Annotated in this window: 44 protein-coding genes and 1 pseudogene (1 of these 45 only partly in view); 30 read left to right on the top strand and 15 right to left on the bottom strand. The window is 74.7% G+C overall.

The window, feature by feature from the left end:
* Positions 1-74 precede the first annotated feature (74 nt).
* The 3 genes from ACSNN7_RS05660 to ACSNN7_RS05650 form a co-directional block, all read right to left on the bottom strand.
* Complete coding sequence (locus ACSNN7_RS05660) at positions 75-452, bottom strand: FKBP-type peptidyl-prolyl cis-trans isomerase (protein ID WP_436679567.1); 378 nt, start codon at positions 450-452, stop codon at positions 75-77.
* 173 nt (positions 453-625) lie between these two features.
* On the bottom strand, positions 626-1,186 hold the full coding sequence (locus tag ACSNN7_RS05655; RefSeq protein ID WP_436679564.1) for a hypothetical protein: 561 nt from the start codon (positions 1,184-1,186) through the stop codon (positions 626-628).
* A gap of 206 nt (positions 1,187-1,392) precedes the next feature.
* Positions 1,393-2,121, bottom strand: a complete 729-nt coding sequence (locus ACSNN7_RS05650; protein ID WP_436679563.1) for a helical backbone metal receptor — start codon at positions 2,119-2,121, stop codon at positions 1,393-1,395.
* A gap of 165 nt (positions 2,122-2,286) precedes the next feature.
* Here ACSNN7_RS05650 and ACSNN7_RS05645 point away from each other — a divergent pair, with 165 nt between their 5' ends.
* Positions 2,287-3,126: a phytanoyl-CoA dioxygenase family protein gene (locus tag ACSNN7_RS05645; protein WP_436679562.1), complete on the top strand. Its 840-nt coding sequence runs from the start codon at positions 2,287-2,289 to the stop codon at positions 3,124-3,126.
* A gap of 28 nt (positions 3,127-3,154) precedes the next feature.
* Here ACSNN7_RS05645 and ACSNN7_RS05640 read toward each other — a convergent pair whose 3' ends face one another.
* Positions 3,155-4,276 (bottom strand): DICT sensory domain-containing protein, encoded by a 1,122-nt coding sequence (locus ACSNN7_RS05640; RefSeq protein WP_436679561.1) that lies wholly within the window; start codon positions 4,274-4,276, stop codon positions 3,155-3,157.
* Between the two features lie 140 nt (positions 4,277-4,416).
* On the opposite strand from ACSNN7_RS05640, the gene ACSNN7_RS05635 reads away from it, so the two are divergent.
* From ACSNN7_RS05635 to ACSNN7_RS05625, 3 genes are all read left to right on the top strand, one after another.
* Complete coding sequence (locus ACSNN7_RS05635) at positions 4,417-5,301, top strand: hypothetical protein (RefSeq protein ID WP_436679560.1); 885 nt, start codon at positions 4,417-4,419, stop codon at positions 5,299-5,301.
* Positions 5,302-5,612: 311 nt separating this feature from the next.
* On the top strand, positions 5,613-6,944 hold the full coding sequence (locus ACSNN7_RS05630; RefSeq protein WP_436679559.1) for a hypothetical protein: 1,332 nt from the start codon (positions 5,613-5,615) through the stop codon (positions 6,942-6,944).
* 119 nt (positions 6,945-7,063) lie between these two features.
* Positions 7,064-7,588 carry a DinB family protein gene (locus tag ACSNN7_RS05625; protein ID WP_436679558.1) on the top strand — a complete coding sequence of 175 codons (525 nt, stop codon included), beginning with the start codon at positions 7,064-7,066 and terminating at the stop codon, positions 7,586-7,588.
* 134 nt (positions 7,589-7,722) lie between these two features.
* Here the strand turns inward: ACSNN7_RS05625 and ACSNN7_RS05620 are convergent, their stop codons facing one another.
* Entirely contained in the window at positions 7,723-8,073 is a 351-nt protein-coding gene (locus ACSNN7_RS05620) for a histone-like nucleoid-structuring protein Lsr2 (protein ID WP_436679557.1), read from the bottom strand.
* Positions 8,074-8,213: 140 nt separating this feature from the next.
* On the bottom strand, positions 8,214-8,852 hold the full coding sequence (locus tag ACSNN7_RS05615) for a response regulator (protein WP_436679556.1): 639 nt from the start codon (positions 8,850-8,852) through the stop codon (positions 8,214-8,216).
* A gap of 93 nt (positions 8,853-8,945) precedes the next feature.
* Between ACSNN7_RS05615 and ACSNN7_RS05610 the strand changes: the two genes are divergently transcribed.
* The 5 genes from ACSNN7_RS05610 (at position 8,946) to lon (ending at position 14,556) form a co-directional block, all read left to right on the top strand.
* Positions 8,946-9,653: a sensor histidine kinase gene (locus ACSNN7_RS05610; RefSeq protein WP_436679555.1), complete on the top strand. Its 708-nt coding sequence runs from the start codon at positions 8,946-8,948 to the stop codon at positions 9,651-9,653.
* A gap of 83 nt (positions 9,654-9,736) precedes the next feature.
* The gene (locus ACSNN7_RS05605) at positions 9,737-10,606 is read left to right on the top strand and encodes a manganese catalase family protein (protein ID WP_436679554.1); all 870 of its coding nucleotides are present in this window, start codon (positions 9,737-9,739) and stop codon (positions 10,604-10,606) included.
* Between the two features lie 66 nt (positions 10,607-10,672).
* Positions 10,673-11,890, top strand: coding sequence for a putative manganese transporter (locus ACSNN7_RS05600; RefSeq protein WP_436679553.1), 1,218 nt, complete (start codon positions 10,673-10,675; stop codon positions 11,888-11,890).
* A 54-nt stretch (positions 11,891-11,944) separates the two neighbouring features.
* Positions 11,945-12,187, top strand: a complete 243-nt coding sequence (locus ACSNN7_RS05595; protein ID WP_436679552.1) for a hypothetical protein — start codon at positions 11,945-11,947, stop codon at positions 12,185-12,187.
* Between the two features lie 38 nt (positions 12,188-12,225).
* Positions 12,226-14,556, top strand: a complete 2,331-nt coding sequence (gene lon / locus ACSNN7_RS05590; protein ID WP_436679551.1) for an endopeptidase La — start codon at positions 12,226-12,228, stop codon at positions 14,554-14,556.
* Between the two features lie 56 nt (positions 14,557-14,612).
* On the opposite strand, the gene ACSNN7_RS05585 is transcribed toward lon, so the two are convergent.
* The gene (locus ACSNN7_RS05585) at positions 14,613-16,406 is read right to left on the bottom strand and encodes a DEAD/DEAH box helicase (protein WP_436679550.1); all 1,794 of its coding nucleotides are present in this window, start codon (positions 16,404-16,406) and stop codon (positions 14,613-14,615) included.
* A gap of 68 nt (positions 16,407-16,474) precedes the next feature.
* Entirely contained in the window at positions 16,475-17,314 is an 840-nt protein-coding gene (locus ACSNN7_RS05580; protein ID WP_436679549.1) for a hypothetical protein, read from the bottom strand.
* 133 nt (positions 17,315-17,447) lie between these two features.
* Between ACSNN7_RS05580 and ACSNN7_RS05575 the strand changes: the two genes are divergently transcribed.
* Both ACSNN7_RS05575 and ACSNN7_RS05570 read left to right on the top strand, forming a co-directional pair.
* Positions 17,448-18,599 carry a sensor histidine kinase gene (locus ACSNN7_RS05575; RefSeq protein WP_436679548.1) on the top strand — a complete coding sequence of 384 codons (1,152 nt, stop codon included), beginning with the start codon at positions 17,448-17,450 and terminating at the stop codon, positions 18,597-18,599.
* On the top strand, positions 18,596-19,201 hold the full coding sequence (locus ACSNN7_RS05570; protein ID WP_436679547.1) for a response regulator transcription factor: 606 nt from the start codon (positions 18,596-18,598) through the stop codon (positions 19,199-19,201). The genes ACSNN7_RS05575 and ACSNN7_RS05570 overlap by 4 nt, the downstream gene beginning before the upstream one ends.
* On the opposite strand, the gene ACSNN7_RS05565 is transcribed toward ACSNN7_RS05570, so the two are convergent.
* Complete coding sequence (locus tag ACSNN7_RS05565; RefSeq protein ID WP_436679546.1) at positions 19,198-19,626, bottom strand: nucleoside deaminase; 429 nt, start codon at positions 19,624-19,626, stop codon at positions 19,198-19,200. The genes ACSNN7_RS05570 and ACSNN7_RS05565 overlap by 4 nt on opposite strands.
* A 54-nt stretch (positions 19,627-19,680) precedes the next feature.
* On the opposite strand from ACSNN7_RS05565, the gene ACSNN7_RS05560 reads away from it, so the two are divergent.
* Positions 19,681-20,202, top strand: coding sequence for a 2'-5' RNA ligase family protein (locus tag ACSNN7_RS05560; protein WP_436679545.1), 522 nt, complete (start codon positions 19,681-19,683; stop codon positions 20,200-20,202).
* A 46-nt stretch (positions 20,203-20,248) separates the two neighbouring features.
* On the opposite strand, the gene ACSNN7_RS05555 is transcribed toward ACSNN7_RS05560, so the two are convergent.
* Positions 20,249-22,471, bottom strand: coding sequence for a family 43 glycosylhydrolase (locus tag ACSNN7_RS05555; RefSeq protein WP_436679544.1), 2,223 nt, complete (start codon positions 22,469-22,471; stop codon positions 20,249-20,251).
* Positions 22,472-22,604: 133 nt separating this feature from the next.
* Here ACSNN7_RS05555 and ACSNN7_RS05550 point away from each other — a divergent pair, with 133 nt between their 5' ends.
* From ACSNN7_RS05550 to ACSNN7_RS05525, 6 genes and pseudogenes are all read left to right on the top strand, one after another.
* The gene (locus ACSNN7_RS05550; protein ID WP_436679543.1) at positions 22,605-23,342 is read left to right on the top strand and encodes an ArsR/SmtB family transcription factor; all 738 of its coding nucleotides are present in this window, start codon (positions 22,605-22,607) and stop codon (positions 23,340-23,342) included.
* A gap of 126 nt (positions 23,343-23,468) precedes the next feature.
* The gene (locus ACSNN7_RS05545; protein WP_436679542.1) at positions 23,469-24,428 is read left to right on the top strand and encodes a cytochrome P450; all 960 of its coding nucleotides are present in this window, start codon (positions 23,469-23,471) and stop codon (positions 24,426-24,428) included.
* Positions 24,425-25,222: an isocitrate lyase/PEP mutase family protein gene (locus tag ACSNN7_RS05540; RefSeq protein ID WP_436679541.1), complete on the top strand. Its 798-nt coding sequence runs from the start codon at positions 24,425-24,427 to the stop codon at positions 25,220-25,222. Before ACSNN7_RS05545 ends, ACSNN7_RS05540 begins: the two co-directional genes overlap by 4 nt.
* A 97-nt stretch (positions 25,223-25,319) precedes the next feature.
* Positions 25,320-26,288 carry a hypothetical protein gene (locus ACSNN7_RS05535; RefSeq protein WP_436679540.1) on the top strand — a complete coding sequence of 323 codons (969 nt, stop codon included), beginning with the start codon at positions 25,320-25,322 and terminating at the stop codon, positions 26,286-26,288.
* A 5-nt stretch (positions 26,289-26,293) separates the two neighbouring features.
* Positions 26,294-27,892 carry an asparagine synthetase B family protein gene (locus ACSNN7_RS05530; RefSeq protein WP_436679539.1) on the top strand — a complete coding sequence of 533 codons (1,599 nt, stop codon included), beginning with the start codon at positions 26,294-26,296 and terminating at the stop codon, positions 27,890-27,892.
* A gap of 193 nt (positions 27,893-28,085) precedes the next feature.
* Positions 28,086-28,409: pseudogene (locus ACSNN7_RS05525) on the top strand (PfkB family carbohydrate kinase); the annotation flags it as partial.
* Positions 28,410-28,513: 104 nt separating this feature from the next.
* Here ACSNN7_RS05525 and ACSNN7_RS05520 read toward each other — a convergent pair.
* Positions 28,514-28,735, bottom strand: a complete 222-nt coding sequence (locus ACSNN7_RS05520) for a DUF2188 domain-containing protein (RefSeq protein ID WP_334553873.1) — start codon at positions 28,733-28,735, stop codon at positions 28,514-28,516.
* A 114-nt stretch (positions 28,736-28,849) separates the two neighbouring features.
* On the opposite strand from ACSNN7_RS05520, the gene ACSNN7_RS05515 reads away from it, so the two are divergent.
* Complete coding sequence (locus tag ACSNN7_RS05515; protein ID WP_436679538.1) at positions 28,850-29,842, top strand: linear amide C-N hydrolase; 993 nt, start codon at positions 28,850-28,852, stop codon at positions 29,840-29,842.
* A 60-nt stretch (positions 29,843-29,902) separates the two neighbouring features.
* On the opposite strand, the gene ACSNN7_RS05510 is transcribed toward ACSNN7_RS05515, so the two are convergent.
* Positions 29,903-31,384: an LVIVD repeat-containing protein gene (locus tag ACSNN7_RS05510; protein WP_436679537.1), complete on the bottom strand. Its 1,482-nt coding sequence runs from the start codon at positions 31,382-31,384 to the stop codon at positions 29,903-29,905.
* 138 nt (positions 31,385-31,522) lie between these two features.
* On the opposite strand from ACSNN7_RS05510, the gene ACSNN7_RS05505 reads away from it, so the two are divergent.
* Both ACSNN7_RS05505 and ACSNN7_RS05500 read left to right on the top strand, forming a co-directional pair.
* Complete coding sequence (locus ACSNN7_RS05505) at positions 31,523-32,206, top strand: DUF305 domain-containing protein (RefSeq protein ID WP_436679536.1); 684 nt, start codon at positions 31,523-31,525, stop codon at positions 32,204-32,206.
* Positions 32,207-32,290: 84 nt separating this feature from the next.
* Positions 32,291-32,947 (top strand): pentapeptide repeat-containing protein, encoded by a 657-nt coding sequence (locus tag ACSNN7_RS05500; protein ID WP_436679535.1) that lies wholly within the window; start codon positions 32,291-32,293, stop codon positions 32,945-32,947.
* Positions 32,948-33,049: 102 nt separating this feature from the next.
* On the opposite strand, the gene ACSNN7_RS05495 is transcribed toward ACSNN7_RS05500, so the two are convergent.
* Positions 33,050-34,312 carry a nucleotide sugar dehydrogenase gene (locus tag ACSNN7_RS05495; protein ID WP_436679534.1) on the bottom strand — a complete coding sequence of 421 codons (1,263 nt, stop codon included), beginning with the start codon at positions 34,310-34,312 and terminating at the stop codon, positions 33,050-33,052.
* 104 nt (positions 34,313-34,416) lie between these two features.
* Complete coding sequence (locus tag ACSNN7_RS05490) at positions 34,417-35,802, bottom strand: serine/threonine-protein kinase (RefSeq protein ID WP_436679533.1); 1,386 nt, start codon at positions 35,800-35,802, stop codon at positions 34,417-34,419.
* Positions 35,803-36,340: 538 nt separating this feature from the next.
* Between ACSNN7_RS05490 and ACSNN7_RS05485 the strand changes: the two genes are divergently transcribed.
* The 9 genes from ACSNN7_RS05485 (at position 36,341) to ACSNN7_RS05445 (ending at position 43,820) form a co-directional block, all read left to right on the top strand.
* On the top strand, positions 36,341-36,976 hold the full coding sequence (locus ACSNN7_RS05485) for an RNA polymerase sigma factor (protein WP_436679532.1): 636 nt from the start codon (positions 36,341-36,343) through the stop codon (positions 36,974-36,976).
* 16 nt (positions 36,977-36,992) lie between these two features.
* The gene (locus ACSNN7_RS05480; RefSeq protein ID WP_436679531.1) at positions 36,993-37,754 is read left to right on the top strand and encodes a hypothetical protein; all 762 of its coding nucleotides are present in this window, start codon (positions 36,993-36,995) and stop codon (positions 37,752-37,754) included.
* A 150-nt stretch (positions 37,755-37,904) separates the two neighbouring features.
* Complete coding sequence (egtA, locus tag ACSNN7_RS05475) at positions 37,905-39,140, top strand: ergothioneine biosynthesis glutamate--cysteine ligase EgtA (protein ID WP_436679530.1); 1,236 nt, start codon at positions 37,905-37,907, stop codon at positions 39,138-39,140.
* Entirely contained in the window at positions 39,137-40,474 is a 1,338-nt protein-coding gene (egtB, locus tag ACSNN7_RS05470) for an ergothioneine biosynthesis protein EgtB (RefSeq protein ID WP_436679529.1), read from the top strand. Before egtA ends, egtB begins: the two co-directional genes overlap by 4 nt.
* Before the next feature lie 16 nt (positions 40,475-40,490).
* The gene (gene egtC / locus ACSNN7_RS05465; protein ID WP_436679528.1) at positions 40,491-41,237 is read left to right on the top strand and encodes an ergothioneine biosynthesis protein EgtC; all 747 of its coding nucleotides are present in this window, start codon (positions 40,491-40,493) and stop codon (positions 41,235-41,237) included.
* Between the two features lie 59 nt (positions 41,238-41,296).
* A complete protein-coding gene (gene egtD / locus ACSNN7_RS05460) occupies positions 41,297-42,262 on the top strand; it encodes an L-histidine N(alpha)-methyltransferase (RefSeq protein WP_436679527.1) in 966 nt (321 codons plus the stop codon).
* 227 nt (positions 42,263-42,489) lie between these two features.
* On the top strand, positions 42,490-43,074 hold the full coding sequence (locus tag ACSNN7_RS05455; protein WP_436679526.1) for a TMEM165/GDT1 family protein: 585 nt from the start codon (positions 42,490-42,492) through the stop codon (positions 43,072-43,074).
* 42 nt (positions 43,075-43,116) lie between these two features.
* Entirely contained in the window at positions 43,117-43,491 is a 375-nt protein-coding gene (locus ACSNN7_RS05450) for a DUF1622 domain-containing protein (RefSeq protein WP_436679525.1), read from the top strand.
* Complete coding sequence (locus tag ACSNN7_RS05445; protein ID WP_436679524.1) at positions 43,488-43,820, top strand: hypothetical protein; 333 nt, start codon at positions 43,488-43,490, stop codon at positions 43,818-43,820. The genes ACSNN7_RS05450 and ACSNN7_RS05445 overlap by 4 nt, the downstream gene beginning before the upstream one ends.
* Positions 43,821-43,896: 76 nt before the next feature.
* On the opposite strand, the gene ACSNN7_RS05440 is transcribed toward ACSNN7_RS05445, so the two are convergent.
* Positions 43,897-44,837, bottom strand: partial view of a polysaccharide biosynthesis protein gene (locus tag ACSNN7_RS05440; RefSeq protein WP_436679523.1) — the 3' portion only. It continues 916 nt past the right edge of the window; the window shows 941 of its 1,857 coding nt (coding positions 917-1,857); its start codon lies beyond the right edge, outside the window; it ends in the stop codon at positions 43,897-43,899.

Raw genomic sequence — 44,837 nt, 5'->3', positions numbered from 1 at the left:
CCCTCCACCGCGGGCCGCCGGCCGGTGGGTGAGGGGCGGGGCCGCCGGCGTGTCGCCGACGACCCCGCGTCCGGTCAGCTGACGCCGAGCAGGTCGACGACGAAGACCAGCGTCTCGTTCGGCTTGATGACGCCGCCGGCGCCACGGCTGCCGTAGCCCAGGTGCGGCGGGATGGTCAGCCGGCGACGGCCGCCGACCTTCATCCCCGCGACGCCCTGGTCCCACCCGGCGATGACCTGGCCGCCGCCGAGCGGGAACTCGAACGCCTCGCCCCGGTTCCAGGACGCGTCGAACTCGCGCCCGGTGGAGTGGGACACCCCGACGTAGTGGACGCTGACCAGCTGGCCGGGTCGGGCCTCCGGGCCCTCACCCACGGTGATGTCCTCGATGACGAGGTCGGCCGGGGGCGCGCCCTCGATCGGGCCGATCTCGGGCTTGGCTGGCTGGGGCATGCTCATGTGCTGATCTCCTGCCGTTCTGGCTCGATCGTCCGGTCGGTACCGATCCTGCCGGATCGCGACCCACCGATCCCCGGCAGTCCCTCCGGTGGCGTGCCGGAGGCGCGGCCCGGCCCGGACACGCCGCAGGGGCGCCACCGGTCGGTGGCGCCCCTGGGTCGGTGCGGTCACTTCAGCCAGCCGTACTTCCGGACGATGGGCAGGCCCGCCCAGACCCGGCCGAGGCCGAGGGTGTGGCCCGCGCCCACCAGGGCCAGACCGGCGAGCACCGCGGCGTAGATCAGGTGGTCGTCCATGAAGAGGTTGTTCTCGGGAGGCAGGACGGCGGTCCACATGAGCACCATCAGCAGCGCGCCGGTCGTGGCGGCGAGGCGCATCCCGATGCCGAGCAGCAGCGCCACGCCGATCCCCGCGAGGCCGGTCATGAACAGCCAGTCGGCCCAGGTCGCACCGGCGATGTCCTGGTAGATGCCCTTGAACGGGCCGGTCGCGCCGAAGGTGAGGAAGCCCTTGGTCGGGCTGCCGCCGTTGATCCAGGCGTTCTTCGCCTCGGTCTCGTGGCCCAGGCCGAAGGCCTTGTCCAGGAACGCCCAGAGGAAGATCCAGCCGAGGGCGATCCGGGTGCCGGCCCAGACGTACCGGGCGGCGCGCTCGCGGGGGGTCTCGGCCGCCGGAGCGTCGGTGGTGGCGGTGGTGTTCCGCTCGATCGTCGCGGTCATGGTGTCCACGTCCCTTCTCTGCCTGGCACCGCGCTTTCCGGTGGCACATCCATTGCACCGCCGCGCGCCGGTGGCGGGCAGGGCCGGTCGGGCCGTACCGGACCGGGACCTTGGACCCCGAAGCAGGCCCCGCCGACGGGACCTTCGGCCCCGTCCGAGCCCGGTCCACCGACTCTGCTTGCGAGAACCAGCGCGACGGCCGGGTCGCTGCCTCGTCAGGCCGGGTGGGTCACCGGGGCGGCGAGCTGCCCGGCCAGCAGCGTGGGCGCCTGCGCCAGCGACGGGCCGTACCAGGTGAGGTGCCGGCCGGAGACCAGCGCGCACGGCGTGCCGGGGAACGCCTCCGGGCCGTCGGCGGCGGTGAACGCGTACGGCTCGTCGGGGAGCACCACCAGGTCGGGCTCCCGGGCCCGCAGCGCGTCGAGGTCCGGGCGCGGGTACCGCTCGGCGTCGTCGGCGTACAGGTTGGTGACGCCGAGCCGGCGCAGCACGTCTCCGGCGAAGGTGTCGCTGCCGAGCACCACCCAGGGGCGGCGCCACACCGGCACGACGGCCCGGCGCGGCACCGGCGGCGGGTCGACGGCGGCCCAGGCGCGGCGGGCGGCGGCGAGCCAGTCCGGTTCGGCGGTGACGCCGAGCGCGGCGAGCAGGTCGGCCAGTTCGGTCAGCGCCTGCGGCACGGTACGGGGATAGGTGACCCGCACCTGCACCCCGGCCGCGGCCAGCGCGTCGGCGTCGGCGCGCCGGTTCTCCTCCACGTTGAGCAGCACCAGGTCGGGGCGCAGGGCGAGCACCCGGTCCAGGTCCGGGTACTTGCTGCCGCCGACCCGGGCCACGTCCAGCCCCGCCGGGTGGGTGCACCAGTCGGTCGCCCCGACCAGCACCTCCGGCACGGTGACCGCCACCGCCTCGGTCAGCGACGGCACCAGCGAGACCACCCGCACGGCGTACCCCTTCCCGTGGCGCGGACCGCGCCGGTGGGCCGGCGGTCCGCCACCGCCGGTCCGACCCATCGTCCCTCCGGTCGCCGATTCCGTTCCCGGGCCCCCCTTGCCCCGCTTCTACAACGTTGTAATACTCGGCTGGTCCGGCGTACGCGAGGAGGACCGATGACCACCCACCCCAGCCCGACCGCCGCCGACGAGACGCCGGTCGAGGCGCTCGGCGACCTCTACCGCGACGGCATCACCGCCTGTCGGGGGGCCTTCGACGTCGAGTGGGTCGACCAGGTCGGCGAGGACATCGACGCGGCCTTCCGGGAGGCCCGCTCCCGCCCCGACGGCGCGGTCGGGCGCGGCCCGAACCGCTGGTACGTCGAGATCCACCCCGAGCAGCTACGCGGCTTCGCGGACCTGGTCACCCACCCGTGGGTGGTGGCGGTCTGCCGGGCGGTGCTCGGCCCCGACTACGAGATCGTCGAGCTCGGCTTCGACATTCCGTTCCCGGGCGCCGCCATGCAGCCCTGGCACCGGGACTTCCCGATGCCCGAGGAGACCCGCCGCCAGCGGCGCCTCACCTCGCTCGCGTTCAACCTGACCACGGTGGACACCGTCGAGGAGATGGGCCCGTTCGAAATCGCCCCGGGCACCCAGTGGGACGACGGCGCCGACTTCGACCACGGCATGTTCCCGCCGAAGGAGCGCTACCCCCGCTACCTGCAGCGGGCGGTGCGCAAGTACCCGCGGCGCGGCGACATCTCCGCCCGCTCGGCGCTGACCGTCCACCGGGGCACCCCGAACGTCTCGGCGCTGGCCCGGCCCGTGCTGGTGCTCGGCGTGGACGCCCCCGGCGCCGGCAACGCCGAGCGGCACGACATGGCGGTCACCCGGGAGTACTGGGACCAGCTGCCCGACCTGGCGCGCGCCCACCTGCCCTGCCCGGTGGTGGAACGGCTGACCCCGATCCGGCAGAAGCACACCATCGAGGGACTGGTGATGGGGGAGGCCTGAGCCACCACCCGGGGCGCAGCGCCCGCCGTCAGGCCCGGCCGGCCCGCGCGGGCGTCGCCTCCCGGGCCACCGTGGCCACCGGCACGCCCTCCCGGGCGGCCCACTGCACGGCGTGGCGTACCTCGGCCACCGGCAGCGGCCGCCGGTCGGTCACGGTCACCGCGGCGTGCACCGCGTAGGCGACGAACGGGTACGACCGGGCCAGCCCGGCCAGCGCGGCGTGCACCCGACCGGCGACGGCCAGCGCCTCCTGCTCGGTCACCGACGGCAGGATCAGCAGGTACTCGTCGGGGGCGAGGCGTACCGCCCGGTCGACCGGGCGCAGCGGCGCGGTCAGCGCGCCGATCACCGCCTGCGCCTCACGGGCAGCACTGCGCCGCCCGAAGCGCTCCGGGGTGCCCACCGGCTCGGCCACCCGTACCCCGATCAGCGCCACCGGCAGGGTGCCGGACGCGGTGACGCCCGCCAGGCCGGTCCACCGGCGCAGCGCCGGCTCGTCGACCAGCGCGACCGGGGTGTCCGCCGGGTCGCCGTCGGGCGGCACCGGCGGCCCCGGGCGGTGCGCCCGCTGGGCCCGGTCGGCCATCAGCCGCAGCGCCGCCTCGGCCCGGCCCTCTCCGGGGGTCGCCGGCAGGTCACGCACCCGGGCGAGCACCTGGTCGATGGCTGCCAGCGCCTCCACCGGCAGCCGGTCGGCGAGCTGCGCGCGCAGCCGCAGCACCTCGTGCAGCGCCTCGTCCCGGCGGAAACTCCACCGGCCGTCGAAGAGCCGCCCCGCCTCCAGCGTCTCGGCCACCTCGACCTCGCGGCGGTCGCGGGCGACCAGGGTCGCCCCGAAGCGCGGGGTCAGCGCCACCACGCTCCACTCCCGGGCCAGTTCGTCGGTCTCGTCGAGCGCCACCCCGTACGCCCCGGCGGGCAGCCTCGGCGGCGTCTCGCCGACCAGACCGACGACGGTCACCGCGGCGCCGACGGCGATCTGCTCGTAGCGGGCCCGCTCCCGGCTGAAGTACGGCATCCGCTGGAACAGCGCGATCACCACCAGCGGCCCGTCCTCGGCGGTGGCCAGCGCCGCTCGCTCGATGGCGTGGGAGACCGTGACGAGGCTGCGCTTGGTCAACACTTCCGGTGCCTGTCCGCTGTGCCGCACCCGCTGAGCCTAGAGAAAACGGTCCGCCCGCGCACCCGGCGGCGTGGGCAGGCGGATCGGAGCGCACCGGCGCGGCGACGACCAGGCTCGACGCCCTAGACTCGGCCGGTCGACCGACCACCGGAGGATCCGGCACCACCATGACGCGTACCGCCACCGACGACGGTTCCCGGCTGCGGCCGCTGCCGGTCGACGGTGCCGCGCTGTCCATCCGCGACGGTCACGTGGTGCACACCGGCCGCCGGCTCGGCGACCTGGTGACCCGGCGCCCGGAGGGCATCACCGGGCACCAGTGGAGTTCGGCCACCCGCGAGGAACTCGACCACGTGGTCTGCGCCGCCGACACCGGCCGGCCGCTCTTCGCCGTCGTGTTCGGCGCGCCCGCGCCGGCCGGCTCGGCGGCGCAGCGGGCCGAGCGGATGCGCGACGCCGTGTGCGCGGCGGTCGACCTGCCCGTGCTGCGGATCGAGTCGACCACGGTGCGCGCCGCCGTGCACGGCCTGCGGATCGTCGGGTACGTCCTCGACGCCCGGGCCTACACCGGCCCCGGCCCGTCCACCGGTCCCGACGACGACGGGTACGGCACGGCGGTGGGCTTCCGCGACATCCTCGGCCGGCTGCCCGACGGTCGCACCGGCCCCGTCAACGACCTGGGCGCGCTGGCCCGGACCGCCGCCGTGGAGGCGTACGTGTCGCGGCGGCTGGCCGACCCGATCGTGCGCGGGCTGCACGTCCGGTGGCACGACGGGGCCGCCGAGGGGTGGAGCTGGGTCGAGGTGCGTCCCGGCCGCTGCCTGGTCGAGCGGGTGACGGTCCGCGAGCACCGCTTCTGGTGCGGCGTGGACGCGGCCCGGCTGGCCGAGGACCTGGCCGCCGTGGCGGTCGGCGACCGGTTGCGCGTACTGGAGGACGACGAGCCGGCGCTGGTCGACCGGGCCGCGCTGCGCCGGGAGATCCGCGGGCTGCGTGCCCGCCGGGACGAACTGGTGGGCGGCTTCGCGTTCGACCACCTCTGCGCGGACTGACACCCGACCGCAGCGTCGCCGCGCGGTGACTCCGCGTCTCCCGCGGGGCCCGCCCGGGCCCCGGCCGCCATGCTGCGCCGAATTCCTCGATCCGCGTTGAACCATCGTCCGCGGCGCTCCGTACCTAAGCGGGAATGGACACAGTTCTTCCCAGCCGCGCCACCCGACGCGGCGGACGGTGCGGAAGGGGCATCGTCGGCCATCGACGCGCGACCGGAACGTCGCAGTGATCCCGACGGGCTTCCACCCCGAATTCCGTCCGCCCGACGGGGTCACGAGTCAGGTACCGGATCGAGAAGGAGAGCAATTCGATGCGCAGGTCCACAGGGGCGCGCCGGTCATCCGGTAACGCGCGGAGCAAGCGGCTGCTGGCGGCGGTCGGCGCGCTCGCGGTCTTCGGCGGAATCGCCGCGGTGACCCAGATCTCGTCGGCTCACGAGAACCGGCGGACGACGACGACCCGCAACGTCTCGTCCGCCTGCGTCGCGCCGAGTCCCGGCGCCACGTCGCCGAGCGGGCGCGGCAGCACCACGCAGACGTGGCAGAACGGGCGCTGGGTACGCAACCACTGGGGCGACGGCCAGATGTCGGTGGCCGAGTGCCAGGCGGTCAAGTCCGGCAACGCGCCGGTCAACACCGTCGCCTCCGCCGTGGTCTGCCCGGACGTGGTGGCCCGGCTTCCGCAGGTCCCGGACCGCGCCCGGGCCGAGGTCGACCGGAACCTCGCCCTGCTGCGGACCCAGATCGCCGAGGCCGATCGGCGGCTGGCCGCCGAGGGGCGCAACGGGCAGAACTTCATCAACAACGCCATCCTGCGTCCCCTGGAGGACAAGCGGCGCGCGACCCTGAACCGGATCACGACCGCCATCGACCGGGTGGGCCCGCGCCCGCAGGGCCTTGACCAGCTCGCGAAGTGCACCGTCGCGGCGAACACCAACAACGGCGGCGCCAATGGCGGCCAGAACGGCGGCCAGAACGGCGGTCAGACCGGTGCGCCGACCGCCAGCCCGACCAATGGCGGTCAGAACGGCGGTCAGAACGGTGGCCAGAACGGTGGCCAGAACAACAACGGCGGGAACAACAACGGCGGCAATGCGCTCGGCGTACTGGCCAAGGACTGCACCAACAGCGACCTGCAGCCGCACGACGGTTTCCAGAACGGCAACCGGTGCGTCAGCACGGCCTTCGGTGAGGTCGGCGCCGCCGCCAACAACCCGTCGCTGCTGATCACGCAGTTCCCCGAGCAGGTGCAGCCCAACCAGGCCTTCACGCTGCGGGTCTCCACCCGCAACCTGATCCGCGACCGGTTCCTCGCGGCCGGGCAGGGCGGCTACTACCTGGAGAGCTCGGTCCTCAACGACCAGGGGCTGACCCGCGGTCACTTCCACACCGCCTGCCGGATGCTGCAGAGCACCACCGAGGCCCCGTCGAACCCGCAGGACGTGCCGGCGTTCTTCGTCGCCACCGAGGACGGTCGCGGCGGTAACGAGGCCGACGAGGTCGCCATCCAGGTTCCGGGCCTGCCGCAGTCGGGCACGGCGCAGTGCGCGGTCTGGGCCGGCGACGGCTCGCACCGGGTGCCGATGATGGAGCGGGCCAACCAGACCCCCGCCTTCGACGTGGTGCGCATCGAGGTCGGCTGACCCGTCGTACGCGACAGTCGCGGGCCGTCCGGAGAGATCCGGGCGCCCCGCGGTCGTGTGCGTGCGGCGCGGCGGGTGGGACCGTGGCGAGGGTCACTCTTCGGCCATAGGGTCGGTGGATGTCGGACGCCCGTTTCCCGGTCCTGCTCGACGGTCCCGGCAACCACGTCGACGATCCTCGTGAGCTTCTGCTGGGCTACCTCGACTGGTACCGCGAGGCGCTGGCCCGCAAGACCGCCGGGCTGTCGGATGGGCAGCTGCGCACCCCCGTCGACCGGCTCGGCTGGTCCCCGCTCGGGCTGGTCCGCCACCTGGGGTGGGTGGAGCGGCGCTGGATCCGGTGGGGCTTCGCCGCCGAGCCGGTCGAGCCGGCTCCGCCCGGCGGCGACGATGCCGAGTGGCGGGTGGAGACCCTGTCGACGGCGCAGGTGTGGCGGGCGTACCGGGCGGAGGTGGCGCACACCCGCCGGATCGTCGCCGGGGTGCCCCTGGCGCGGCGGGCGGCGCTCGGCGGCCGGTTCCACACGGCCGCGCACGCGCCGTCGCTGGGCAGGATCCTGTTCCACCTGCTGCAGGAGTACGCCCGGCACGTGGGCCAGCTCGACGTGGCCCGGGAGCTGCTCGACGGGGTCACCGGGGAGTGAGCCGAGGTGGCGCTTCCCGTCCGGAGACGCACCGCCGGGTGGAAATTGTGAACGGGGCGGAAAAACGCCGGGGCCTTCACTGATTTCTCAGCGTGACCCCGGCGCGGCGTATCGTGATGCTCCGGCGGTGCCGGTCAGCGGTTCTTCCACGCCTCCACGACGTTGACCGGGATCCGCCCCCGCTCGGAAATCTCGTAGCCGTTCTTGACGGCCCATTCGCGGATGGCCCGGTTCTGCTCGCGGTCCATTCCCGAGACCCCGGCGCGGGCCGGGCGGCGGACCGCCGGTCGGCCGGCGTCCACGTTGCCACGCCCCATCCGCCTGCCAGCGCCGATGTACGGGTCGAGCGCCTTGCGCAGGACACCCGCGTTCTCGTCGGAGAGGTCGATGGTGTACGCCACCCCGTCCAGGCTGAACTCGACGGTCCGATCGGCCTTTCCGCCGTCGAGGTCGTCGGTCAGAACGGTGATTACTTTCCTTGCCATCGCCATTGCTCCCTGTGTCGGGCGGGGTGTGCTCAAGAGTTTGACCTATCGCCCGGCAAATCCGCAACAATATGTGCGCCTTTCATTTGACGCGTCGCGTCAATCGTGGAAAATCCGCGCGGGCCAATGGGCGGCCGGCGTCAGTCGCCGAGCAGTCCGGCGTGCCCGGCCAGGGCGGCGGCCTCGGCGCGGCTGGAGACGCGCAGCTTGCGCAGCAGCGCCGCGGTCATCCGCTTCACCGTCCGTTCCGAGACGTGCAACTGCTCGGCGATCTCCACGGTGCTGTGGCCGCTCGCGATCGCCTTCAACAGCCGCCGTTCCTCGTCGTCGAGGTCGACCGAGCCGGTGCGCACCGGCCGGAGCAGTCCGCGCAGCAGTGCGCCGGGCAGCACGGCCCAGCCGTCGAGGATGGCCATGATCGGTGGCAGCAGCTCCTCCGGCTCGCTGCTTTTGGGCAGGAATCCCTCGGCCCCGGCGCGCAGGGCCTCGAGCGCGGGCGCCGGGTCCTCCCCGCCGGACATCGCCACCACCCGTACCCGGGGGGTGGTGCGGCGGATGGCGGCGATGGCGCGGATCCCGCCGGGCGGCGGCATGTGCAGGTCGACCAGGGCGAGATCGGGCTGCGTGCGGCCCACCAGCGAGGCGGCGGCGGACGCGTCGCCGGTGGAGTCGACAACCCGGGCGCGCCCGTCGGTGGTGGCGGGCAGCAGCAGTTCGAGCCCCCGGACGAAGAGGGGATGGTCGTCCACGACGACGAGCCGGATGGGGGCGTCGAGCATGCCTGTTTCCTTCCCGAACGGGTACGGATCATGCGGATTTGTACGGATAGAGGGGAGTTGGGCGGGATGCGCGCGCGACACGGATCGACGGCGATGGTGCGACGGTGGCGGCCCGACGGCCCGGACCCCGGGGAACCCGCCGGCGGGCTGGACGACCCGGGGCTGGTGCTGCGGGTGCTGTGCCACGAGTTGCGGACCCCGGTCAGCTCGCTGGCCTCGCTGACCCGGGCGCTCGCCGAGGACCGGGGCGGGCTGACCGCCGAGGAGCGCCGGGCGATCAGCGAGCTGGCCCGCCAGCAGGCCGCCCACCTGGACGGGCTGCTGCGCGAGGTGACCGCCGGCGGCGGGGCGCTGAGCCGGGCCGTCCGCCCGGAACCGGCCGCGCCGCTGGCCGACCTCCTCCCCGTGGTGGCCGCCCTGGTCCCTCCGCACCGGCTGCGTGCCCGGGTCACCCCGCAGGCCGGCCGGTGCCCGGTGCCGGCCCGGCGGACCCGGCAGGTGCTGGTGAACCTGGTGCAGAACGCGCTGCGGCACGGACCGGCCGACGGCGAGGTCGGGCTCTACGCCGCGGTACGTCCGGCCGGGCTGAGCATCCTCGTCACCGACCAGGGCCGCTCCGCCGACGGCCTCACCGAGGCGCTGCGCCGGCCCACCCCCGGCGGCGGGATGCACGGACTCGGCCTGTGGATCACGCGCCAGCTGGTCGCCACCGACGGCGGCACGGTGCGGGCGCACCGGCTGCGCCCGCGCGGGGTGGCCGTGGAGGTGCTGCTGCCCTGCGACCGGCGCCGGACGGGTTGACCCGCCGGGGCCGCCGGATGGCCCCGACGGGTCGGCGCGGTGGGAACCCTGCTCGGTGTCACCCCCGACACCGAGGAGGAGAAATGTTCAGCCACATCAAGGACCTGCAGTTCGAGGCCAAGCCGGACGGCCCCGACGCCGCGTTCGCCCGCCGGCTCCAGGAGATCCTGGGCGGCAAGTGGGGCGAGATGACGGTCGCCAACCAGTACCTCTACCAGGGCTGGAACTGCCGGCTGCCCGGCAAGTACAAGGACCTGCTGCTCGACGTGGGCACCGAGGAGATGGGCCACGTCGAGATGATCTCCACCATGATCACCCGGCTGCTGGAGAACGCGCCCCTGTCGTTGCAGGAGGCCGCCGACGACAACCCGATGGTCGGGGCGATCTACGGCGGGTCGAACCCGGCGCACTTCATCCACGGCGGCGGCGGAGCGCTGCCGACGGACAGCAACGGCGTGCCGTGGAACGGGTCCTTCATCACCGCCAGCGGCAACCTGATGGCCGACTTCCAGCTCAACGTCACCGCCGAGGCGCAGGGCCGCCTCCAGGTCGCCCGGCTGTTCCACATGACCGACGACCCGGGCGTCAAGCAGATGCTGCGTTTCCTGCTGGCCCGGGACACCATGCACCAGAACATGTGGATGGCGGCGATCGAGCAGCTCAAGGAGGACGGGCTGGAGGAGATGCCGGTCCCGGACGCCTTCCCCGACTCCAAGGAGCTGACCGAGCAGTTCAGCTACACCTACCTGGACTTCTCTCCGGGCAACGACGCCGCGCAGGGGCGGTGGGCCTCCGGCCCGACCCCCGACGGCAAGGGCGAGTTCCGTTACGACCACAGCCCGCGGGCGCACGCTCCCGAGCCGGTGCTGGCCCCGGGCGACCCGCGGCTGTACGGCACCAACCCGGGTGTCGCCGGCGGCATGGTCAACACGGTCAAGAGCAAGCTCACCTGAGGTCGCCGCGCCGGGCCGTCCCCGCGTGGACGGCCCGGCGGCACCCGTACGCGCAGGAGGTGCGCTGTGACCGAACTCGTCCTGCGTCCGCTGGCGGACGCCTTCATGCAGGTGGGTGTCTACGTCGCCGTGATGGTGGCGTTCTTCGGCTGGCTGCGGTGGCGGCACGGGGACCGGGTCACCGACGGCCTGACCCGGCGTCCCCGCCTCGGCCCGCTGGTCGGCGCGCTGCTCGGGGTGAGCCCCGGGTGCGGCGGCGCGATCGTGCTGATGCCGCTCTACGCCCGCGGCAAGGTCTCCTTCGGCACCGTGGTGGCCGCGCTGGCCGCCACCATGGGCGACTCGTCCTGGGTGGTGCTGGCCTGGAACCCGCTCTTCGCGCTCCAGATCCACGTGCTGCTCTTCGCGGTGGGACTGGTCACCGGGTACGTCGTCGACGCGCTCGGCATCGACCCGGCCCGCCGCCGCGCCCGGGCCACCGCCGCCCCGGCCCGGACCGCCGGTCCCGTACCCGCCCTGGTCACCGCCGCCGGCGGCCCGGTGACCGCCCGGTCCACCGGCACCGACCCGGCGACCGGCCTGCCTCCGGCGGCGCCGGGCCGTCCGGGGGGCCACGCCGGTGCGGGGCCGGGCACGCCGGTCGCAGGCCGGGGGGCGGGGCTGCTCGACGGGCTGCGGCGACGCGACCCGGCCCCCGCCTTCTGGGGGCTGACCACGCCGGCGTTCGCGGTGTCGGTGCCGGTGGTCTTCCAGATGGTCGACCCGACCGTGCTGACCCGCGCGCTCGGCGGGGTCGACCCGTACCTGGCGCTGGGGGTGCTCGGCACGCTGGTCGCGGTGCTGATCTTCGCCGCCGGGCGGGGGCGGCTGGCCGACGACAGCCTGGAGACGGCGTACCCGCGGTCGCTGCGCGAGACGTTGCGGCACAGCGCGCACGAGGCGTCCTTCGTCACCGTCTGGGTGGCCGTGGCGTACCTCGGCTGGCAGGTGGTCACCACCGCGACCGGTTTCGACGGCTCGCAACTGGCGCTGACCGGCCTGCTCGGCGTGCTGGTCGGCGCGGCCATCGGGCTCATCCCGGGGTGTGCCGTGCAGATCGTCTTCACCGGCCTGTACGTCAGCGGCGGCCTGCCGCTGCCGACCCTGGTGGCGAACGCGATCAGCCAGGACGGGGACGCCCTGATCCCGCTGGCCGCGCTGCGCCGGCACTCGGCCGCCCTGGCGACCGTGATCACCACGATTCCCGCGGCGGCGGTCGGCGCCGCCCTGCTCGTCCTGCTCTGACCCGGCCGGGGCGGGCGCCGGCCCGCCCCGGCCGGCCGTACGAAGGAGGCAACCGTGTCATCCCGCTCCCTCCGCGAGGCCCGGCGCAAGCTCGCCGTCCTCGTCGGCCTGACCGCCGTGGCGCTGCTGTCCGGCCTGCCCGCTGCGACGGTGGCCGCACTGGCGCTGACCGGCCTCGCCGTGCCGGTGGCCGTCGTCCTCGCCGGTGGGCGGCCTCGCGACCTGCTCCCGTTCCGCTCCATCCGCAGCAGTGGCCTGGGCCACACCCAGGAACAAGGGGAACGCTTTGTGACTTGAGCCTGACACGCTCAACTCAACGCGATAGCAGGTGTTCGATGGCAACTCTTCCGGTACTTCCACTGACCGACGCCGTCCTGCTGCCCGGCATGGTCATCCCGGTGACCCTCGACCCGACCACCCAGGCGGCGGTCGACGCGGCCCGCGCCACCGGCGACAAGCAGCTCCTCGCGGTGCCCCGCATCGACGGCGAGTACGGCTCCGTCGGCACGATCGCCACCATAGAGAAGGTGGGCCGGCTGCCCGACGGCGAACCCGCCGCCGTGATCCGCGGCCTCGCCCGGGCCCGGATCGGCTCCGGCGTGCCCGGACCCGGCGCCGCCCTCTGGGTCGAGGCGACCGAACTCGACGAACCCGCCCCGGCCGGCCGGGCCCGGGAACTCGCCCGCGAGTACCGCGCGCTGATGACCTCGGTCCTCCAGCAGCGCGGCGCCTGGCAGGTCATCGACGCCATGGAGCGGATGACCGACGTCTCCGAGCTGGCCGACGCGGCCGGCTACGCGCCCTGGCTCACCCTGGCGCAGAAGACCGAACTGCTCGCCGCGCCGGACGTCGTCGCCCGGCTGGAACTGCTCGTGGGCTGGGTGAAGGACCACCTCGCCGAGCAGGAGGTCGCCGAGCGGATCAACAGCGACGTCCGCGAGGGGCTGGAGAAGTCCCAGCGGGAGTTCCTGCTCCGCCAGCAGCTCGCCGCCATCCGCAAGGAACTCGGCGAGGACGAGCCCGACGGCTCCGCCGACTACCGGGCCCGGGTCGAGGCCGCCGCGCTGCCCGACAAGGTCCGCGAGGCGGCGCTGCGCGAGGTCGGCAAGCTGGAGCGGGCCAGCGACGCCTCCCCGGAGGCGGGCTGGATCCGGACCTGGCTGGACACCGTGCTGGAGATGCCGTGGAGCACGCGTACCCAGGACAACACCGACCTCGCCGCGGCCCGCGCGGTGCTCGACGCCGACCACGCCGGCCTGACCGACGTGAAGGACCGCATCCTGGAATACCTGGCGGTGCGCAACCGGCGGGCCGAGCGCAACCTCGGCGTGGTCGGCGGCCGCGGCTCCGGCGCGGTCCTCGCCCTCGCCGGCCCGCCCGGAGTCGGCAAGACCAGCCTCGGCGAGTCGATCGCCCGGGCGCTCGGGCGCAACTTCGTCCGGGTGTCGCTCGGCGGCGTCCGCGACGAGGCGGAGATCCGCGGTCACCGGCGCACCTACGTCGGCGCGCTGCCCGGCCGGATCGTCCGCGCGCTGCGGGAGGCCGGCTCGATGAACCCGGTCGTGCTCCTCGACGAGGTCGACAAGCTGGCCGCCGGATACGCCGGCGACCCGGCCGCCGCCCTGCTGGAGGTGCTCGACCCGGCGCAGAACCACACCTTCCGGGACCACTACCTGGAGGTCGACCTCGACCTGTCCGACGTGCTCTTCCTGGCCACCGCCAACGTGGTGGAGACCATCCCCGGCCCGCTGCTGGACCGGATGGAGCTGGTCACCCTGGACGGCTACACCGAGGACGAGAAGGTGGCCATCGCCCGGGACCACCTGCTGCCCCGGCAGCGGGAGCGGGCCGGCCTGACGGCCGACGAGGTCACCGTGGCCGACGAGGCCCTCGCGCGGATCGCGGGGGAGCACACCCGGGAGGCCGGCGTGCGGCAGCTCGAACGCGCCCTGGCGAAGATCCTGCGCAAGGTCGCCGTCGAGCTGGCAGACGACCCGGCCCCGGTCCGGGTGGACACCGGCAACCTGGCCCGCTACCTGGGCCGGCCGAAGTTCACCCCGGAGTCGGCCGAGCGCACCGCGGTGCCCGGCGTGGCCACCGGCCTGGCGGTCACCGGCGCGGGTGGAGACGTGCTCTTCATCGAGGCGACCAGCATGGAGGGCGAGCCGGGGCTGACCCTGACCGGCCAGCTCGGCGACGTGATGAAGGAGTCCGCCCACATCGCGCTGTCGTACCTGCGCTCCAACGGGCGCCGGCTCGGCATCGACCCGAACGCCCTCGCCGGGCGACGGATCCACGTCCACTTCCCGGCGGGCGCGGTGCCCAAGGACGGCCCCAGCGCTGGCATCACCATGGTCACCGCGCTGGCGTCCCTGGTGACCGGCCGCCCGGTGCGGCCCGAGTTCGGGATGACCGGCGAGGTGACCCTCTCCGGCCGGGTGCTGCCCATCGGCGGGGTGAAGCAGAAGCTGCTCGCCGCCCACCGGGCCGGCCTGACCGAGGTGATCATCCCGGCCCGCAACGAGCCGGACCTGGACGACCTGCCCGCCGAGGTCCGCGAGGCGCTGACCGTGCACACCCTCGCCGACGTCGCCGACGTGCTCGCCCTGGCGCTGCGCCCGGCCGACGCCGACACCCTCACCGGCCCGGCCCTCGCCGCCGCCTGAGGCTGGACGCGCCGAGGCCCCCGGTCCGACGACCGGGGGCCTCGGCGTGTCTGAGCTCAGGGACGGTCGCGGCGGCGGTCACCGCCGAAGTCGCGGCGCTCGCGGCGGTCACCGCCGTCGAAGCGGCGCTCGCCGCCACCCTCACCGCCGTCACGATCCCGCCGTACGGTGGCCTTGCGGCCCTTGATGGTGCTGCCGCGCAGTCCCGCGATCACCTCGTCGGCGACCCCGACCGGGATCTCCACCAGCGAGAACCGGTCCGCGATCTCGATCGAGCCGATGTCCCGCCCGTTGAGCCCGGTCTCTCCGGTGATCGCCCCCACCAGGTCCTGCGGGCGGACGCCGGCGCGCCGGCCCAGCCCGATGAAGACCTGGGTGGTGCCGGCCGAACGCGGCCGGGCCCCGCCCCGGCGGTCGCCCCGGCCCCCGGTCTCCGGCCGGCCCTCCCGGGGAGCCCGGACCGCGACCTGCGGGATCTCCTCCTCGTCCTCGCTGGTCGGCCCGGCCGCCTCGTGGGCCAGCTTCACCGCCGCCAGCGCGACCTCCATCAGGTCGAACTCGTCGCTGAGCGTCTCCACGATCACCCGGAACGGGTCCAGGTCGTCCTCGAGCAGCGACTCGCGCAGCGCGGCCTGGGTCAGCTCCAGCCGACGGGTCCGCAGGTCGGCCACCGTCGGGATCTTGTCGATGGTGATCCGCTGCCCGGTGACCCGCTCGATGGTCTTGAGCATCCGGTGCTCGCGCGGCTCGGCGAGGGTGATCGCCACGCCCTCCCGCCCGGCCCGGCCCACCCGGCCGATCCGGTGCACGTAGGACTCCGGCGCCGACGGCACGTCGTAGTTGACCACGTGGGTGAGCTGCTCCACGTCCAGACCGCGGGCGGCCACGTCGGTGGCGACCAGCAGGTCGGCGGTGCTCGACCGCAGCCGGCCCATCACCCGGTCACGCTGCTCCTGGCTCATCCCGCCGTGCAGCGCCTCGGCCCGGTAGCCCCGGCCGTTCATCGTCTCGGTGAGCCGGTCCACCTCCTCCCGGCTGCGGCAGAAGACGATCGCGGCGGTGGGGGACTCCACGTCCAGCACCCGGCCCAGCGCGGCCGGCTTGTGCCCCCGGGCGACGATGTACGCGCTCTGCCGTACCCGGGGTGCCTCGCCGGCGACCGGCTGCTCCCGGCCGATCTGGATGCGTACCGGGTCGGTCAGGTGCTGGCGGGCCATCCCGTCGATCCGCGACGGCATGGTCGCCGAGAAGAGCACCGTCTGCCGCTGCTCCGGCGCGTGCTCCAGGATCGCCTCGATGTCCTCGGCGAAGCCCATGTCGAGCATCTCGTCCGCCTCGTCCAGCACCACCGTGGCCAGCTCACCCAGGCGCAGCGTGCCCCGGGCGATGTGGTCCAGCGCCCGGCCGGGGGTGGCCACCACCACGTCCACGCCGGCGTCCAGCGCCCGCAGCTGCCGGCCGATCGGCTGGCCGCCGTAGATCGGCAGCACCCGGGTGCCCAGGTCCTTGCCGTACCGGTGGAACGCCTCCGACACCTGCACCGCCAGCTCGCGGGTGGGCACCAGCACCAGCGACACCGGGTCCCCGCCGCGGCGCCCGTCCGGCATCCGCTGCAGCAGCGGGAGCGCGAACGCGGCCGTCTTGCCCGTACCGGTGGCCGCCTGGCCGAGCAGGTCCTGGCCGGCCAGCAGCGGAGGGATCGCCTCGCGCTGGATCGGGGTCGGCTCCTCGTAGCCGAGGGCGGAGAGCGCGCCGAGCAGTTCGGCGCGCAGCCCGAGATCCGCGAAGGCGGTCGCCTCGTCGGTGCTGCCGGTGGTGGTGGGGTCGGTCGGTGCGGGTGCGGAACTCATGGGCAAAGCTTTTCATCACCGGCCCCGGCCCGCTCCGGCGACCGGCACAACCGTCATTCGGGACACGCTCAGGTGACGATGGCGAGCACGATGGTCACCCCGACGGCGACGTCCAGGACCGCGCAGAACTCGGCGTACCCGCGCGGCACCACCCGGCCGGCGCGGTGGTGCGCGACGTCCCAGACCGCGTGCCCGAGCCAGCCGGCGGCGACCAGCCACCACGCCGGGCCGCCGTCCGCGAGCGCCGCCACCCCGGCCAGCGCGGACCAGCCGGCCAGGCCGGCCAACTGCACCGCCAGCGCGCCCCGGTCCCGCCACTGCCGGCGCACCGTGCCGATCAGCAGGTAGCCGCCCGGGAGCACCAGCACGCTCCACGGCGGCAGGAGCATCGGGGAGAACCAGCTCTCGACCGTGATCAGCAGCGCCAGCCAGGTCGGCCACCGGCGGGCCAGCGCGGCCACCGCCGGCTGGTGGGGCGCCGGCGCCGGATGCGCGTGCCGGTGCCGCAGCGCCACCACGACCATGGCCGGCACCATCAGCAGGTGGCCGCCGAGCATCAGGGCGTGCCCGCCGACCAGCCCGGCCGCGTAGGGGACGAGCAGCAGCAGGAACGGCACGTACATGGCGGCGACCATCTCGGCGGTGGCCCGGGCGCCGTGACCCCGGTGCCACATCCACACCGCCATCCCGATCGACATGTCGGTGGCCATCACCAGCGCGGCGACGTCCGGCCGGGCCAGCAGGTCGGCCCGGCCGGCGGCGTCGCCGGCCAGCCGCCAGAGCGGGCCGAGCAGCAGCATCCCGACCACCATGGCGGCGGCCATCTCGGCCAGGTGCCGCAGGAGGCGACGGCCGGCGCGGTCCGTGGGGGTCGGCGGTGGCGAGGGTACGGCGAGCGTCTCAGTCATGCCTCGACCCTGCCGCCGACGGCGCCCGGGCGACAGTGGTGATCCGCACGGGAGAACCGTGCGGGGCGCACGGCCGACCCGTGACGTTCCGCAGGGGTGGCCGGAACCAGCCGGGCCCCTAGGATCGGCGGACATGACGGTCGGCGCGGCGGGGACGGACCGGCGACTGCGCCGGGCCCGCGTGGTGACCCTCGGCTCGCTGGCCACCAGCCTCTGGACCAGCCTGCTACTGCCCGGGATCGGCCTGGCCCGGGAGCCCGACCCGGTCCGGTTGGCGTGCGGCGCGGCGGGCGTGCTCGCGTTCGCCGTCACGCAGACCGCGGTGCTGCACGTGGCGGTCACGCCGTGGCTGTCCCCGCGGCGACGACGCCGGTCCGTGGCGGCGTTCGTCGTCGTCGCGGTGCTCAGCGTCCCCCTGGTCGGCCCGGTGGCAGCCGGCACCTGGCCCACCTGGGCCTGGCTCGGCGCCTCGCTGATCGGCATGACCCCGCTGCTGCTGCGGCCGGTCGCCGCGCTGGCCGCCGCCGCGTCGACGGTGGCGCTCGCCCTGGCGGTGGCCGCCTGGACCGGCGGCGCCGTCGGCCCCACGCTGGTCGTCACCGTCCTCGTCGGCGGCGGGACCGCCCTGGTCAACCGGGTGCAGGTCTGGTTCTGGGACCTGCTCGTCGAGGCCCGGCAGGGGCAGGCCGCCCAGGCCCGGCTGGCCGCCGCCGAGGAGCGGCTGCGCTTCGCCCGGGACGTGCACGACCTGCTCGGGCACGACCTGACGGTGATCGCCCTCAAGGCCGAACTGGCGGCCCGGCTCGCCCCCGTCGACGCCGACCGGGCCGGTCGGGAGGCGGCCGAGGTGCAGCGGCTCGCCGGCTCGGCGCTGCACCGGGTCCGCGCGGCGGTGCACGGCTACCGGACGGTCGACCTCGCCGACCAGCTCGCCGCGATGGCGGAGGTGCTGCGCTCCTGCGGGGTGCGGTGCGAGGTCGTACCGCCCCCCGGCGAGCTGCCGGCCGGCGTCGCCGCCGAACTGGCGGCGGTGCTGCGCGAGGCGGGCACCAACGTGCTGCGGCACAGCCGGGCCGGCTGGTGCCGGATCGAGATCACCCGGGAGGGCGACGTGGCCACGATGACGGTGCGCAACGACGGGGTCGGCGACGACGCCGGGCCGGACCGGCACAGCCACGGGCTGCGCGGCCTGACCGAGCGGCTCTCGGCGGCCGGTGGCGCCCTGCGTACCCGCCGGGCGGGCGGCGTCTTCACCGTCGAGGCGACCGTGCCGGTGGCCCCGTGATCCGCGTGCTGCTCGCCGACGACGAGGAACTGATCCGGCAGGCGCTCGCCGCCCTGCTCGGCCTGGAGGACGACCTCGACGTGGTGGCGCAGGCCGGCGACGGGCGCAGCGCGCTCGACGCGGCGCGGGCGCACCGGCCCGACGTCGCCGTGGTGGACCTGGAGATGCCGCCGCCGGGCGGGATCGAGCTGGCGGCGGAGCTGGGGCGCGCGCTGCCCTCGTGCGCGGTGGTGATCCTCACCGGCCACGGCCGCCCCGGTCACCTGCGGCAGGCGCTCACCGCCGGGGCGCGCGGCTTCCTGGCCAAGGGTGCCCCCGGAGGGGCGCTCGCCGACGTGATCCGCCGGGTCCACGCCGGCTCCCGGTACGTCGACCCGGCGCTGGCCGCCGACGCGCTCACCCTCCCGCCCTGTCCGTTGACCCCTCGGGAGCTGGAGACGCTGCGCCTGGCCGAGTCCGGCGCCCCGGTCGCGGTGATCGCCCGGCGCACCGGGCTGGCCGCCGGGACGGTCCGCAACCACCTCTCGGCGAGCGTGCAGAAGCTCGGCGCGCCCGACCGGGCCGAGGCGGTGCGGATCGCCCGCGAGGCGGGCTGGCTCTAGGCCGCCTCGACCGGCGCCCGGGCCTCGTCGAACAGCGCCGGCCCGGCGTACGCCACCGGCGGCGCGGCCTCCGGCGGTCGCAGCCCGGCCAGCTGCTCGGCGCTGAGCGCGTAGACCACCCGGCCCAGGCCGGAGCGCTCGACGGCGGTGGCGCACATCCCGCACGGCTGGCAGCTGGTGTACATGGTGGCGCGGCCCGCCTCGTCGGCGTCGAGCCGCCGGGCCGCCCAGCGGGCCAGCTTCAGCTCCGGGTGCGCGGTGATGTCGTCGTCGGTCCGCTCGGTGTTGACCTCCTCGGCCAGCACCCGCCCGTCGGCGGCGACCAGCAGCGACCCGAACGGGCCGTCCCCGGCCGCCCGGGCCGTGTCGGCCAGCGCGATCGCCCGGCGCAGGTGTCGTTCGTCGGTCTCGGTCAGCGCGCTCATCCCGGTCGGGTTCCCCGCCGCCGGGCTCGCCACACGCCCACTAGCCTGACGGGCGTGCGTACCGTCGAACTGCTCTGCTCCCCGCCGCTGGAGCAGGCGGTACGCGCCGCCTGGGACCGGCTCGCCGCCGCCGGGCTGCCCAGCCTGGCCCGGAACACCCATCCCAGCAACCGGCCGCACCTGACCCTGGCCTCGGTCGAGGCGTTTCCGCCGGGCGCCGCCGACCGCCTGGCCGACCTCGTCGACGCCGCCCTGCCCCTGCCGGTCCGCCTCGACCGGATCGAGGTGCTCGACGGCAGCGCCCCGCTGGTGTGGCTGCTGCGCCCCAGCCCGGAGCTGACCGCCCTGCACGCGGCGGTCTGGGACGTGCTGGCCGACGCCGACGGGCAGCACCCGTGGCACGCCCCCGGCCGGTGGGTCCCGCATCTGAGCCTGGCGCTGCGCTTCCGTGACCACGACCGGCGGCTGGCCCGGGCGCTGGCCGGCGTGGAGCGGCCGACGGGCGAGTTCGTGGCGGCCCGCAGCTACGACGGCGACACCCGCACGGTCGACCCGCTGGGCGGGCGCCGCCGGTGAGCGACGCGGCCGCCCGCCCCGGCTCGGGCGGGCGGCCGGTCGGCGCTCAGCGGTGGAAGCGCACGTAGTCGAAGACGGCGGTCACCGGCGGCTCGGCCCCGCCGTGCGCGACCAGGCCGATCCGGGGCGTGGTGTCGGCGGGGAAGGTCCACACCCCACCCCACGTCCAACGGGTGCCGTCCCGGCTGGACCCGGCCCGGAACTCGTGCTCCCCGGTGGCCGGGTCGATCCGGTGGGCCAGCCGCAGCCAGGTGGTGGTCGCCGGGGTGCCGACGATGTTCCCGCCGTACACGGGCCGCCCGGCGAAGGGCAGCTCGTAGCCGTACTCGACCTGGCGGGTGTTCCAGATCGCCACCTGGGACAGCCGGGCGAACCGGTCGTCGTCGACGTACGCGACCAGGCCGGCCTGCTGGTAGTTGCGGACCGTCTCCTCGCCCAGGTCGAGGGTCACCTTCGTCTCGACCACGTAGTCGCCGGCCGGCGCGTCGCGCAGCAGCACCCCGGCGGTGTTGCCGGTGCCGGTGAGGTCCGCGGCCTGCACCGGCCAGCGCAGCGCCCCGCCGGAGACGGTGACGGCCGGGTCCGCGCGGACCCAGCGCCAGGCCGGGTCGAGGCCGTCGGCGAACTCGTCGGAGTACGCCGGCAGCAGCCCCCCGGCCCGGGGCTCCGGCACGGCACGGGGGGCCGGCCGGTGCAGCCGGGCGACGCTGACGTTGTCGAACTCCGCCGCGCCGCCGCCGGCGACGAGGGTGAGCCGGCCGACCGTCGGGCGGGTCAGCCGCAGCAACACCACTGCGAGCTGATCGCCGAGGCGGGCCGGGCTCAGTTCGGCCACGAGTTGCCGGCCGCGTACCTCGACGGCCAGGTGGTGCCGGTCGGCGGCGTCGAAGCCGGCGGGCAGGGGCGCGCTCGCCGTCGCGCCGCCCGCCTCCCGGGCGACGAGGCGTCCGGCGGCGGTGTCGACGCGCACCTCGACGCGGTCCAGGGTCAGCCCGGCAGTGTCCGCGCCGGTGAGCCGCAGGTCGGCCTCGGCGCGCACGTCGCCGCCGGTCACCGTACGGCTGGTCAGCGCGCCGGTGCCGGTGAGGCGGCCGTCGGCGACCCGCCACGGGCCGGTGCCGGTCCAGCCGGCCAGGGTGGGGGAGTCGAAGCGGGCGTCGAGGCGGGCGGTGGTCACCGGCGCCCGGCGCTCACCGTCGGAGGGGCCGGCGCCGGCGTTGACCCGGGGCCAGCCGTCGATCCAATCGAGGCGGTCGATCAGCATCGGCCGCTCGTTGACGCCGAACGGCTCGTCCAGGTACGGGTCGGCCCGGTCGATGGCGTGGTAGACGATCCAGTCCTGCCCGGAGAGGTCGGTCAGGAAGCCGTTGTGCCCGGCGCCGATCCAGCGGTTGCCGTTCTGGGTGAGCACCGGCGTGCCCCCGGCCCGGGAGGCGGTCAGCGGGATGCCGTCGCGGTCGACGAACGGCCCGCGCGGGCTCGCCGCGCGTCCCACCTGGACGGAGTAGCCCGTGGCCGGGCCCGCGCAGCAGTTGGCGGTGGAGGCGAAGAGGTAGTACCAGCCGTCGTGGCGCAGCACGTAGCTGCCCTCGAACTTGTTGTCGACGGCGACCAGGGTGGGCGTGCCGACGGCGCGCAGCCCGTCGGCGGAGAGCTCGGTGACCGAGATGCCGCCGTAGTAGCTGCCGTAGTAAAGGTAGTGCCTGCCGTCGACGTCGGTGAACTGTGACGGGTCGATGGTCCAGAGCCAGCCACCGCCGCCGCCGGGACGCGGCGCCACCACGGGCTGGTCGGCGAAGGTCCACGGGCCGGTCGGGGTGGGGGCGGTCGCCGCGCCGACGGCGAAGTCGCCGCCGTCGGGGGAGACGGTGGTGTCGGTGACGGTCACGTACATGACCCACCGGTCGCCGATCCGGCGGACGTCGGGGGCCCAGAAGGCGGCGTCGGCCGTGGCGTACGGCGGGCGCTGGCCGGGGCCGAAGGCGTCGCCGAGGTAGGTCCAGTCGACCAGGTCGGCGGAGCGAGCGGTGGGCACCCGGTGGAACACCTTCTCGCCCTCGCGGAGCGGGTCGGTGGTGCCGTAGGCGTACCAGAATCCGTCGTCGCCGCGGACGACGACCGGGTCGGCGAAGGTGTCGGCGAATCCGGCGGAGATCGGGTTTCGGTAGCGGTCGGGGGCGTCGGGACCGGCGGCGACCGGCGCGGCGGGTGCCGCCAGGAGCAGACCGAGTACGGCGGCGAGCGCGCCGCCGCGGCGAAGGTGACCCATCAGACCTGCCTCGGGTGGGATGAATGGTGGGCGGTGCGTCGTTCCGTCCAGTTCTACAACGATGAATACAACGTTGTAAAGGTGTCGGCACCGGTCGATGCCCGCCGAACCGTCGCCGTGGCACCATCGGCGGATGACCGCAGCGCCCACCGACGGCCGCCGTCTCGCCGACCTCGCCGCCCTGCTCGCCGACGACACCCGGGCCGGCATCTGCCTGGCCCTGCTCGACGGGCGGGCGTGGACGGCCGGGGAGCTGGCGCGTGCCGGCGGGGTAGCCCCCTCCACCGCCAGCGAGCACCTCACCCGGCTGGTCCGGGGCGGACTGCTGGTGGAGGAACGCCAGGGGCGGCACCGCTACCTGCGGCTGGCCGGCCCGGGCGTGGCGCAGCTGATCGAGGACCTGGCCGGGCACGTGACACCGGCACCGCGTCCGGCCGGGTCGCTGCGCGCGGCCACCGCCGACGCCGCGCTGGCCCACGCCCGGACCTGCTACGACCACCTCGCCGGGCGGCTCGGCGTCCGGCTGCGCGACGCGCTGCTCAGCCGCGGCCTGCTCGACGCCACGGACGGCCTGGCGGTCACCCCGGCCGGCCGGAACTGGCTCACCGACCTCGGCGTCGCGCCGCTGCCCGCCGGCCGGCGGCCCCTGGTGCGGGACTGCCTGGACTGGACCGAGCGTCGTCCCCACCTGGCCGGCGCGCTCGGCGCCGCGCTGTGCCGCCGCTTCGCCGAGCTGGGCTGGACCACGCCCGGCACCGGCCGCAGCCTGCGGGTCACCCCGGCCGGTGTGGCGGCGCTGCCCGAGGCGCTGGGAATCGACGCGGTCGACCTGCTGCCGCCCCGCCGGGACGGCGGCGGCGGACGCGCCTGAGCGGCGCCGCCGTCCCGGCGGTGGCCGCGCGACAAGCCCTGGGCCGACAGACGCGTGGCCTGCTGCGGTCTCGCCCGGCGCAACCGTTCGGCCGGCGCCGAAGCGATCCGCCCCTAGCGTCGGGGGATGAGCGACCCGACGACCCTGATCCCGCCCGGCTCCGACACCCCGGCCTGCGGTCCGCCGATCCTCGACGATGGCGTCTGGTGGGTGACCCGGCACGCGGACGTGCGTGCGGTGCTCACCGGGGTGAACTTCCGGGTGCCCGAGGCGGCACCGGGACCGCCCGCCACCCTCGCCTGGCTGCGCGGCAGCGTCGCCCGCTTCAGTGGGCCGGGCCTGCATCCCGCCCGGCGGGCCGCCGCCGTGGCCGCGCTCGCCGGCTGCCCGCCGGACGCGCTGCGGCGCGACGCCGCCCGGCTGACCGCCGAGGAACTCGACCGTGACCCGCTCGCGGGGTCGGCGCGGGGCGTACCGGTGCGGGTGCTGGCGGCCCGGCTCGGTCTGGCCGATCCGGCGGCGGCGGTGCCGGCGGTGGCCCTGGTGGCCGCCGCCTACCAGCCCGGCGCCGGGCCGGCCGCGGTACGCGACGCGGACCGCGCGGTGGCGGCGCTGGTGGCGATGTCCCCGGCGGAGCCGCCCGAGGCGATGGCCAACCGGATCGGGCTGCTGGTGCAGGCGTGCGACGCCACGGCCGCGCTGATCGGCGCCGCCGCCCGGTACGCCCCGGCGGCCGGGCGGTCGGTGCCCACCGCGGCGCTGCTGGCCGAGGTGCTGCGCCTCGACCCGCCGGTACGCGGCACCCGCCGGATCGCCGCCCGCGCGGACCGGGTGGGCGGGCAGTCGATCGCGCCCGGTGCGGAGCTGGTGTTGCGCTTCGACGCGGCGAACCGGGACCCGGCGGTCGTCAGCGCGCCGGACCGGTTCGTGCCGGGGCGGTCGGTCCTGACCTTCGGTGCCGGCCCGCACGGCTGCCCGGGCGAACGGCACGCGCTGGCCCTGGCCACCGGCGTGCTGGACGTGCTGCGCCAACGCCGGTCCACCGCTCCGGCCGTCCCCGCCAACCGCCCGGCGGTGCCCCGATGAGCGACCCCCGCGCCTTCCACGCCCTGCACCGCCCCGGTCGGCCGCTGGTGCTGCCCAACGCCTGGGACCACGCCTCCGGCGCCGCCCTGGCCGCCGCCGGCTATCCGGCGGTGGGCACCACCAGCCTCGGCGTGGCCGCGGCCGCCGGGCGGCCGGACGGGGTGGCGGCCACCGCCGAGGAGACCCTCCACCTCGCCGAACTGCTGGTCCGGTTGCCGGTGCTGGTGACCGTGGACGTCGAGGCCGGCTTCAGCGACGACCCGGCGGCCGTCGCCGGGTACGCCGCCGAGCTGGCGGCGCTCGGCGTGGTCGGGATCAACCTGGAGGACGGGCGGCCCGACGGCAGCCTCGCCGATCCCGCCCTGATGGTGGCGAAGATCGAAGCGGTGCGGGCCCGGGTGCCCGGGCTCTTCGTCAACGCCCGCACCGACGCCTGGTGGCTGGGCCTGCCCGACCCGCTGGAGCAGGCGCTGCCCCGGGCCCGGGCCTACCGGCGGGCCGGAGCGGACGGCGTCTTCGCCCCGGGAACCGGCGACCCGGACGCGGTGCGGCGGCTCGCCGACGCGCTCGACGCGCCGCTGAACGTCCTGGCCCAGCCCGGCGGGCCGCCCCCGGCGGCGCTCGGCCGCCTCGGGGTGGCCCGGGTCAGCACCGGCTCGCTGCTGTTCCGGGCGGCCCTGGCCGCCGTGGTCCGGACCGCCGACGCCGTACGGGACGGGGTGGTGGACCCGGATCCGGCGCTGCCGTCGTACGCGGAGGTGCAGCGGAGGACCGCGACCGGTCGTCGCCCTTAGGGGTAGATGGGAGGATTGCTCGCACTTTCCCGGTTACAGGTGCTTACGGTGTCTTCAGGTTCATCCGCACCGTGTCGTACCGGGAGAGGACCCGACCATGCGCGTGCCCAGCCGAAGTTCCGGTCACCAGCCCGGCCCGTCCGTCTCCTCGCCCGCCCCGGCGCGCCGCTCGCCCTCGCCGGGCCCGGCCCGCGCGGTGCCGGCCGCCCCGCCGGACCTCGACGCGTACCGCGACGCCGTGGCGGAGCTGCTGGTCGAGGTGGGGGCGCTCGCCGACGCGTCGTCCACCGCCGCCCGCCAGGTGCTGCTCGACCAGCGGCTGCGGGAGCCGGCGATCGCCGCGGTGCTCGACGCGACGTCGCAGGGGTTCATCGGCGCCCGCGAGACGCTGCTGCTGGAGATGGCCCGCTACCAGCCCAACGAGCGGACCTCGGCGAGCGACCTCACCGCGCTGGTCCGGATCTACCTGCTCTCCCGCATCGACGTGATGTGGTGGCGCGACACCACCACCTTCCTCACCGACGAACAGGTGGACACCCACCCGGACCTCGTCGACCTGGAGTGGCTGCGCCGGCGGGGATTGCTGCGGTTCCGCTACCAGGAGCAGCCCACCACCCTGCTCGGCCGGGGCGTCCGGGCCGTCCGTCGCCGGCTCCGGCCGGACGCCACCCCGCGCACCGCCGGGGTGAAGTTCCGGCGTACCCGGCGCGAGGTGGTGGCGCTCCTCAACGACCTGGCCCGCGAGCTGGCCCGGGCCACCCCGCCGGCCACCCCGCCGCTCTGGGTGACCAGCCTGGTGCGCAGCGCCGAGCACCAGTACCAGCTGCGCCGCCTCGGCTACGCCGCGATGGTGCCCAGCGGGCACTGCCTCGGCTGGGCGGTGGACCTGGAGATGGCCTGGTTCGCGCGCTTCGGCGTCCGGGACACGCTGGCCGAGATCCTGCTCGCCCGGCAGGCCGCCGGCGAGATCAACGTGGTCGACGAGGGGCAGGCCTGGCACGTCTGCCTGGCACCGGGCGCCCGCGCCCGGCTGCGCTCGGCCTACGAGGCCGAGATGGGAGCCTGAGGCGGATGTGCGGCATCGCGCTCAGCGCCGGGCCCGAGGCCGATCCGGCCGTCTTCCGCCGCATGCTCGCCGTCCTCGCCCCCCGCGGCGAGGTCACCGAGACCCGGCAGGAGTCCGGCCTGCTCGCCGGCGTACGGCGGCTGCGGATCGTCGACCGGGACCGGGCGGTGCAGCCGTGGACCTCCGCCGACGGCCGGTACGTGCTCTGCTACAACGGCGAGGTCTTCAACCACCACGAGCTGCGCGCGGAGCTGACGCGGCTCGGGTACCCGTTCCGCAGCGCGAGCGACACCGAGGTGGTGCTCGCCGCGTTCCTGCACTGGGGTGAGCGGGCGGTGTACCGGCTGCGCGGGGAATGGGCCTTCGCCGTGGCCGAACGCGCCACCGGCCGGGTCTACCTGGCCCGGGACCCGATCGGGGTGAAGCCCCTCTACTGGGCCCGCACGCCCGGCTGCCTGCACGTCGCCTCGGAGGTCAAGGCGCTGGTGGGCCTGCGCGCCCCGGTCGACGAGGTGCCGCCCGCGCACCACGGCTGGGCCGACCCGGACGGCCGGATGGAGCTGACCGCCTACGTCGACCTGCTCACCCTCGGCGAGGGCCTGCCCGAGGTGGACGACCCGGAGGAGGCCGCCCTGCTGGTCCGGGCCGCGATCGCCGACAGCATCCGGATGCGGGTGGACACCGACCTCACCGTCGGGGTGGTGCTCTCCGGTGGCCTGGACAGCTCGCTGACGCTGCTGCACGTCCGCGAGCTGCACCCGGACTGCGTGGCGGTGACGGTCGGGGTGCCGGACAGCCCGGACGTGGCGTACGCGCGGCGGCTCGCCGCCGACCTCGGCGTACCGCACGAGGTCATCGAGCTGCGCCCGCGCGACATCCGGCTGGCCGAGGTCCGCGAGGCGATCCGGATCTCCGAGCTGACCGAGTACGGCGACATCATCAACGCGGTGGTCACCGTGCCGATCTTCCGCCGGCTGCGCGAGATGGGGATCAAGGTGGTGCTGACCGGCGACGGCTCGGACGAGCTGTTCGGCGGCTACCCGATGTATCAGCAGGTCGGCCCCGAGCGGGCCCGCCGGCTCTTCCTGCACAGGATCCGCAACCTCTGCCGTACGGAGTTGCAGCGGGTCGACCGGGCCGGCATGGGCCACGGGGTGGAGGCGCGGGTGCCCTTCCTCGACCTCAGCGTGGTGGAGCTGGCCATGCGGTTGCCGCCGGCGCTGAAGATGCGTGAGGGGCAGGAGAAGTGGATCGTCCGGCGGGCCTTCGCCGACCTGCTGCCCGACTACATCCGGCGCCGGCCGAAGAGCCCGATGTCGTACTCGTCCGGGCTGCACGAGCGGGCCCGCCTCTACAAGCCGCTCTACTCCCGGCTGCACCGCGGGTTCGGCTACGACCGGCTGGAACCGGTGCGCCGCGACTTCGACACGGTGCTCACCCGCTGCGGCAACGACCTGGACCGGGCCATCGCCGACGGGCTGGCCCGGCCCGACTACACCGTGCTGGAACACGCCCGCGACCTGGTCGGGGCGGCGAGGTGGAACGCCGCGCCGCTGGTCCGCCGGCTGATCGGGCCGCGCGACCGCGAGGCGTCGGTGGGCTGAGACCCCGGCCGGGAGAAGATCCGGATACGCGGGGAACGGCCGACATGCCGGCGGCGCGGGCGGGTAGTAGGGCCGGCATGGCGGAACCGGACGTGATGGTGGTGGGTCAGGTGGCCCGGGACCTCGTCCTGCTGGTCGACGAGGTCCCGGCCGCCTCCCGGACGGCCCCGGTGCGGCGCCGGCGGACGCGGCCAACGGCCTGCGCGCCGCCCGGGAACTGCTCGGGCGTGGGCCGTCCCTGGTCGCCGTCGCGGTGGACGGGGTGGGCAACGCCTTCGCCTGGCCCGACGGCGAGCTCTTCGTACCGCTGAGCGACACCCCGACGGTGGACACCACGGGTGCCGGGGACGCCTTCGTGGCCGCGCTCACCGCCGGGCTGCTGCGGGGCGAGCCGCACGAGCGGACCGCCCGGCGGGCGGTGGCCGCGGCGGGAGCCACCGTGGGCCGGCCCGAGGGCCGCCCGGAACTCACCGACGCCACGATCAGCGCGCAACTGGCCCGGATGCCGGTCGGCTGAGGCACGATCGGCCGCCCGCGACCGGCCCCCGCACAGCTCGACGGCCTGCCGGAACCACCTGTGCGCCAGGTGGCTCCGGCAGGCCGCCGGAGGGGAACCGCCGGTCAACCGGCGGGCGGGAAGGGGTCGTCCTTGTAGGTGTACTCGGTCTCGATCTTGCCGTCGGCGGTGTGCACCACCAGCTGGCTGGGCTCGTTGGCGTGCGCCACCTTGCGCCCCTCCTCGATCGCGCTGTGCTTGGTGTCGTACGAGCCGAGCGTCTTGCTGCCCTGCTCCACCTTCCAGCCGCCACCGTTCGGCACCACGTGGTATTGGTTGCGCTTCATGGGCTGTCTCCCTTCGTCCGTCCATATCGACGTACCCGGGTGCGCGGGACGGAAAACCGGCCTCGCCACCCGCAGGTGGACAACCCTCGGCCCCTCCCATAGCGTTCCGGAGATATGCGGAGGACTTTCCTGGGCGCCGGACTGGCCCTGTTGCTCGCCACCACCGGCTGCGCCGGCACCGACGCCGCGCCACCCGCGCCCGCCGGCGCCGAGGCGCCGGCCGCTTCCCGGCAGAACGCCGACGAGGTCGGTAGGACCCTGGCCAGCTTGCGGAAGGTCGACAAGCTGCCGTTGTACGAGATGACCTACGTCGGCCGGTACGACGCGACGGTCGGCACCGACGCGAAGCCGGCCGGCCCGTTCGGCTGCTCGCTCTTCGCCGCAAGCGGCGACCCGGCCCGGCCACTGTTCGCCCGCAACTTCGACTGGGACGCCAACCCGGCGATGGTGCTGCGGGCCGATCCGCCGGACGGCTACGCGTCGGTGTCCCTCGTGGACTTGTCGTACCTCGGCGTCGGCAAGGATCCGACGGGGGACCGGCGGCTGCTGGACGCGCCCCTGCTGCCCTTCGACGGGATGAACGAGCGCGGGCTGGCGGTCGGGCTGGCCGCCGACGACAAGGCGACCGTCACGCCGGTGCCGGGGCGCCCGACGGTCGGCTCCGTGCGCATCCTGCGCCTGGTGCTCGACCGGGCGGCCACGGTGGACGAGGCGGTGGCCGTCTTCGGCCGCCACAACCTCGACTTCGACGGCGGGCCGCCGCTGCACTACCTGCTCGCCGACGCGGCCGGCCGCTCGGCGGTGGTGGAGTTCGTGGACGGGACGATGCGGGTCCAGCGCGGCGAGGGCCGCTGGCAGGCGCTGACCAACGTGCCCGTGGTCGGGGTCGCCGAGAAGCAGCGGCGCGCCGACCGCCGGTACGGCGCGATCGCGGCCGCGTTGGAGCGCAGCGGCGCCCGGGTCGACGCCCCGGCGGCGCTGCGGATCCTCGATCAGGTCCGGCAGGGCCACACCCGCTGGTCGGTCACGTACGAGCTGCGCAGCGGCGAGGTACGCGTGGTCACCGCGACCGGCAAGCAGCGGCGCTACCGACTGCCGATGAGCTGACCCCTCTCGTACGCGCAAGGGCCCGGCCCCCGACGGGGACCGGGCCCTTGCGACGTGGCCCTACCAGCTGAGGTAGCCGGCCTGGGTCTGCACGTTGAGCTCGCGGAACCGGACCAGGTTGGCCGTCCACGTCCGCCAGTCGTTGAGCTCCAGCACGTCCAGGCCCTTCTGGATGTCGCTGGAGTAGATGTGCCCGTTGTAGTAGTACGTCGACCAGGCGCCACCGGTGGTGAGCTGGGTGTCCGAGAGCGGACCGCGCTCCCAGTACCCGATCTCCTTCGGCTTCGACGAGTCGGTGAAGTCCCAGACCGAGACGCCGCCCTGGTACCACGCCTGGACCATGATGTCGCGGCCCAGCACCGGGATCAGCGAGCCGTTGTGCGCCACGCAGTTCTCGGTGTCCGCGTTGGTCCGCGGGATCTTGTAGTAGCTGCGGAAGACCATCGTCCGGTCGTCGCCGCGACCGGTGATGTCGTAGATGGCGTTCGCGCCGCGGTTCGGGCCGACCACCTCGTTGCAGGTGGCCGCGCTGCCGCCGCCCAGCTCGTCGGTGAAGACGACCTTGGTGCCGGCGTTGTTGAACGTCGCCGAGTGCCAGAAGGCGAAGTTCACCGTGTCACGCACCCGGTTGATCACCCGGGGCGCCTCGCGGTTGCTGATGTCCATCAGGACGCCGTCGCCCATGCAGGCGCCGGCCGCCAGGTCCTTCGCCGGGTAGGCGGTGATGTCGTGGCAGCCGCTGGTCGCCGAGGCCTGCCCGGGGATGCCCGCGTACCCGCCGTCCGGGAAGAGGTTCGGGGTGGCCACCACGGCAGCGGCGGTCGGGTCCTTCACCGGGACCTTGACGATGGAGATGGAGTCGTGCGGCGGCTGGCAGTCCGGGAACTCGGCCCGCGGGCTGTACGACGAGACGTACAGGTAGACCGAGCGGCGGTCCTTGGCGGGGACCAGGGTGTGGGTGTGCGAGCCGCAGGCGGTCTCGACGGCCTTGACGTAGCGCGGGTTGGCCTTGTCGCTGATGTCGAAGACCTTGATGCCCTCCCAGGACTCCTTCACCGAGGCCGACTGCGCGGCGCTGGCGCAGGAGTCGTCGGTGCGGGACGAGTCGGTGGAGAGGAAGAGCAGGTTGCCGTAGACGGAGATGTCGTTCTGCGAGCCGGGGCAGAGCACCTGCGACACGATCTTCGGTGCGCTGGGCTTGCCGATGTCGTAGATGACGAACCCGTTGTAGTTGCCGACGAAGGCGAACCGGCCCTGGAAGGCCATGTCGGTCCCGAACGCGGCCGGGGTGTCGAACGGCGCCTGCTTGGGCAGGTTGGCGATCTGCTTCAGGTTCGGGCTGCTGGAGATCTCGTCGACGCCGAGGGTGGGCGTCGTGGTCGCGGCGCCCTGTGCGGTGGTGGCCGTGGCGACCGCCTCCGCGTCGGGCGTCACGGCGGCGTTGCCGGCCGGGGCGGTGGCCACGCTCGCGACCAGGAGGCCGGTCGCCACCAGGCTCACGATCCTCAACTGGCGTCGTCGGGGGAGGGGGATTCTGATCATCGGCAGGGCCCTTCGACAGGGGTTGATGATTGTGGACACCTTACCGCCCTGCGAGGGGCGTCGATGTGATTTGTGTCACATGAAAGGGCTGTCGTCAATGGATACGATCGCTGCGACCTCGACCGGAGGGGGAGTCGCATGACCGCCCGACGTGGACGGACCCTGCTCGTCGTCACAGTCGCGGCCGTGGTGCTGCTGGCTCTCGGCCTCGCGCTGCGCCCCACCGACCGGTCCGCCCCGGTCGTCACCGCAGCGACCGCCGTGGCGTCACCGACCCCGCCACCGGCGGACGGTCCCGCCGTCCTCGTCCCCGGCCGCCCCGGCGAGTCGGCGGTCGCCCGCCCGGCCGGGGAGGTCCGCGACACCGCCCCGCCGCGCTACAACTCGCTCGACGTCTGGTTCGTGCGGATGATGATCCCGCACCACCAGCAGGCCCTGGAGATGGCCGAGCTCGCCGCGGACCGGGCCGGCAGCCCGCAGGTCAAGGCGCTGGCCGACCGGATTCGGGGCGCGCAGGGGCCGGAGATCGGCATGATGCGCGGCTGGCTGAGCGCCCGCGGCCTACCGGCGGAGGTGCCCGGTCACGACCACGGCACCATGCGCGGCATGCAGTCGCCGCAGGCCATCCGCCGGTTGACCGACGCCCGGGGTGCCGACTTCGACCGGCTCTTCGTGCAGATGATGACCGCGCACCACCAGGGGGCCGTCACGATGGCCACCGACCTGCTCTCGGTCGGCGCCGATCAGCAGCTCAACGAGTTCGCCAACGCGGTGGCCACCGAGCAGTCCGTCGAGATCGACCGGATGCGCGAGCTGGTCTGAGCCGGCCCCCGCCGGAGCGCCGCCGGGGTCGTCCGTGATGGAGCACAGAATGGTGTTCGGCACGTGAGCAGATATAAGCGGCACGTGGCCGACGTGATCCGCTGGCCGGAGAGTCCCGAGGCCAGAGCGGCGCTCGAGGAATGGCTCGGCGTCGCTTCCGCGGACACCGCGGCGTACCTGGCCGGCGACTTCCTCGACTTCCGCGGTGCGGATCTGAGCAACCTGGACCTGGTGGGCGCCTACCTGGCCCATTCCTGCCTGGTCGGGGTGCGGTGCGAGGACGCCGGACTCGGCGACGCGAACCTGACCAACGCCGAACTCGACGGCGCCGATTTCTCCTGCGCCGACCTGGCCAAGGCCGACCTGACCGGCTGTACGGCGCAGAACGCCCGGTTCGCGGGCGCCCGGCTCTCTTCGGTGCAGTTCGACGATGCCGTTCTCCAGGCAGCCGACCTCAGTCACGCGATCCTCAACTCGGCGAAGCTCTACCGAACCGATCTGCGCGCCGCCGACCTCAGGTTCTCGAGCCTGCGCTGGTGCACGTTGGGCGGCGCGAGCATGCCCGCGGTGCTGAGCGGCGCGCGCATGTTCGGCTGCCGGCTCGAGGGCGCCAAGGGGACCGTCGTCGGCCCGGTCCTCGTCGACGAGGGCGCGACCCGGTCGCTCGACGGTGCCGACCTCGAGGCATGGTTCGCGGCCCAGGACGCGCCGGACGTCCGGGTGGCACCTCGCACGCCGTAGTCCCGGTCAGGTGGACCGTCGGCAGGTCGTCGGCCACCGGCCGGCGTCACGAGTCCGGCGCCGGGCGGGCGTGAACGGCATCGTCTTCGGTCGCCGGGGGCGTCAGAGCCGCTCCACCACCGGGCCGCGGCAGCGGTCGCGGGTGTCGAAGACGTACCGGGCGTGCCGGGCCACCAGGTCGTAGTCGAAGCAGTCGTGGTCGGTCACCACGACCACCGCGTCGGCCTCGGCGACCTCCCGCTCGGTCAGGTCGACCACGGCCACCCCGGCGGGAATATGCTGCGGCTCGGCGTACGGCTCGGCCGCGCGCACGTCGGCGCCGAGGTCCTTCAGCCGCCGGGCCACGTCCACCGCGGGGGAGTCGCGCATGTCCCCGGTGTTCTTCTTGTACGCCAGGCCCAGCAGCAGCAGCCGCGCGCCGTTGACCGGGCGGCCGACCCGGTTCAGCCCGGCCATCACCCGCTGGGCCACGTGCTCGGGCATCTGGTGATTGATGTCGTCGGCCAGCTCGATGAACCGGAACTGCCGGCCCATCGTGCGCTTGACCTGCCAGGACAGGTAGCACGGGTCGATCGGCAGGCAGTGCCCGCCCACGCCGGGGCCGGGCCGGAACGGCATGAACCCGAAGGGCTTGGAGCTGGCGGCGTCGATGGCCTGCCAGACGTCGACCCCGAGGTGGTGCGAGGCGATCGCCAGCTCGTTGATCAGCGCGATGTTGACCTGCCGGAAGGTGTTCTCGATCAGCTTGGTCAGCTCGGCCACCCGGGTGGAGTCCACCGGCACGGTCCGCTCCACCAGCCGCTGGTAGAAGTCGTCGACCCGGCGCAGCGAGTCGCCGTCCACCCCGGAGACCACCTTGGGCGTGTTCTCCAGCCGCCAGGTCGGGTTGCCCGGGTCGATCCGCTCCGGGCTGTAGCCGAGGTGGAAGTCGCCGGGGCTGCGCAGCCCGCTCGCCGACTCCAGCAGCGGGCGGAGCACCTCCTCGGTGGTGCCGGGGTAGGTGGTCGACTCCAGCACCACGGTGCAGCCGGCGCGGACGTACGGGCCGATGCCGCGGCCGGCCTGCTCGACGTAGCTGAGGTCAGGCGCGCCGTCGCGCAGCGGCGTCGGAACGGTGATGACGCAGATGTCGAAGCCCTCGGCGTCGGTGTACTCGGTGCTCGGCCGGTAGCGGCCGCCGGCCAGTGCCCGGCCGAGCCGTTCGGCGGTGATGTCCTCGACGAACGACTCGCCGGTGGCGAGCCGCTTGACCCGGTCGGCGTCGACGTCCAGCCCGACCACGTCCAGCCCCGCCTCGACGGCGCGCATCGCCAGTGGCAGACCGACGTACCCCTGACCGATGACGACCAGCTTCTCAACGCGCACGTTCGCTCCCGTGGCAGTAAGTAACTCCTGCTCGGGAGCTTAGGGCTTGTATGAGGTCGAAAGTCCGGTTTTGCAGCTATCCGGTGGCCGGTGTCGGGGGTCCGTCAGGTGCCGACCGGCGGCGGGTCCTCACCCGGCGGCGCGGTGGTGGTCGGGGGCGGGTCGGCCGGCTTGGTGGTGGTCGGCGGCGGGTCGGCCGGCTTGGTGGTGGTCGGCGTGCTGTCCGGCGTGGTCGGTGGCGCCGTGGTGCGGGTCGGTTGCGCCGAGCCGCTCTGCCCCGGCGAGGGCGTCACCGTGGCGGTGGCGGAGGGCCGGTTGCTCGGGTTCCAGGTGCGGTTCGGCCGGTTCGGCTGGTCGACGCCGGTCTCCTCCGGGGCCACCGGCGACTCGCCCTGGTCGCTGGGGACCGTGGCCGGGGGAGTGCTCTTGATGTTGGTCGCCCCGTCGCCGGTCTCCTTGGCCGCGCCGAGCGCCGCGCCCAGGGCGGTCAGCGCCACCAGGACCGCCGCCAGCGCGCCGACCAGCGAGCCGCGCCGGCCGCGGCCCCGCTTCGGAGCCACCGTGGCGGCCACCGGGAGCACCGGGACGTCGCCGCGCGTGCTGGTGGTCGGGCCGGCCGCGCCGCGCAGTGCCGGAGGGACGAACGCGGTGGGCGCGGCGCCGTCGCTCAGCGCGGCCCGGGCCGCCGCGGCCATCTCCGCGCCGGTGGCGAACCGGTCGGCCGGGTCCTTGGCCAGCGCCCGCGACACCAGCGCCCGGACCGGCGCCGGGATGTCCTCGGGCAGGGCCGGCGGCTCGTCGTCGAGGTGCCGCACGGCGACCTGGAGCGGGTTGTCGCCGGTGAACGGCGGGCCGCCGGTGAGGCAGCAGTAGGCGACCGCGCCGAGCGCGTAGATGTCGGTGGCGGCGGAGACGGGGCGACCGGACGCCTGCTCCGGCGCCATGTAGAGCGCCGTGCCCGGCACCGCGTTGGTGCTGGTGATGCTGGTCACATTGGTCGAGCGCGCGACGCCGAAGTCGACCAGCACCACGGTGCCGTCCTCCTGCACCAGCAGGTTGCTCGGCTTCACGTCGCGGTGCACGATGCCGCCGGCGTGCGCGGCGTGCAACGCCTGGGCGGCCTGCGCGACGATCGACATCGTCTCGGCCACGTCCAGGTGGCCGGCGGCCTCGATTCGCCGGGACAGCGGCTCGCCCTCGACGAACTCCATCACCAGGTAGTCGGCGCGCCCGCCGTCGTCGAGGCGGTCCTCGCCGCAGTCGAAGACCTGGACGATGCCCGGGTTGCGCAGGGCCGCCATGATCCGTGCCTCGGCGCGGAACCGGGCGATGAAGTCGGGATCGGAGACCAGCGCCGGCAGCAGCACCTTCACCGCGACCTGGCGGCCCAGGACCAGGTCCGTGGCACGCCAGACGTCGCCCATGCCGCCGGTGGCGACACGTTCGTCCAGGCGGTAGCGACCGCTGAGCACGACCTCCGATGACAACACCCGAATACCGTACCCAGAGCGGGCGAGAAGGACTCAGGGCGCTATGCCTGCCGCCGACCCCGGCGAGGCGGCGCGGACCCCGGGGTCGCGCCGGGCGGATGGACGGGGGGTGACGGAGGGCGGACCTACTGTCACAATGGCGGCGGGCCGGGGTCGTGAGCCGGACGAACCGGCCCTCCCGGGACGTCCGTGCCGCGGTGTGCGGGCGGGGAGCGTCCGGAGACCAATTTCCGTCACGCGGACTCGCCGTTCACCCAGGTAGATGTTTCTCACTTTTCCCTGCTCGGCGGCGGCTTGTCGGCCTGTCTCGCCTTTTCTATCGTTGTCACGACTCGGGGCCGGCCCCGCCGTGCCGGTATGCCCATCCGGGCGGATCACCGTATTGTCGCGGCGTGTGTCAGAGATGCCGCTCGGTGGGGCCGCGATGGGATCAGCGGGGGGCTGATGGTGCGCGACGGGGTCCGGGTGCCGGACCGGAGGTGCCTCACGCACGTCCCGCCGGGTACGGCGAGGGCCCGACGGCGGGAACGGCGGACTCATGACAGGTGAGCTGCCCGAGGCGGTGGCCGCGGCGCAGGCCGGGGACGAGGAGGCCTTCCGCTTCCTCTACCGCAGCCTCCAGCCGGGCCTGCTGCGGTACCTCACCGCGCTCGTCGGCGCGGACGCCGAGGACGTCGCCTCGGAGACCTGGTTGCAGATCTCCCGGGACCTGCCCAGCTTCACCGGCGGCGAGTTCCGGGCCTGGACGGTGACCATCGCCCGGAACCGGGCCATGGACCATCTGCGCCGTCAGCGCCGCCGCCCCTCGCTGCCGGTGCCGGTGCAGGCCCTCAGCGAGCTGGCGGGGGACGCCGACACGGCGGAACGGGCCGGTGAGACGATCGGCACCGAGGCGGCGCTGGCGCTGATCGCGACGCTGCCGCCCCGGGAGGCCGAGGCGGTGCTGCTGCGGGCGGTGATCGGGCTGGACGCCGAGACCGCCGGCCGGGTGCTCGGGCGCCGCCCCGGTGCCGTCCGTACCGCCGCACACCGTGGCCTGCGCCGGCTCGCCGCGCTGCTGGAACGTCAGGACCTGCCCCAGCCGTCCGGTGGCGACGAGCGGCCCGGGCCGCCCCAGCCCCGGCGGGGCCGGCAGGCGCCGAGCACGTCCCGCGCCGAGCCGGCGGACGGATGACGTGAGGGGAAACTGGATGGACTTCCGCCGCTCCGACGGCTCCGAGCGGCCCGCCGACCGGGCCGAGGCCGAGCGGCTGCTCGACGCGGCCCGGGCCGCCGGCCCGCCGCCCTCGGACGACGACCCGCTCGTCCGGCTGCTCTTCGCCGCGGCCGCTCCGGCCCGCCCCGGTGAGCTGGCCGGGGAGGAGGCCGCCCTGGCCGCGTTCCGCGCCGCCCGCGCGGCGGGGGCCGCCGCGCCGGCGCCCGCGTCACCGTCCCGGCGCGGACGCCGGGTCACCACCGGCGTGGTCGCCTGGGTCGCCGGCATCGCCGCCACCGCCACCGCGGGCGCCGCCTTCGCCGCCGTCACCCTCGACCGCGCCGACGAGCCGGACCCGGCGCCCCGGCCGCCCGCGCCGGCCACCACCGGCACCGGCCCGTCCGCGCCGCCCACGTCCGGCGGCGGACGCCCGACCGGCGCGCCGACCAGCGAGCCGGGCGTCACCCCGTCCGCGGGGTCCCCGTCCGGCCGGCCCGGGGGCTCCGGCAAGCCGGCCCCGAACGGCAAGCTGGCCGGGCAGTGCCGGGCGTACCTGGCGAAGTCACCGGCGCAGCGCGAGAAGGCGCTGCGGAGCCGCGGGTTCGCCGACCTGGTCGCCGCCGCCGGTGGGGCCGGGCAGGTCGAGGCGTACTGCCGGGAGCTGGTCGGCGAGCCGGCCCCGAAACCCTCCAAGAAGGCGAAGAAGTCCCCGAAGCCCAAGGCCACCGCGGGCGACAAGCCGGGCAAGAAGGACTAGTCGAAAAGGGTTCACAGAAATTTCTTCTCGCCCGGGTGAGCGGATTCCATCTGCTAGACAGAAGATGGTGAGACGCGGGGGCCCGGCCGGTGACGGCGTGCTGCCCGCTTGGCGGTGCGGCCGGATCCCGGGTCGGGAGGAGACCATCTCGTGGTGACGTCGCCGGAGCTGGACCGGACGACCGTGCTGGGCGAGAGGGCGGCGGCCGCCGCCCACCTCGGCCGGATCTGCTTCAAGACCGGGCCACCGGTGCTCACCGGCGTCGAACTGGAATGGACCGTGCACGACGCCGCCGACCCCGCTCGACCGGTGGACCGGGAGCGGCTGAGGGCGGCCCTGGGGCGGCACAGCCCCGTCACCCTGGACGACAGCAGCCCCGCCCAGCCGCTCCGGCACGGCAGCAGCGTGACCGTGGAGCCCGGCGGGCAGGTGGAGCTGTCCACCGCGCCGCGACCGTCGGTCACCGCGCTGATCCTGGCCACCGAGGCCGACATCGGCGAGCTGACCGTGCTGCTGCAACGCGCCGGACTGGTGCTCGGCCGCACCGGCATCGACCCGTGGCGGGCCCCGCAGCCGGTGGTCGAGACCTCCCGCTACCGCGCCATGCGCTGCGTCTTCGACCGCCGCGGCCCCGCCGGGCGCACCATGATGTACAGCACCGCCGGGTTGCAGGTGTGCCTGGACGCGGGCGAACCGGCCGAGCTGGCCGCCCGCTGGGCCACCGTGCACATGATCGGGCCGCCGCTGGTCGCCGCCTTCGCCACCGCCGACCGGCACGCCGGCCGGCGGACCGGCTGGGCTTCCGCGCGGGTGGCCGCCTGGCTGGGCATCGACCCGGCCCGCACCCGGCCGGTCTGGTCGCCCCGGCGTCCCGACACGGACCCGGTGGCCGCCTGGACCCGGTACGCGCTGGACGCGCCGCTGCTCTGTGTGCGCCACGACGGTCCGGACTGGACCCCGCCGCCCGGGGTGACCTTCGCCGACTGGATCGACGGCGCGCTGCCCCGGCCCCCGACCACGGACGACCTGGAGTACCACCTCAGCACCCTCTTCCCGCCGGTGCGGCCCCGGGGCTACCTGGAGGTGCGGTACCTGGACGCCCAGCCCGGTCCGGACTGGACGGTGCCGCTGGCCGTCCTGAGCGCGCTGCTCGGGCACGCCGACACCGCCCGGTCGGCCCGCACCGTCACCGCGCCGGTGGCCGACCGCTGGCACGCCGCCGCCCGGTACGGCCTGGCCGACCCGCCGCTGGCCACGGCGGCCGCGGCCCTGCTCGACCTGGCGCTGGAGGCGCTTCCCCGGCTGGAGCTGCCACCGGAGATCCACGACGAGACGAGCCGAGGAATCCGGCGGCGGCGGGCCGCCGCGGAGAGGGGGCACCGGTGACCACCACCGAACGGCCGGGCACGCCGGCGGAGCAGTTGCGCAGCCGGATCGCCGCGGAGCTGACGCGCACCCGGGCCCGCACGGCCCTGCTCACCGAGGCGGTGGACGACGACGACCTGATCCGTCAGCACTCCCCGCTGATGTCCCCGCTGGTCTGGGACCTCGCCCACGTGGGCAACCAGGAGGAGCTCTGGCTGGTGCGCGACGTCGGCGGCCGCGCGCCGGTCCGCCACGACATCGACGACCTGTACGACGCGTTCAAGCAGCCCCGCAAGGACCGCCCCACGCTGCCGCTGCTGCCGCCCGCCGAGGCACGCGCCTACGTCTCGACGGTCCGCGACAAGGTGTTCGACCTGCTGGACGGCATCCGGTTCACCGATGGTCGGCTGGTCGAGGAGGGCTTCGCCTTCGGGATGATCGTGCAGCACGAGCAGCAGCACGACGAGACGATGCTCGCCACCCACCAGCTGCGCGCCGGCCCCGCGGCGCTGCACGCGCCCCCGCCGCCGGCGGCCCGGGCCCGGGTCGCCGACGAGGTGCTGGTGCCGGCGGGGCCGTTCACCATGGGCACCTCCACCGACCCGTGGGCGCTGGACAACGAGCGCCCCGCGCACACCGTGGAGCTGCCCGCCTACGTGATCGACGCGGCGCCGGTCACCAACGGCCGGTACCGCGAGTTCGTCGCCGAGGGCGGGTACGACGATCCGCGCTGGTGGAGCGCCCCCGGCTGGCGGCACCGTACCGAGGCGGGGCTCAGCGCGCCGATGCACTGGCGCCGCGACGGCGACGGGTGGGCGTACCGGCGGTTCGGGCAGTGGTCGCCGGTCCGCGACGACGAGCCGGTGGTGCACGTCTGCTGGTACGAGGCGGAGGCCTTCGCGAGCTGGGCGGGACGGCGGCTGCCCACCGAGGCGGAGTGGGAGAAGGCCGCCCGCTGGGACCCGGCCACCGGCCGCTCCCGCCGCTACCCGTGGGGCGACGAGGATCCCACCGACGAGCATGCCAACCTGGGCCAGCGGCACCTGTGGCCGGCGCCGGTGGGCGCGTACCCGGCCGGCGCCTCGCCGCTGGGCGTGCACCAGCTCATCGGTGACGTCTGGGAGTGGACGTCGAGCAGCTTCCGGGGCCACCCCGGGTTCGCGGCCTTCCCCTATCCGGAGTACTCCGAGGTCTTCTTCGGCGACGACTACCGGGTGCTGCGCGGCGGCTCGTTCGGCACCGACCGGTCGGCCTGCCGGGGTACGTTCCGCAACTGGGACTACCCGATCCGGCGGCAGATCTTCAGCGGCTTCCGCTGCGCCCGGGACGCCCGGCCCGAGGAGGCGCACGGGTGATCGGCGGCATCGCCTGATGTGCCGGCACCTGGCCTACCTCGGCCCGCCCCTGAGCCTGCGCGCCCTGCTGTACGACCCGCCGGACTCGCTGGTCCGGCAGTCCTGGGCACCCCGGGACATGCGCGGCGGCGGGACCGTCAACGCCGACGGCTTCGGCGTCGGGTGGTATCCCGACGACGGCGATCCGGTGCGGTACCGGCGGGCCCAGCCCATCTGGAGCGACGTGACGCTGCCGGCGCTGGCCGGGGTGACCCTCGCCGGGGCGGTGCTGGCCGCCGTCCGCTCCGGCACCGTCGGCATGCCGGTGCAGGAGACCGCCGCCGCGCCGTTCACCGAGGGCCGGTGGCTGTTCAGCCACAACGGTGTGGTGCGTGGCTGGCCCGACGCGCTGGTGCCGCTCGCCGGCACCCTTCCCGTCCGTGACCTGCTCACCCTCGACGCCCCGACCGACTCCGCCCTGCTCTGGGCGCTGGTCCGGCACCGGTTGCGGGCCGGCGCCGACCCGGCCGAGGCGGTCGCGGAGACGGTCGCGGGGGTCGCGGAGGCGGCGCCCGGCTCGCGGCTGAACCTGCTGCTCACCGACGGCCGGACGATGGTGGCCACCGTGGCGGGGCACGCGATGTCCGTCCTCTCCACGCCGGACTCGGTGCTGCTGGCCTCCGAACCGCACGACGACGACCCGGGCTGGCGATCGTTGCCGGACCGGCACCTGGTGGTGGCGACCTCGACCGCGGTGCGCGTGCGCGCCCTGCCGGGAGCGTGACGCCGCAACAGTGCCGCAGGTGGAGACAGGGACGTTCGCCGAAGGAGAAGGGACACCTCATGAGCGCGGAGCCGTTGGAGATCTACCTCGAGGAACAGGACCTGGGGCGCAGCCTGCGGGAGGACGTCCGGATCGGGCTGACCGCCGAGGAGAAGTGGCTGCCACCGAAGTGGTTCTACGACGCCCGGGGCAGCGAGCTGTTCGAGGAGATCACCCGCCTGCCCGAGTACTACCCGACCCGGGCGGAGCGGGCCGTGCTGGCCGAGCGGGCGGCCGACATCGCCGAGCTGACCGGCGCGAAGACGCTGATCGAACTGGGTTCGGGCTCCTCGGAGAAGACCCGGCTGCTGCTGGACGCCTTCACCCGCCGGAGCGGGCTCGGCACCTTCGTGCCGCTGGACGTGTCGGTCAGCGCGCTGCGCCAGTCCACCGAGCAGATCGCCACCGACTACCCGGGGCTGCGGGTACGCGGCATCGTCGGCGACTTCACCCGCCAGCTCGACCGGCTGCCCACCGGAGGACGGCGGCTGGTGGTCTTCCTCGGCGGCACCATCGGCAACCTGCTGCCGGCCGAGCGGGCCGAGTTCCTGGCCGCGATGCGTGCGGCGCTGGAGGCGGGCGACTGGCTGCTCATCGGCACCGACCTGGTCAAGGACCCGGCGGTGGTGGTGCCGGCGTACGACGACGCCGCCGGGGTCACCGCCGAGTTCAACCGCAACGTGCTGCAGGTGGTCAACCGGGAGCTGGGGGCCGACTTCGACCCGGAGGCCTTCACCCACGTGGCGCGCTGGGACCCGGACCGGGAGTGGATCGAGATGCGCCTGCGGGCGGACCGGGCGATGCGGGTCCGGGTGCTGGACCTGACGGTCGACTTCGCCGCGGGCGAGGAGCTGCGCACGGAGGTGTCGGCGAAGTTCCGCCCGGAGGGGATCGCCCGGGAGCTGGCGGCGGCCGGGTTCACCGTACGCGAGTTCTGGACCGACCCCGACGGCCTGTTCGGGGTGAACCTCGCCCGGGCCGACTGATCGCGGGGTGAGCTGGGGCACCCGTCGGGGCCGACGGCGGCGGGGTCGGCTACGGTGGGGGCGCGAAGGGGAGTAGCCCCCAATGTCGTGGTCGACACACTGGTGCGTTCCGCACCCGGCCACGCGGCCCCACCCAGGTGGGGCGGGCGAGACCTTCGACTCAGGCTGTCGCAGCCGGGTCGAGGGCGCCCCTGTACCTCCTCCCGGCTTGATCGGGAAAGGTTCTCATGGACGGTTTTCTTGCCGCGCTGGTGATCAGCTTCGGCGTCATCTTCGTCGCCGAGCTGGGGGACAAGTCCCAGCTGATGGCGTTGACGTTCGCCACCCGCTTCAAGCCGGTCCCGGTGCTGATCGGGATCACCATCGCCACCGCGATCGTCCACCTGGCCTCGGTGGCCATCGGCTACGGGCTCAACGCGGCCCTGCCGACCGGCTGGATCTCGCTCATCGCCGGCCTGGCGTTCCTCGGTTTCGGCGTGTGGACGCTGCGCGGGGACAAGCTGACCGAGGAGGAGAAGCGCAAGGCCGAGAAGACCGGCAAGTCGGCCGTCATCGCGGTGGGTGTCGCATTCTTCCTGGCCGAGCTGGGCGACAAGACGATGCTCGCCACCATCACCCTGGCCACCAAGTACGGCTGGTTCGGCACCTGGCTCGGCTCGACGCTGGGCATGGTGGCCGCCGACGCGCTGGCCATCCTGGTCGGCCGGCTGCTCGGCCGGCACCTGCCGGAGAAGACCATCCGGTACGGCGCCGCGGTGCTCTTCGCCATCTGCGGTCTCTGGCTGATCCTGGAGGCGGTCGACCAGCTCTGAGCCGGCGCCGACTAGCGGCGGCGGGGGCGGGTAACCCCCGGGGTGGACCTCGACGAGATCCTGCGCCAGGGCGACCGGATAGCGGTCGTCCTGGTGGAGATCGCCGGAGCGGTGGTGATCTTCGTCGGTGCGCTCTGGGCGGCGCTGCGGTTCGTGGTCGAGGGACTGCGCCACCGCAGCGCCGCGGTCTTCACCCCGGTCCGGCTCTCCCTCGGCCGGTTCCTGGCCCTGGGACTGGAATTCCAGCTCGCCGCGGACATCCTGCGCACCGCCGTGTCCCCGACCTTCGACCAGATCGGGCAGCTCGCGGCCATCGCCGCCATCCGGACGGCGCTGAACTACTTCCTGCGCCGCGAGATCGAGCACGAGCAGCGGCAGGTCGGCGAGGCCGGGGCCGATGCGGGGACGGAACGGTGAGCGCGCCCCTCGCCGACGTGGTGGCCCTCCTCGCGCTGTGCTGCGCCGCGGTCGTCCTGCTTGCCGCCCGTTCCTGGCGTACCTCGATGCGGGTGCTGCTGGATCTGCTCCTGCCCGCCGGTCTGCTCCGGCTCATCGCGGGCAGCGGCTGGGGCGCGCTGACGATGGCGGCGGCGATCATCCTGCTGCGCCAGCTGCTCTGGGCCGGTCTCGCCGCCGGCCCGCCCACCCGGGCGCCGACTATCACCGCCGTGCTGCGGGTAGAGCGATCACGGCCTACCGTGAGCGGCAGGACGCAAAGCGAACATAGCGGGAGGATAACCCCATGAGCAGGCATGACGAGCCCAACGAGTACGGCTTCGCCGGTGGCGCCACCGCTCCCGAGCCGCCGCCGCGACGCCGCCGTCAGCGGGGTGAGGGCAGGATCGAGGCCCGCGCCGGGGCTTCCTCGCAGTACGCCGCCATCCACTTGATCAACTCGTCGGCGTCGGCGTACGGGTCGAGCCCGCGTGCCAGCTCCGGGCTGAGCGACGGCACCCGGACGTGCGAGATGAGCGGGTGCAGCGGACGGGTGTCGACCTCGTCGACGCCGAACAGGTCCTCGTGCAGCTTCTCGCCCGGCCGCAGCCCGGTGAAGACGATCTCCGTCGGCCGGTCCGCCTCGGCGGCCAGCCGGCGCGCCACGTCGGCGATGCGTACGGGCTCGCCCATGTCGAGCACCAGCGCCTCCCCGCCGCGCCCGATGGTCGCCGCCTGGAGCACCAGGTGCACCGCCTCCTGCACGGTCATGAAGTAGCGGGTCACGTCCGGATGGGTCACCGTGATCGGCAGCCCCGCCTCGACCTGTGCCTGGAACGCGGTGAGCACCGATCCCCGGCTGCTGAGCACGTTGCCGAAGCGCACGCTCAGGAAGGTGCCGCCGACCTGCTGGGCGTAGTGGGCGGTCAGCCGCTCGGTGATCCGCTTCGAGTACCCGAGCACGCTGACCGGGTTGGCCGCCTTGTCGGTGGAGATGTTGACGAACTCGCTCACGTCGCGGCACGCCTCGAGCACGTTCAGGGTGCCGCGGATGTTGGTCTTGACCGCCTCGCCGGGGTGCCGCTGCAGCAGCGTCAGGTGCTTGAGGGCGGCGGCGTGGAAGACGATGTCCGGCTGCCGGTCGGCCACGATCCGGGCGATGCCGTCGGCGTCGCGGATGTCGGCGAGGATCAGCTCCGGCCCGTCCAGCAGCGCCCGGCCGTGCAGGGACATCTGCAGGGCGTGCAACGCCGACTCGTCGCGGTCCAGCATCATCAGCTCGCCCGGCTCGCAGCGGGCGATCTGCCGGCACAGCTCCGAGCCGATGG

It is taken from the genome of Micromonospora sp. URMC 105, from assembly GCF_051386295.1.
Classification (GTDB): Bacteria; Actinomycetota; Actinomycetes; order Mycobacteriales; family Micromonosporaceae; genus Micromonospora.
The sequence above is the reverse complement of the archived record's forward strand: the minus strand, read 5'-3'. Positions and strand labels throughout refer to the sequence as shown.

Coding starts and splice junctions, on each gene's coding strand:
- ACSNN7_RS05660 (WP_436679567.1), bottom strand. CDS start 452: ATGCCCCAGCCAGCCAAGCCCGAGATCGGCCCGATCGAGGGCGCGCCC.
- ACSNN7_RS05645 (WP_436679562.1), top strand. CDS start 2,287: ATGACCACCCACCCCAGCCCGACCGCCGCCGACGAGACGCCGGTCGAG.
- ACSNN7_RS05635 (WP_436679560.1), top strand. CDS start 4,417: ATGACGCGTACCGCCACCGACGACGGTTCCCGGCTGCGGCCGCTGCCG.
- ACSNN7_RS05630 (WP_436679559.1), top strand. CDS start 5,613: ATGCGCAGGTCCACAGGGGCGCGCCGGTCATCCGGTAACGCGCGGAGC.
- ACSNN7_RS05625 (WP_436679558.1), top strand. CDS start 7,064: ATGTCGGACGCCCGTTTCCCGGTCCTGCTCGACGGTCCCGGCAACCAC.
- ACSNN7_RS05620 (WP_436679557.1), bottom strand. CDS start 8,073: ATGGCAAGGAAAGTAATCACCGTTCTGACCGACGACCTCGACGGCGGA.
- ACSNN7_RS05615 (WP_436679556.1), bottom strand. CDS start 8,852: ATGCTCGACGCCCCCATCCGGCTCGTCGTCGTGGACGACCATCCCCTC.
- ACSNN7_RS05610 (WP_436679555.1), top strand. CDS start 8,946: ATGGTGCGACGGTGGCGGCCCGACGGCCCGGACCCCGGGGAACCCGCC.
- ACSNN7_RS05605 (WP_436679554.1), top strand. CDS start 9,737: ATGTTCAGCCACATCAAGGACCTGCAGTTCGAGGCCAAGCCGGACGGC.
- lon (WP_436679551.1), top strand. CDS start 12,226: ATGGCAACTCTTCCGGTACTTCCACTGACCGACGCCGTCCTGCTGCCC.
- ACSNN7_RS05585 (WP_436679550.1), bottom strand. CDS start 16,406: ATGAGTTCCGCACCCGCACCGACCGACCCCACCACCACCGGCAGCACC.
- ACSNN7_RS05580 (WP_436679549.1), bottom strand. CDS start 17,314: ATGACTGAGACGCTCGCCGTACCCTCGCCACCGCCGACCCCCACGGAC.
- ACSNN7_RS05575 (WP_436679548.1), top strand. CDS start 17,448: ATGACGGTCGGCGCGGCGGGGACGGACCGGCGACTGCGCCGGGCCCGC.
- ACSNN7_RS05565 (WP_436679546.1), bottom strand. CDS start 19,626: ATGAGCGCGCTGACCGAGACCGACGAACGACACCTGCGCCGGGCGATC.
- ACSNN7_RS05555 (WP_436679544.1), bottom strand. CDS start 22,471: ATGGGTCACCTTCGCCGCGGCGGCGCGCTCGCCGCCGTACTCGGTCTG.
- ACSNN7_RS05550 (WP_436679543.1), top strand. CDS start 22,605: ATGACCGCAGCGCCCACCGACGGCCGCCGTCTCGCCGACCTCGCCGCC.
- ACSNN7_RS05545 (WP_436679542.1), top strand. CDS start 23,469: ATGAGCGACCCGACGACCCTGATCCCGCCCGGCTCCGACACCCCGGCC.
- ACSNN7_RS05540 (WP_436679541.1), top strand. CDS start 24,425: ATGAGCGACCCCCGCGCCTTCCACGCCCTGCACCGCCCCGGTCGGCCG.
- ACSNN7_RS05535 (WP_436679540.1), top strand. CDS start 25,320: ATGCGCGTGCCCAGCCGAAGTTCCGGTCACCAGCCCGGCCCGTCCGTC.
- ACSNN7_RS05530 (WP_436679539.1), top strand. CDS start 26,294: ATGTGCGGCATCGCGCTCAGCGCCGGGCCCGAGGCCGATCCGGCCGTC.
- ACSNN7_RS05520 (WP_334553873.1), bottom strand. CDS start 28,735: ATGAAGCGCAACCAATACCACGTGGTGCCGAACGGTGGCGGCTGGAAG.
- ACSNN7_RS05515 (WP_436679538.1), top strand. CDS start 28,850: ATGCGGAGGACTTTCCTGGGCGCCGGACTGGCCCTGTTGCTCGCCACC.
- ACSNN7_RS05510 (WP_436679537.1), bottom strand. CDS start 31,384: ATGATCAGAATCCCCCTCCCCCGACGACGCCAGTTGAGGATCGTGAGC.
- ACSNN7_RS05505 (WP_436679536.1), top strand. CDS start 31,523: ATGACCGCCCGACGTGGACGGACCCTGCTCGTCGTCACAGTCGCGGCC.
- ACSNN7_RS05485 (WP_436679532.1), top strand. CDS start 36,341: ATGACAGGTGAGCTGCCCGAGGCGGTGGCCGCGGCGCAGGCCGGGGAC.
- ACSNN7_RS05480 (WP_436679531.1), top strand. CDS start 36,993: ATGGACTTCCGCCGCTCCGACGGCTCCGAGCGGCCCGCCGACCGGGCC.
- egtC (WP_436679528.1), top strand. CDS start 40,491: ATGTGCCGGCACCTGGCCTACCTCGGCCCGCCCCTGAGCCTGCGCGCC.
- egtD (WP_436679527.1), top strand. CDS start 41,297: ATGAGCGCGGAGCCGTTGGAGATCTACCTCGAGGAACAGGACCTGGGG.
- ACSNN7_RS05455 (WP_436679526.1), top strand. CDS start 42,490: ATGGACGGTTTTCTTGCCGCGCTGGTGATCAGCTTCGGCGTCATCTTC.